The 55,150-nt window shown below is 55.0% G+C and carries 58 protein-coding genes and 2 tRNA genes (2 of these 60 cut by a window edge); 31 read left to right on the top strand and 29 right to left on the bottom strand.

Annotated elements, in window-relative coordinates:
• Positions 1-918, bottom strand: the 5' portion of a protein-coding gene (ydiK, locus tag AB8846_RS19460) for an AI-2E family transporter YdiK (RefSeq protein ID WP_063142924.1). The gene continues 198 nt to the left of window position 1, outside the view; only the first 918 of its 1,116 coding nucleotides appear in the window; its start codon is at positions 916-918; its stop codon lies beyond the left edge, outside the window.
• Positions 919-1,117: 199 nt separating this feature from the next.
• Between ydiK and AB8846_RS19455 the strand changes: the two genes are divergently transcribed.
• The 3 genes from AB8846_RS19455 to AB8846_RS19445 all read left to right on the top strand — a co-directional run bounded on the left by AB8846_RS19455 (position 1,118) and on the right by AB8846_RS19445 (position 4,861).
• Positions 1,118-4,174 carry an FAD-binding and (Fe-S)-binding domain-containing protein gene (locus tag AB8846_RS19455; RefSeq protein WP_370733431.1) on the top strand — a complete coding sequence of 1,019 codons (3,057 nt, stop codon included), beginning with the start codon at positions 1,118-1,120 and terminating at the stop codon, positions 4,172-4,174.
• On the top strand, positions 4,171-4,581 hold the full coding sequence (menI, locus tag AB8846_RS19450) for a 1,4-dihydroxy-2-naphthoyl-CoA hydrolase (protein WP_370733430.1): 411 nt from the start codon (positions 4,171-4,173) through the stop codon (positions 4,579-4,581). The genes AB8846_RS19455 and menI overlap by 4 nt, the downstream gene beginning before the upstream one ends.
• Positions 4,582-4,666: 85 nt before the next feature.
• On the top strand, positions 4,667-4,861 hold the full coding sequence (locus AB8846_RS19445; RefSeq protein WP_003857766.1) for a YdiH family protein: 195 nt from the start codon (positions 4,667-4,669) through the stop codon (positions 4,859-4,861).
• A gap of 50 nt (positions 4,862-4,911) precedes the next feature.
• Here the strand turns inward: AB8846_RS19445 and AB8846_RS19440 are convergent, their stop codons facing one another.
• Together AB8846_RS19440 and AB8846_RS19435 are read right to left on the bottom strand one after the other, a co-directional pair.
• Positions 4,912-5,541: a helix-turn-helix domain-containing protein gene (locus AB8846_RS19440; RefSeq protein WP_063930406.1), complete on the bottom strand. Its 630-nt coding sequence runs from the start codon at positions 5,539-5,541 to the stop codon at positions 4,912-4,914.
• 69 nt (positions 5,542-5,610) lie between these two features.
• Positions 5,611-6,270 (bottom strand): helix-turn-helix domain-containing protein, encoded by a 660-nt coding sequence (locus tag AB8846_RS19435; RefSeq protein ID WP_370733429.1) that lies wholly within the window; start codon positions 6,268-6,270, stop codon positions 5,611-5,613.
• A 417-nt stretch (positions 6,271-6,687) separates the two neighbouring features.
• Between AB8846_RS19435 and AB8846_RS19430 the strand changes: the two genes are divergently transcribed.
• The 6 genes from AB8846_RS19430 to AB8846_RS19405 all read left to right on the top strand — a co-directional run bounded on the left by AB8846_RS19430 (position 6,688) and on the right by AB8846_RS19405 (position 12,726).
• The gene (locus tag AB8846_RS19430) at positions 6,688-7,218 is read left to right on the top strand and encodes a fimbrial protein (RefSeq protein WP_370733428.1); all 531 of its coding nucleotides are present in this window, start codon (positions 6,688-6,690) and stop codon (positions 7,216-7,218) included.
• 79 nt (positions 7,219-7,297) lie between these two features.
• Positions 7,298-7,975, top strand: coding sequence for a molecular chaperone (locus AB8846_RS19425; protein ID WP_370733427.1), 678 nt, complete (start codon positions 7,298-7,300; stop codon positions 7,973-7,975).
• Between the two features lie 44 nt (positions 7,976-8,019).
• Positions 8,020-10,548 carry a fimbria/pilus outer membrane usher protein gene (locus AB8846_RS19420; protein WP_370733436.1) on the top strand — a complete coding sequence of 843 codons (2,529 nt, stop codon included), beginning with the start codon at positions 8,020-8,022 and terminating at the stop codon, positions 10,546-10,548.
• Between the two features lie 10 nt (positions 10,549-10,558).
• Positions 10,559-11,506, top strand: a complete 948-nt coding sequence (locus tag AB8846_RS19415; RefSeq protein ID WP_370733426.1) for a fimbrial protein — start codon at positions 10,559-10,561, stop codon at positions 11,504-11,506.
• Between the two features lie 20 nt (positions 11,507-11,526).
• Positions 11,527-12,033 carry a fimbrial protein gene (locus tag AB8846_RS19410; RefSeq protein ID WP_370733435.1) on the top strand — a complete coding sequence of 169 codons (507 nt, stop codon included), beginning with the start codon at positions 11,527-11,529 and terminating at the stop codon, positions 12,031-12,033.
• Between the two features lie 51 nt (positions 12,034-12,084).
• Positions 12,085-12,726: a LuxR C-terminal-related transcriptional regulator gene (locus AB8846_RS19405; protein WP_331412510.1), complete on the top strand. Its 642-nt coding sequence runs from the start codon at positions 12,085-12,087 to the stop codon at positions 12,724-12,726.
• A 65-nt stretch (positions 12,727-12,791) separates the two neighbouring features.
• Here the strand turns inward: AB8846_RS19405 and fdhF are convergent, their stop codons facing one another.
• The 4 genes from fdhF to ycgZ form a co-directional block, all read right to left on the bottom strand.
• Positions 12,792-14,942 carry a formate dehydrogenase subunit alpha gene (gene fdhF / locus AB8846_RS19400; RefSeq protein ID WP_370733425.1) on the bottom strand — a complete coding sequence of 717 codons (2,151 nt, stop codon included), beginning with the start codon at positions 14,940-14,942 and terminating at the stop codon, positions 12,792-12,794.
• Between the two features lie 192 nt (positions 14,943-15,134).
• Positions 15,135-15,413 carry a biofilm/acid-resistance regulator YmgB/AriR gene (locus AB8846_RS19395; protein WP_045327084.1) on the bottom strand — a complete coding sequence of 93 codons (279 nt, stop codon included), beginning with the start codon at positions 15,411-15,413 and terminating at the stop codon, positions 15,135-15,137.
• A 29-nt stretch (positions 15,414-15,442) separates the two neighbouring features.
• Entirely contained in the window at positions 15,443-15,763 is a 321-nt protein-coding gene (locus AB8846_RS19390) for a hypothetical protein (protein WP_063142931.1), read from the bottom strand.
• A 4-nt stretch (positions 15,764-15,767) separates the two neighbouring features.
• The gene (gene ycgZ, locus AB8846_RS19385) at positions 15,768-16,007 is read right to left on the bottom strand and encodes a regulatory protein YcgZ (RefSeq protein ID WP_029739771.1); all 240 of its coding nucleotides are present in this window, start codon (positions 16,005-16,007) and stop codon (positions 15,768-15,770) included.
• Between the two features lie 338 nt (positions 16,008-16,345).
• Here ycgZ and AB8846_RS19380 point away from each other — a divergent pair, with 338 nt between their 5' ends.
• Positions 16,346-17,566 (top strand): diguanylate phosphodiesterase, encoded by a 1,221-nt coding sequence (locus tag AB8846_RS19380; RefSeq protein ID WP_063142932.1) that lies wholly within the window; start codon positions 16,346-16,348, stop codon positions 17,564-17,566.
• 188 nt (positions 17,567-17,754) lie between these two features.
• A complete protein-coding gene (locus tag AB8846_RS19375) occupies positions 17,755-18,483 on the top strand; it encodes a MerR family transcriptional regulator (RefSeq protein WP_148243118.1) in 729 nt (242 codons plus the stop codon).
• A gap of 161 nt (positions 18,484-18,644) precedes the next feature.
• On the opposite strand, the gene AB8846_RS19370 is transcribed toward AB8846_RS19375, so the two are convergent.
• The 3 genes from AB8846_RS19370 to AB8846_RS19360 are packed head-to-tail and all read right to left on the bottom strand — an operon-like array spanning position 18,645 to position 19,902.
• The gene (locus AB8846_RS19370; protein WP_331412507.1) at positions 18,645-19,136 is read right to left on the bottom strand and encodes a type VI secretion system tube protein TssD; all 492 of its coding nucleotides are present in this window, start codon (positions 19,134-19,136) and stop codon (positions 18,645-18,647) included.
• Entirely contained in the window at positions 19,137-19,406 is a 270-nt protein-coding gene (locus tag AB8846_RS19365; RefSeq protein WP_370733424.1) for a hypothetical protein, read from the bottom strand.
• Complete coding sequence (locus tag AB8846_RS19360) at positions 19,378-19,902, bottom strand: DUF2778 domain-containing protein (protein WP_331412505.1); 525 nt, start codon at positions 19,900-19,902, stop codon at positions 19,378-19,380. Before AB8846_RS19360 ends, AB8846_RS19365 begins: the two co-directional genes overlap by 29 nt.
• A 470-nt stretch (positions 19,903-20,372) precedes the next feature.
• On the opposite strand from AB8846_RS19360, the gene sufA reads away from it, so the two are divergent.
• The 7 genes from sufA to AB8846_RS19325 all read left to right on the top strand — a co-directional run bounded on the left by sufA (position 20,373) and on the right by AB8846_RS19325 (position 27,001).
• Positions 20,373-20,741, top strand: coding sequence for a Fe-S cluster assembly scaffold SufA (gene sufA, locus AB8846_RS19355; protein ID WP_008500631.1), 369 nt, complete (start codon positions 20,373-20,375; stop codon positions 20,739-20,741).
• 8 nt (positions 20,742-20,749) lie between these two features.
• Positions 20,750-22,240, top strand: a complete 1,491-nt coding sequence (gene sufB / locus AB8846_RS19350; RefSeq protein WP_063142935.1) for a Fe-S cluster assembly protein SufB — start codon at positions 20,750-20,752, stop codon at positions 22,238-22,240.
• A 9-nt stretch (positions 22,241-22,249) separates the two neighbouring features.
• On the top strand, positions 22,250-22,996 hold the full coding sequence (gene sufC / locus AB8846_RS19345; protein WP_063142936.1) for a Fe-S cluster assembly ATPase SufC: 747 nt from the start codon (positions 22,250-22,252) through the stop codon (positions 22,994-22,996).
• On the top strand, positions 22,971-24,242 hold the full coding sequence (gene sufD, locus AB8846_RS19340) for a Fe-S cluster assembly protein SufD (RefSeq protein WP_370733423.1): 1,272 nt from the start codon (positions 22,971-22,973) through the stop codon (positions 24,240-24,242). The genes sufC and sufD overlap by 26 nt, the downstream gene beginning before the upstream one ends.
• Complete coding sequence (gene sufS / locus AB8846_RS19335; protein WP_370733422.1) at positions 24,239-25,459, top strand: cysteine desulfurase SufS; 1,221 nt, start codon at positions 24,239-24,241, stop codon at positions 25,457-25,459. Before sufD ends, sufS begins: the two co-directional genes overlap by 4 nt.
• A 14-nt stretch (positions 25,460-25,473) precedes the next feature.
• Positions 25,474-25,890, top strand: coding sequence for a cysteine desulfuration protein SufE (sufE, locus tag AB8846_RS19330; RefSeq protein WP_370733421.1), 417 nt, complete (start codon positions 25,474-25,476; stop codon positions 25,888-25,890).
• Positions 25,891-25,987: 97 nt separating this feature from the next.
• Entirely contained in the window at positions 25,988-27,001 is a 1,014-nt protein-coding gene (locus AB8846_RS19325) for a L,D-transpeptidase family protein (protein ID WP_370733420.1), read from the top strand.
• A 60-nt stretch (positions 27,002-27,061) separates the two neighbouring features.
• On the opposite strand, the gene lpp is transcribed toward AB8846_RS19325, so the two are convergent.
• From lpp to AB8846_RS19305, 4 genes are all read right to left on the bottom strand, one after another.
• Positions 27,062-27,298 carry a murein lipoprotein Lpp gene (gene lpp, locus AB8846_RS19320; RefSeq protein WP_010430241.1) on the bottom strand — a complete coding sequence of 79 codons (237 nt, stop codon included), beginning with the start codon at positions 27,296-27,298 and terminating at the stop codon, positions 27,062-27,064.
• 308 nt (positions 27,299-27,606) lie between these two features.
• Positions 27,607-29,028, bottom strand: a complete 1,422-nt coding sequence (gene pykF, locus AB8846_RS19315; RefSeq protein ID WP_370733419.1) for a pyruvate kinase PykF — start codon at positions 29,026-29,028, stop codon at positions 27,607-27,609.
• Positions 29,029-29,405: 377 nt separating this feature from the next.
• Positions 29,406-30,551, bottom strand: a complete 1,146-nt coding sequence (locus tag AB8846_RS19310; protein ID WP_370733434.1) for a PLP-dependent aspartate aminotransferase family protein — start codon at positions 30,549-30,551, stop codon at positions 29,406-29,408.
• 11 nt (positions 30,552-30,562) lie between these two features.
• Positions 30,563-31,933, bottom strand: coding sequence for a pyridoxal-phosphate dependent enzyme (locus AB8846_RS19305; RefSeq protein ID WP_370733418.1), 1,371 nt, complete (start codon positions 31,931-31,933; stop codon positions 30,563-30,565).
• A 400-nt stretch (positions 31,934-32,333) separates the two neighbouring features.
• Here AB8846_RS19305 and AB8846_RS19300 point away from each other — a divergent pair, with 400 nt between their 5' ends.
• From AB8846_RS19300 to fumD, 4 genes are all read left to right on the top strand, one after another.
• Positions 32,334-33,356, top strand: coding sequence for a methionine ABC transporter ATP-binding protein (locus AB8846_RS19300; protein WP_370733417.1), 1,023 nt, complete (start codon positions 32,334-32,336; stop codon positions 33,354-33,356).
• Positions 33,349-34,017, top strand: a complete 669-nt coding sequence (locus AB8846_RS19295; protein ID WP_063142944.1) for a methionine ABC transporter permease — start codon at positions 33,349-33,351, stop codon at positions 34,015-34,017. The genes AB8846_RS19300 and AB8846_RS19295 overlap by 8 nt, the downstream gene beginning before the upstream one ends.
• Before the next feature lie 23 nt (positions 34,018-34,040).
• Entirely contained in the window at positions 34,041-34,853 is an 813-nt protein-coding gene (locus AB8846_RS19290; protein ID WP_370733416.1) for a MetQ/NlpA family ABC transporter substrate-binding protein, read from the top strand.
• 110 nt (positions 34,854-34,963) lie between these two features.
• Positions 34,964-35,173, top strand: a complete 210-nt coding sequence (gene fumD, locus AB8846_RS19285; RefSeq protein WP_008500615.1) for a fumarate hydratase FumD — start codon at positions 34,964-34,966, stop codon at positions 35,171-35,173.
• Here fumD and AB8846_RS19280 read toward each other — a convergent pair.
• Genes AB8846_RS19280 through AB8846_RS19265 form a run of 4 tightly spaced genes read right to left on the bottom strand, consistent with a single transcriptional unit; the run spans position 35,154 to position 38,247 of the window.
• Positions 35,154-35,840 carry an amino acid ABC transporter permease gene (locus tag AB8846_RS19280; RefSeq protein ID WP_063142946.1) on the bottom strand — a complete coding sequence of 229 codons (687 nt, stop codon included), beginning with the start codon at positions 35,838-35,840 and terminating at the stop codon, positions 35,154-35,156. The two genes, fumD and AB8846_RS19280, sit on opposite strands and share 20 nt — an antisense overlap.
• Entirely contained in the window at positions 35,824-36,600 is a 777-nt protein-coding gene (locus AB8846_RS19275) for an amino acid ABC transporter permease (RefSeq protein WP_063142947.1), read from the bottom strand. The genes AB8846_RS19280 and AB8846_RS19275 overlap by 17 nt, the downstream gene beginning before the upstream one ends.
• Positions 36,600-37,415, bottom strand: coding sequence for an amino acid ABC transporter ATP-binding protein (locus AB8846_RS19270; RefSeq protein ID WP_063142948.1), 816 nt, complete (start codon positions 37,413-37,415; stop codon positions 36,600-36,602). The genes AB8846_RS19275 and AB8846_RS19270 overlap by 1 nt, the downstream gene beginning before the upstream one ends.
• A 1-nt stretch (position 37,416) precedes the next feature.
• The gene (locus AB8846_RS19265; RefSeq protein ID WP_331414129.1) at positions 37,417-38,247 is read right to left on the bottom strand and encodes an ABC transporter substrate-binding protein; all 831 of its coding nucleotides are present in this window, start codon (positions 38,245-38,247) and stop codon (positions 37,417-37,419) included.
• 244 nt (positions 38,248-38,491) lie between these two features.
• Between AB8846_RS19265 and AB8846_RS19260 the strand changes: the two genes are divergently transcribed.
• Together AB8846_RS19260 and AB8846_RS19255 are read left to right on the top strand one after the other, a co-directional pair.
• Positions 38,492-38,659, top strand: a complete 168-nt coding sequence (locus AB8846_RS19260; RefSeq protein WP_014831607.1) for a hypothetical protein — start codon at positions 38,492-38,494, stop codon at positions 38,657-38,659.
• Positions 38,660-38,803: 144 nt separating this feature from the next.
• A complete protein-coding gene (locus tag AB8846_RS19255) occupies positions 38,804-40,210 on the top strand; it encodes a DUF1996 domain-containing protein (RefSeq protein ID WP_370733415.1) in 1,407 nt (468 codons plus the stop codon).
• A gap of 46 nt (positions 40,211-40,256) precedes the next feature.
• Here AB8846_RS19255 and AB8846_RS19250 read toward each other — a convergent pair whose 3' ends face one another.
• Positions 40,257-40,397, bottom strand: a complete 141-nt coding sequence (locus AB8846_RS19250; protein ID WP_003857665.1) for a hypothetical protein — start codon at positions 40,395-40,397, stop codon at positions 40,257-40,259.
• A gap of 125 nt (positions 40,398-40,522) precedes the next feature.
• Here AB8846_RS19250 and AB8846_RS19245 point away from each other — a divergent pair, with 125 nt between their 5' ends.
• Both AB8846_RS19245 and AB8846_RS19240 read left to right on the top strand, forming a co-directional pair.
• Positions 40,523-41,305: an MBL fold metallo-hydrolase gene (locus AB8846_RS19245; RefSeq protein ID WP_370733414.1), complete on the top strand. Its 783-nt coding sequence runs from the start codon at positions 40,523-40,525 to the stop codon at positions 41,303-41,305.
• Positions 41,306-41,377: 72 nt separating this feature from the next.
• The gene (locus AB8846_RS19240; protein WP_023335425.1) at positions 41,378-42,013 is read left to right on the top strand and encodes a carbonic anhydrase; all 636 of its coding nucleotides are present in this window, start codon (positions 41,378-41,380) and stop codon (positions 42,011-42,013) included.
• A gap of 28 nt (positions 42,014-42,041) precedes the next feature.
• Here the strand turns inward: AB8846_RS19240 and AB8846_RS19235 are convergent, their stop codons facing one another.
• The 4 genes from AB8846_RS19235 to mdtK all read right to left on the bottom strand — a co-directional run bounded on the left by AB8846_RS19235 (position 42,042) and on the right by mdtK (position 45,440).
• On the bottom strand, positions 42,042-43,637 hold the full coding sequence (locus AB8846_RS19235) for an FAD-NAD(P)-binding protein (protein WP_370733413.1): 1,596 nt from the start codon (positions 43,635-43,637) through the stop codon (positions 42,042-42,044).
• Between the two features lie 118 nt (positions 43,638-43,755).
• Positions 43,756-43,832, bottom strand: a tRNA-Val gene (locus tag AB8846_RS19230).
• A gap of 4 nt (positions 43,833-43,836) precedes the next feature.
• Positions 43,837-43,913: transfer RNA gene (locus AB8846_RS19225), tRNA-Val, on the bottom strand.
• Positions 43,914-44,066: 153 nt separating this feature from the next.
• Positions 44,067-45,440: an MdtK family multidrug efflux MATE transporter gene (gene mdtK / locus AB8846_RS19220; protein WP_370733412.1), complete on the bottom strand. Its 1,374-nt coding sequence runs from the start codon at positions 45,438-45,440 to the stop codon at positions 44,067-44,069.
• A gap of 225 nt (positions 45,441-45,665) precedes the next feature.
• On the opposite strand from mdtK, the gene AB8846_RS19215 reads away from it, so the two are divergent.
• Positions 45,666-46,310 (top strand): riboflavin synthase subunit alpha, encoded by a 645-nt coding sequence (locus AB8846_RS19215; RefSeq protein WP_370733411.1) that lies wholly within the window; start codon positions 45,666-45,668, stop codon positions 46,308-46,310.
• A gap of 31 nt (positions 46,311-46,341) precedes the next feature.
• Here the strand turns inward: AB8846_RS19215 and cfa are convergent, their stop codons facing one another.
• Both cfa and punC read right to left on the bottom strand, forming a co-directional pair.
• Positions 46,342-47,490, bottom strand: a complete 1,149-nt coding sequence (cfa, locus tag AB8846_RS19210; RefSeq protein ID WP_370733410.1) for a cyclopropane fatty acyl phospholipid synthase — start codon at positions 47,488-47,490, stop codon at positions 46,342-46,344.
• A 297-nt stretch (positions 47,491-47,787) separates the two neighbouring features.
• Positions 47,788-48,987 (bottom strand): purine nucleoside transporter PunC, encoded by a 1,200-nt coding sequence (gene punC, locus AB8846_RS19205; RefSeq protein ID WP_063142954.1) that lies wholly within the window; start codon positions 48,985-48,987, stop codon positions 47,788-47,790.
• A 114-nt stretch (positions 48,988-49,101) separates the two neighbouring features.
• Here punC and punR point away from each other — a divergent pair, with 114 nt between their 5' ends.
• Entirely contained in the window at positions 49,102-50,013 is a 912-nt protein-coding gene (gene punR, locus AB8846_RS19200; protein WP_064672347.1) for a DNA-binding transcriptional activator PunR, read from the top strand.
• A 17-nt stretch (positions 50,014-50,030) separates the two neighbouring features.
• Here the strand turns inward: punR and purR are convergent, their stop codons facing one another.
• The gene (gene purR / locus AB8846_RS19195) at positions 50,031-51,056 is read right to left on the bottom strand and encodes an HTH-type transcriptional repressor PurR (RefSeq protein ID WP_023335431.1); all 1,026 of its coding nucleotides are present in this window, start codon (positions 51,054-51,056) and stop codon (positions 50,031-50,033) included.
• Positions 51,057-51,353: 297 nt separating this feature from the next.
• Here purR and AB8846_RS19190 point away from each other — a divergent pair, with 297 nt between their 5' ends.
• Both AB8846_RS19190 and AB8846_RS19185 read left to right on the top strand, forming a co-directional pair.
• Positions 51,354-51,443: a YnhF family membrane protein gene (locus tag AB8846_RS19190; RefSeq protein WP_008500596.1), complete on the top strand. Its 90-nt coding sequence runs from the start codon at positions 51,354-51,356 to the stop codon at positions 51,441-51,443.
• Between the two features lie 163 nt (positions 51,444-51,606).
• Positions 51,607-52,773 carry an MFS transporter gene (locus AB8846_RS19185; protein ID WP_370733409.1) on the top strand — a complete coding sequence of 389 codons (1,167 nt, stop codon included), beginning with the start codon at positions 51,607-51,609 and terminating at the stop codon, positions 52,771-52,773.
• 38 nt (positions 52,774-52,811) lie between these two features.
• On the opposite strand, the gene sodB is transcribed toward AB8846_RS19185, so the two are convergent.
• Both sodB and AB8846_RS19175 read right to left on the bottom strand, forming a co-directional pair.
• Positions 52,812-53,393 (bottom strand): superoxide dismutase [Fe], encoded by a 582-nt coding sequence (gene sodB / locus AB8846_RS19180; RefSeq protein WP_023311353.1) that lies wholly within the window; start codon positions 53,391-53,393, stop codon positions 52,812-52,814.
• 122 nt (positions 53,394-53,515) lie between these two features.
• Positions 53,516-54,289 carry a C40 family peptidase gene (locus AB8846_RS19175; protein WP_063142957.1) on the bottom strand — a complete coding sequence of 258 codons (774 nt, stop codon included), beginning with the start codon at positions 54,287-54,289 and terminating at the stop codon, positions 53,516-53,518.
• 338 nt (positions 54,290-54,627) lie between these two features.
• On the opposite strand from AB8846_RS19175, the gene grxD reads away from it, so the two are divergent.
• Positions 54,628-54,975, top strand: a complete 348-nt coding sequence (grxD, locus tag AB8846_RS19170) for a monothiol glutaredoxin 4 (RefSeq protein WP_003832760.1) — start codon at positions 54,628-54,630, stop codon at positions 54,973-54,975.
• Between the two features lie 72 nt (positions 54,976-55,047).
• Here grxD and rnt read toward each other — a convergent pair whose 3' ends face one another.
• Positions 55,048-55,150, bottom strand: partial view of a ribonuclease T gene (gene rnt, locus AB8846_RS19165; RefSeq protein WP_370733408.1) — the 3' portion only. Its footprint extends 557 nt past the window's final position; the window shows 103 of its 660 coding nt (coding positions 558-660); its start codon lies off the right edge, out of view — the gene reads right to left on this strand; its stop codon occupies positions 55,048-55,050.

Below are 55,150 nucleotides of genomic sequence, written 5' to 3'. Positions count from 1 at the left end.
CAGGTCTGCACCCATGCGGATGAGAATTGGACGAATGACGTTATCCATGGTGCCGACCACGCAGCTCCAGACCAGCAGCACCGTTCCCCACGTGGTATCGCCCGTCCAGTAGAGCCAGATAATGCAGGGTACCAGCACCAGCAGCGGTCCCAGTTGCGCAAGACAGGTCATCAGCATGACAACGGTAAATACGGTGGCGTACGGTACGCCGGAAATCGCCAGACCGATACCGCCCAGCACCGCCTGCACCAGCGCGGTGACCACCACGCCCAGCGCAACTGCGCGCACGGCCTGCGCAGCCAGCAGTACCGCAGCGTCACCGCGTTTGCCCGCCAGGCGGGTGGCAAAGTGACGAACGCCTAAAGCCACCTGCTCGCCGCGCCAGTAGAGCAGGGCGCTGAAGAGCAGCATCAGGGTACAGTGCATCATAAAGCGGCCGATATGTGCCGCCTGACCGACAAACCAGGTGGTGGTGGTGCCTATGTACGGGCGGACTTTTGCCATCAGCGCGCTGCCGCCCATCTCCAGCAGGCTATGCCAGCCGCTGTAGAGCTTGGCGCCCACCACCGGAATGCTGTTCAGCCAGGCGAGATCCGGCAGCGTCAGGTCACCGCTGCTAATGGCGCGAATAACGGGGCCACTGGAATCCACCAGGCTATTCACCAGCAGGGCAATAGGAATAATAAACAGCAGGAACAGCAGGAGCGTCATGACCAGCACGGCTAACCCGCGACGGCCAAACAGCAGCTTCTGCAAGCGCAACAGCAAAGGCCACGTGGCGACGACAACGGTCCCAGCCCACGCGAAGCCGAGAATAAAGGGTTGAACAATCCACAGACACGCAATAATCATGAGGGCCAGAAACAGCACCGACAGCAAAATTTGCGCAACATCCCTGGGCTGGCGAAGATTGACCATAAATGAAACTTTCCTTAAAAGAACACCAGCGTGGCTGGCGGGAACGGAAAACCGCGTCTCTTTAATCATTAATGATCTCAGCGGTTTTTGACAGGCGAATTCTGCCTGTAATTCAGCAGAGATTATAAGAAAAAAATGTGATAAAACTTTTAAGATACACGCAAACGATTTCATACAACTCTAATTAGGGTCGACAGTCATGATCCCACAGATTTCTCAGGCACCTGGCGTCGTTCAGCTGGTGCTTAATTTTTTGCAAGCACTGGAGCAACAGGGTTTTACAGGTGATACCGCCACGAACTATGCCGACAGGCTGACGATGGCGACCGATAACAGTATCTACCAGCTTCTTCCCGATGCCGTCGTTTTCCCGCGTTCAACGGCTGACGTCGCGCTTATCGCCAGGCTGGCCACGCAGGAGCGGTTTGCCTCGCTGGTCTTTACGCCGCGCGGCGGCGGCACCGGGACCAATGGTCAGGCGCTGAACCAGGGCATCATTGTTGATATGTCGCGCTATATGAACCGCATCATTGAGATCAACCCGGAAGAGGGGTGGGTGCGGGTCGAAGCGGGCGTCATCAAAGATCAGCTTAATCAGTATCTCAAGCCTTACGGCTACTTTTTTGCCCCTGAGCTTTCCACCAGTAACCGCGCGACCCTTGGCGGGATGATTAACACGGATGCCTCCGGGCAGGGCTCGCTGGTCTACGGTAAAACCTCCGATCACGTGCTGGGCGTGCGTGCGGTGCTGCTGGGCGGCGATATCCTCGATACCCAGCCGATGCCGGTCGAACTGGCGGAAACGCTGGGCAAAGATAACACCGCCAGCGGGCGTATCTATCGCACCGTGCTGGAACGCTGCCGCGACAACCGTCAGCTTATTCTCGATAAATTCCCCAAACTGAACCGCTTCCTGACCGGGTACGATCTGCGTCACGTCTTTAACGATGACCTGACCCAGTTTGATTTAACCCGCGTGCTGACCGGCTCCGAAGGGACGCTGGCGTTTATTACCGAAGCGCGGCTGGATATTACCCGGTTGCCGAAAGTGCGTCGTCTGGTGAACGTCAAATATGACTCCTTCGACTCCGCGCTGCGCAATGCGCCGTTTATGGTGAAAGCGCAGGCGCTGTCGGTGGAGACCGTCGACTCAAAGGTACTCAATCTGGCCCGGGAGGATATTGTCTGGCACTCCGTGAGTGACCTCATTACCGACGTGCCGGATAAAGAGATGCTCGGTCTCAATATCGTGGAGTTTGCCGGCGATGATGCAGAGCTGATTGAGCGCCAGGTCACCACGCTCTGCCAGCTGCTGGATGAGCTGATTGCGCAGGGTGAAGGCGGCGTGATCGGCTGGCAGTTCTGTAACGATCTGGCCGGGATTGAGCGTATCTATGCGATGCGTAAAAAAGCCGTGGGTCTGCTCGGCAATGCGAAAGGCGCGGCGAAGCCCATTCCCTTTGCCGAAGATACCTGCGTGCCGCCAGAGCATCTGGCGGATTATATCGTTGAGTTTCGTGCCCTGCTGGACAGCCACGGCCTGAGCTACGGCATGTTCGGCCACGTCGACGCCGGGGTACTGCACGTGCGTCCGGCGCTGGATATGTGCGACCCGCAGCAGGAGATCCTGATGAAGCAGATCTCCGACGACGTGGTGGCCCTAACCGCCAAATACGGCGGTCTGCTGTGGGGCGAGCACGGGAAAGGGTTCCGCGCGGAGTACAGCCCGGCATTCTTCGGGGAACAGCTCTACGCGGAGCTGCGTAAGGTGAAGGCGGCTTTCGATCCGCATAACCGGCTCAATCCAGGTAAAATCTGCCCGCCTGAGGGGGTTGATGCCCCGATGCTGCAGGTGGATGCCGTCAAGCGCGGCACGTACGACAGGCAGATCCCGATTGCGGTGCGCGCGTCCTGGCGCGGCGCGATGGAGTGCAACGGCAACGGCCTGTGCTTTAACTTTGATGTGAAAAGCCCGATGTGCCCGTCGATGAAAATCACCAGCAACCGTATCCACTCGCCGAAAGGGCGGGCGACGCTGGTGCGCGAGTGGCTGCGTCTGCTGGCCGACCGCGGGGTGGATCCGCTCAAGCTGGAGCAGGAGCTGCCGGAAAAACGGGCCAGCCTGCGCTCGCTGATTGAGCGCACCCGCAACAGCTGGCATGCCAACAAGGGCGAGTACGATTTCTCCCATGAGGTGAAAGAGGCGATGTCCGGCTGTCTGGCCTGCAAAGCCTGCTCCACCCAGTGCCCGATTAAAATCGACGTGCCGGAATTCCGCTCGCGTTTCCTGCAGCTTTATCACACCCGATACCTCCGCCCGGTGCGCGACCATCTGGTGGCGACGGTGGAAAGCTACGCGCCGCTGATGGCGCGTGCGCCAAAGACCTTCAACTTCTTTATCAACCAGCCGCTGGTGCGCAAGCTCTCCGAAAAACACATCGGCATGGTCGATCTGCCGCTGCTGTCGGTCCCGTCTCTGCAGCGCCAGCTCGTCGGCCACCGTTCGGCGAACATGACCCTGGAACAGCTGGAGGCGCTTACCCCTGAGCAAAAAGCGAATGTGGTGCTGGTGGTGCAGGATCCGTTTACCAGCTACTACGATGCACAGGTCGTGGCCGATTTCGTCCGTCTGGCGGAGAAAGTGGGTTACCAGCCGGTCGTGCTGCCGTTCTCTCCCAACGGCAAGGCGCAGCACATTAAAGGTTTCCTGAGCCGCTTTGCGAAGACCGCGCAGAAAACGTCTGACTTCTTAAACCGCGTGGCGCAGCTCGGGATACCGATGGTCGGCGTCGATCCGGCGCTGGTGCTTTGCTATCGCGATGAATACAGGCAGACGCTGGGCGATAAGCGCGGCGATTTCAACGTGATGCTGGTGCACGAGTGGCTGCCGATGGCGCTGGAAGATAAGGCTGTTCAGGATGTCAGCGGTGAACCGTGGTATCTGTTCGGCCACTGCACGGAAGTGACCGCGCTGCCGGGGGCACCCGCGCAGTGGGCGTCTGTTTTTGCCCGCTTTGGTGCGAAGCTGGAGAGCGTCAACGTTGGCTGCTGCGGGATGGCCGGAACCTACGGACACGAAGTGAAAAACCACGCCAACTCGCTCGGCATCTATGAGCTGTCCTGGCATCAGGCGATGCAGCGTTTGCCGCGAAACCGCTGTCTGGCGACGGGTTACTCCTGCCGCAGCCAGGTAAAACGGGTAGAGGGTAACGGTGTACGTCACCCATTGCAGGCTTTACTGGAGATAATTGGATGATCTGGAAACGTGCCGTGACGCTGCAGGCGCTGAACGCCATGGGCGAGGGGAATATGGTGGGGCTGCTGGATATCCAGTTCATCCGCATTGGCGACAATGAAATTGAGGCCACCATGCCCGTCGATAGTCGCACCCACCAGCCGTTTGGTTTATTGCACGGCGGAGCGTCCGTCGTGCTGGCCGAAACGCTGGGCTCGGTGGCGGGGTATCTCTGTACCGAAGGAGAGCAGAAGGTTGTCGGGCTCGAGGTGAACGCTAACCACATTCGCTCGGTGCGCAGCGGGCGCGTGCGCGGTGTCTGCCGCGCGCTGCACGCCGGAAGCCGCCATCAGGTGTGGCAAATAGATATTCTCGATGAGCAGGATCGCCTGTGCTGCTCGTCGCGGCTAACCACGGCGGTTGTGTAAAGTTTTCAGATGTTTTGCCTTTGGTCAAAAACTAGCCAGTGCGTTGTGGTATACTGGTCAGGTTTTGTACATAAGCGAGGACATCATGGATACTGAAATAACCCCAACACAGCTGGCAATTGAATATTTACGTCGTGATAAAAGCAACCTGTCTCCGGCGCAGTACCTGAAAAAGCTGAAACAGCTTGAGCTGGAATTTACAGATTTGCTGGCGCTCTCTTCGAATGAACTGAAAGAAGAGATCTATTTTGCCTGGCGGTTGGGCGTTCACGTCCATTGAGTACATGAGAATAAAAGGGCCGCGAGTGCGGCCTTTTTTGTGTCCGAAATTCAGTATCGGGCGGGAAGTTTATTGATTTTAATGAGCCTGCCTTCTTCCATTTCGATAAACCCGCCGGTTTTTAAATCCGCCAGAATGCGCATCACGCCGCTGCGGGAAAGCTGGGTTTTCTCCCTGATATACCTTTCCGCCGTCACGCTGAGCCGATAGCTCTCATCTTCCTCCATCAGCTTTACCAGCTGCTGGCGAATCATCTCATACGCCGTCGGCGCGCCCTGCGGCATCACGTTGTTATAAAGGCGGCTGTACACAAAGATGAGCTGTTGAGAGAGCAGTCCCCATAGCGCCTTCTCTTTAATAATTTCATTCACCCGCTCGGCGGTAAGCGTCCCTATCAGACAAGGGCTGACGGTCTTAATATAATCATTAAAATAGATATCGGTGAGGTTAGCGAGGCCGAATATAGCGGGGCTGCGAGCCGTAGACAGCATCATGTCATCGCTTCTTCTGTAGACGGCGACGGTGCCTTCAAGAATTAAATAGCACATGCCCTGACCGTTGACCTGCAGGTCCAGCCGCTCGCCGCGGGCGGCGTGATGCGTTGTGCAATCAGGCAACAGGTGTGAAATAAGCTCTTGCGCGTAGGGAGAACCCCGTTGAGACTTTTCTGGAAGGGACATGGTAGCCGACAACCTTAAAAATAACCTGGCTAATTATAGCGCTTCTCCTGGTTACAGGCACGCGGGCTGTCAATATTTTCGCGGTAGATGGTGAATGTCAAGCAGCACCCCACGCTCCATGGTGATGTACTTCCCGGTCCGCAGTTCTGCCAGAATACGCATAATTCCGCTCCGTGAAAGATACGTCCGGCTTTTGATGTACGCGGCCGCCGTCGTATTTTTCCGTATGGCATCGGGCTCCTGCATGAGCTCAACAAGCTGGAAGCGAATAATGTCGTAGGCAGACATTTGCGATATTTGCGCGCAATGCTCATACACCCGTGAGGCCGTATAAATAAGCAGCTTTGAAAAGTGCTCCCATAAATCCTGCTGTGAAACAATCTGATTAAACGTCTCCAGCGACACGCGGGCGATTTCTGCCGTCTCCAGGGCCCTGACGTAGAGATGTTCCGAGGAAAATTGACTGCTGACGCCCAGAATAAACGGCGCGGATTCAGAGTTTAATACAATACCGTCGCCGCGACGATGAAGCGCCACGCTTCCCTGAAGAAGTAAAAAACACTGGCGCACATCATCTTTATAATAATGCACGGTTTCTCCCCGACAGATGATCATTCTGTTCGCAGCTGGCAGCGCTGATTTAATCAGGGTATCGATATGGATAAACGGTTTTAAACCAAGAACGGTTGAGTCATGGTTATTCAATGGCGTGGTTAAACGTGTATTCATAAGATACCTCACAGCGACTACGGGTTCGATCGTTTTTGATCTGCGTAGAGAATTATCTTAAAAATGAAGGGGGCAGGGAATGTTTCGACAAGGTCTAAAAGTAGACCATTGAGCGCCTGATATCTAACGTGTTGAATAAAAACAAAAAGACGGTCAGGTCTACTAATAGACCAGGGAAATAAGGCATAAGCGTATCCTGAAGAAATGTTGAATTTACGTTAAATCAGAGTCTACAGCTAGACCAGCAAAAAGTTGTATTCACCAAAATGATTATATAAATTTTAACCAGTCAGTCAGAAAGACCTTATAGCATTAATTAAAAAAATAAATGAACCCAAAGCGATTCATTTATCAACTTTCTGCTGCATGCGTTTCAATAATAAATAAAGTTATTCCGTAAACAGGAAAATGAAGATTATGAATAAGAACATTATTTTAGCGATGGTTGCGACAGGTTCCGCCTTAATGATAGGTAATGCACTCGCTGCTGCAGGAACCGTTAACTTTAACGGTAACATCCTGGATTCCGCCTGCGATGTCGCGGTTGCTTCTCAAAATCAGGTGGTGGTATTAGGCGATTATAATAAAACAGAATTTCCGGCAACAGGCTCCAGAACTGCGGCAACGAAATTCGATATTGTCCTGAAGAACTGCCCGGTGACGGTCACCGGTGCCAAAGTGCGTTTTGACGGTACGCCTGACCTGACTAACGCCGATCTGCTGGCTATTGATACCTCCGTGGCCGGTGCGGCAACGGGTGTGGCTATCAATTTGATGACCGCGGATAAAGCGGATCTGCCGCTGCACGGCAGTAACAGCTATAGCTATGTGTTAAGCAGCACCGCCGATAATACGCTGAATTTCTACGCGCAGTATATTTCAACGGCGGCATCGGTGACTGCCGGTCCCGCAAACTCCGTGGCAAATTTCTCCGTTGTTTATAACTAGTCATTAAGCAGAACCCAAGTCGGTTCCACGACGTTCTGCGGGGGGGCAGCCACTGCCCCCGTGTTTCAAGAGGTGTAACATGAATTTTATTAGCAAGACCCTGCTCATCGCTGCCGCTCTGACCGCATCGTTTTCGAACGCTTATGCCGGGGTCATTATCGGCGGTACCCGCGTTATTTTTGAGGGTGGGAAAAAAGAGGCATCAATTAGCATCAATAATGCCGATAGCGTGCCTTACTTAATCCAGTCCTGGGTTGAAATGCCAGAGGGTAATGCTAATAAAGCACCGTTCATTGTTACTCCGCCTTTATATCGACTGGATGGTGGTCAGCAAAATATTGAGCGTATTTTACTCTCGGGTTCGCTACCCCAGGATAAGGAAAGTCTTTTTTGGCTGAATATTAAAGCGATACCGTCTGCCTCAAAACAGGCAAACTCACTGCAAATTGCCGTCAAAACGCGCATCAAGCTTATTTATCGCCCGGCGAGTCTGAAGGCATCAACACCGGAAGAACAAGCGAATAAATTAACCTGGTCGCGTAGCGGGAATAAGCTAATGGTTACCAATCCAACGCAATATGTCATCAACTTTAATGAAATAAGCGTCGGTGATAAAAAACTGGATGAGGTCTCCTGGGTGGCACCTGGTGCAATGGCGGCATTTCCCTTACCCGCAGGTGCCAATGGCAACCATATTTCATTCAAAGTCATTAATGATTACGGCAGCCCCGGAATAATACATCAGGCCAGCTTTTAATTTATCAAAAGCGGCGATCCTCATATCAGGTCAGGTTAATGATGATGGCGACGAAAACTAAAAAAATGCAGCCTGCGCGTTTGGCGCTCTGTATCGCCTTTGCGCTGGTTAATGCAATGCAGACTGTTGATGCCCGTGATTCGTTCAACGCCGAACTGGTTGAACTGGACAACCCGGGCACGGGTAAAGCTGATTTATCCGCTTTTGAATCAGGTTCGCAGGCACCAGGGAAATACCACGTTGACATCATCCTTGACGACCAACTCATCGAGACAAGCGATATTGATTTTACCCCAGTAAAAGGTGGGGAAGAGGGCGATAGCCTCCAGCCGTGCCTGAGTATTGAGCAGCTCAACAAATGGGGCGTTAAAACCGCGCTTTTTCCCGACTTAGCCAGCAAGGGCGCGTCCTGTGTCAACCTGCAGGCGATCCCTCACGCCAGCACGGATTTTCAGTTTGCCGCGCAGCGGCTGGTTATCAGTATTCCTCAGGCCGCAATCGACCTGCCTGCCAGAGGGTATGTCCCGCCAGAACAATGGGATGAGGGGATCGCCGCCGCGATGCTGAACTACAGCCTGAGTGGCGCAAACACTTGGGCAAAACAAAACGGCAGTAAAAACACCAACAGTCAATATGCCAACCTGCGCCCGGGTCTTAACGTTGGGCCGTGGCGACTGCGAAATTACACAACCTGGTCGCGGGATGAGAGCGGTCAGGACAAATGGGATACCGTCTACACCTATGCACAGCGGGCCATTATTCCGCTCAAAGCGCAGCTCACCCTGGGGGATAGCTCCGCGCCAGCCGACGTATTCGACAGTATGCCGTTCCGCGGCGGACAGCTGGCTTCGGATGATGACATGCTCGCGGATTCGCTGAAAGGCTATGCACCCGTGGTGCGGGGTATCGCGCGTACCAATGCGCAGGTAATTGTTCGCCAGAATGGCTACCAGATTTATCAGACCTACGTGGCGCCGGGCGCTTTTGAGATTACCGATATGTACCCCACGGGCGGCGCCGGGGATCTGGACGTCACCGTTAAGGAAGCTGACGGCAGCGAGCAGCATTTCACTCTGCCTTATGCCTCATTACCGGTTTTGCAGCGTGAAGGGCGTCTGAAATATGCGGTGACCGGAGGGCAGTATCGTTCTTATAGCAGCAGCGTTGATAAGACCCCGTTTGGGCAAATCACCGGGATTTATGGGTTGCCGTATGGTCTCACGCTCTATGGCGGGCTGCAGGAGTCGAGTAAATATCAGTCGATCGCCACCGGGCTCGGAAAAAACATGGGTGATTTCGGCGCGATTTCTGCGGACATGACCCAGGCCTGGTCCACCCCGCAGGGCGGTGAGAAATCCAACGGCCAGTCCTGGCGGGCGCGATACAGCAAGAGCATTGTGGGGACCGGAACCCATTTTTCGATTGCGGGCTACCGCTACTCGACCAGCGGTTACTACGGCATGCAGGAGATCCTCGATTCCTGGGGCGACAGCTCCGCGCTTCAGGACCGACGCCGCAACCGGGCCGAGCTGACGATGAGCCAGACCCTGGGCGGCAACCTTGGATCGCTGACGCTGAGCGCGGCCCGTGAAGACTACTGGAATTCGGGTAAAACGATGGCGTCATACAGCCTGGGTTACAACAACTACTGGCACAACATCAGTTACGGTCTCACCTGGACCTACAGTAAAAACGGCAGTGCGGGTTCATACGATGACAATAAACGGTACGACAAAGATCGGCTGCTGGCTTTTAACGTCAGCATTCCTCTGGAGAAGTTTTTGCCGCAGACCTGGGCTAACTATGGCGTGAGCACCAGCAAGAATAACGGCACCACCCACAACCTCGGTCTCAACGGCGTGGCGCTGGAAAACCACGCCCTGAGCTGGAACGTGCAGCAGGGATACGGGTCGGACGGCGTTGGCTACACGGGCAATATGAATGCTGATTATAAGGGAACCTACGGCGAAGCGACGGCGGGTTACAGCTACGACAAAAACAGCGAGCGTCTTAACTATGGCTTACAGGGGGGCATTCTCGCTCACAGAGAGGGGCTAACGCTTTCGCAGCCCCTGGGTGAGACCAATGTTCTGATTAGCGCGCCGCGCGCGCGCGGCGTCGATATTCGCAATCAGCCGGGTGTCAGAACGGATTACCGCGGATATACGGTGCTCAGCAATCTCTCCGTATACCGTAAAAATGACATCACCCTTGCTCCGGAAAGCCTGCCGGATGATGTTGAGCTGGATATTAATACCCGGACGGTGACGCCGACGCGCGGCGCGATCGTTTTGGCCGACTATAAGGCGAAGGTGGGGCGACGGGCGTTATTTAATTTACTGCATAACGGCCAGTTTGTTCCCTTTGGCGCAACGGCAAGCCTGAAAGGCGCCGACGGCAGCAGCGTTATTGTTGGCGATAGAGGTCAGGCTTATCTCACCGGTCTGGACACTCAGGGAATCGTCTTCGTCTCGTGGGGAGCGGAAAGCGATCGGCAATGCCGCGCACCGTACGTGCTTTCCCCGCAGCCTTCGGCAGGCGGAATTACCGAAATTAACGTCAATTGTCTTTAGGGTTTTTAAAATGCGCTTAATTAACATCATATTCCTGCTGTGTATCGCCGCAGGCTGGAACAGTGCTCATGCAGGAACCTGCACGACGATTACGCCACAGGAATCAACCTTGTCCATCGGCACGATTACGGTTCAGCGCGACGTTGCCGTTGGGACCGTATTATTTTCGCGAAACGCAACGTTAACCGGTTCCTATTTAACGGGGTGTGCCAATCCATTAATGCTGGGCTTTAGCATGCGCTACCTTAATGCGACACCGAGCACTTACGGTAATCATGTATATAACACCAATGTAAACGGAATAGGCGTGCGCTTTTCATCGGGTAATTATTTTGAAAATCCGACCAATACTTTCTCCTATAACGCGCAGTCGGATTATGTCGAATGGTGGGGCGGTAAAATAGAACTTATCGTTACCGGGCCGGTTGCGTCGGGGTCGCTGACGCCGGGCGTGCTGGGCGTGGTGATGCTGCAGGGCAGTGACGGCGTTTATCGTGATGGCCTGACGACCACCCTGCTGGGCGGAACCATTAACGTACTGGCCTGCAATATCACAACACCGCAGCTGACATTTCCGATAGGTGATATTTCTGCCGCAGTGTTTGGCTCAACGGTAGGCACCACACCGGCGGGCGCCCAAAATACGCAGAATCTGGGGCTGAACTGCGATGCGGGAGCTAACGTCAACGTGTCACTCAGCGGCATTCAGAACCCGGACGTAGCTGCAACGAGCGTGCTCGCGCTGACGGGGCAGGGTAGTACAGGCACGGCGAAAGGGGTTGGCGTTCAGTTGCTCTATAACGGTACACCTCTCACTCTCAACACGCGTCTGCCGTTAAAACTCGCGGCGGGCGGCCAGGAAGCATTCCCTTTAACGGCGCGTTATTACCAGACGCAAACGACGGTTGAACCCGGCACCGCAAATGCGTCAGCAACCCTAAATTTGACCTACCAGTAAAGGGGATGACGATGAATATAATGCGCACGGCAGCGTTCATCGCGGCGGCAGTAATAAGCGGCAATGTTATTGCCGCGGATAGCGTTAACGTCAGCGTTACCGGCAATATTGTTGCCTCTCCCTGCGTATTTAATGGGGGCAATACCAGTCTGGATATTAATCTCGGCAATATTCAGGCACCCAATATGGCCACGCCGGGGTCGACCTCCGAGCCTGTGCCTTTTAGCCTGCTGTTTACCCAGTGCCCGGCAGGCACGCGCAGCGTTACGGTCTCCTTTACCGGCAACCCCGATTCCGTCGCGGGGACGAGTTACTACAAGAACAGCGGCTCGGCTACGAACGTCGCGATTGCGATGAGCGAGGCCGCAACCGGTGCGTTAAAAGGCACGGGGACAACCATTACGCAGACTATTGCGGCAGACAGAACCGCGACGATGGCCATGCAGGCGTTAGTCAAGTCTGTCACAGGCGGTGCGACGCCGGGGAGCATCAGTGCCGTCGTGGTCATGACGATGCAATACAACTGAGCGGCACGCGCGTTGGTTGTCCTTATTGATATGCAGATGTCGGTAATTGTTATGTTGAATATTCTGATTAAAGAACCGGATTCTTTTTTTAAAAATGGCCTGCAATATTTTCTTGTGGATTTCTTCTTGCATAATTTCAGGCACCATATTCATTTTGATACTGAGCTTACTTATGACAGCGTCAGTGGCGCGGATATTATTATTCTCGCTTTATGCCCTGGGGAAACGCTGACCTGTATTCCTGAATTAAAAGCGCGAAAAAAAGGGATTGTGATTGGGCTGGTGGACGATGAGCGGCGTTTTTCCGCATTTTCATCCTGTTTTCAGGATATGATGTTCATCTCCCGCCGCGCCCCGCTTGGCCAGGTTAGCGAGATGCTCTTTATTGCCTGGTACCGTACGCAACTGCCGGGATATCGCTGGCAGCATAAAGGCTGTTTCGAGTGCGAGCATAAAATACTTTCGCCGCAGCAGATCCGCGTCACGGTGAATTTTTACAGAGGGTTATCGGTAGGGCAAATTGCCGATGTGCTCAGGACGAGTGATAAAACCATATTCACGCATAAGTATTTGCTGATGCAAAAATTCGATCTGCGCAGTGATTATGAGCTTATGGCGCTCATTCACAGGATGGTCGAAAAAAATGCCTACCCGAACAAATTGCGTGACCATCTGATCGGTTACGACGGATGAGCGGAAGAGGCGGTGGGGGGCGTCGTTTAGTTGCCGGGTGGCGGTTACGCCACCCGACATTTTCTTTAGACATTCACGGCGCTAATCAGCCGCGACTTCATGGACTGATACGCCGACGCCGCAAAATCCTCCGCCCAGCGCTGGTCCTCAATCGCCTCCAGCTGCACCGCGCAGTACTTCGTTTCCGGCGTTTTGGAGATGGGATCGAGATTGTCCTGGGTCAGCTCGTTGCAGGCGCCAATCCACCACTGATAGGTCATATAGACGGCCCCGGCGTTGATACGCTCGCTAATGCTGGCGCGGGTAATCACTTTGCCGCGACGCGAACGCACCCAGACCAGCTGACCCTCCTTGATGCCCAGTTTGACCGCATCGGCAGGGTGCATTTGCACCCGACCCGGCTCATCGGCCAGGCTTTGCAGCGCGGCGCAGTTCCCGGTCATCGAGCGGCAGGAGTAGTGCCCCACTTCACGTACCGTACACAGCACCAGCGGGAAATCCGCATCCGGGGTTTCCGCCGGCGCGCGCCACGGTGCGGCAAAGAGCTGCCCTTTACCGGTTGGGGTGTCGAACTGATTGTCTTTGTACAGGTACGGCGTTCCCGGATGATCCAGCGTCGGGCACGGCCACTGCACGTGGCCCATCTCGCCCATTTTTTCATACGTCACGCCGTAGAAGAGTGGGCACAGCTCGCGCATCTCATCCCAGATCTGCTGGTTGGAGTCATAATGCATCGGGTAGCCCATCTCGGTGGCGAGCAGGCTGATAATCTCCCAGTCGCGCTTCACGTTGCCGCTGGCCTCAATGGCTTTGCCAAAACGCTGGAACCCGCGATCGGCACAGGTAAAGACGCCGCCGTGTTCACCCCAGGAGGTGGCAGGGAGCAGAACGTCCGCCACTTCTGCCGTTTTGGTCATAAAGATGTCCTGAACCACCACAAAGTCGAGCGCCTCAAAACCGCTGCGGACGAGACCGAGATCGGCTTCGGTCTGAAGCGGATCTTCCCCCATGATGTAGTAGGCCTTGACCTTGCCTTCCAGCGCCAGATGAGGCACCTCGGTAATGCGCGTCCCAACCCGATCGTCCATTTTATTGACGTCAATCCCCCAGGCCTCGGCGAACTTCTGCCTGACCGCCGGATCGGTCACATCCTGATAGCCGGGGAACATATTCGGCAGAACGCCCATATCGCAGGCGCCCTGTACGTTATTCTGACCGCGCACGGGCCCGACGCCGACGGCGGGTCGGCCCAGGTTACCGGTCAGCAGCGCCAGGCTGGAAAGCCCTTTGACCACATCCACAGCCTGACCAAACTGGGTCACGCCCATCCCCCACATCACGGTGGCGGAAGGGGCCGCCGCGAAGGTGCGCATCGCCTGACGAACGTCGCGGGCGGGAATGCCGGTAAGATGCTCAACCTTCTCCGGCGCATAGTCTTTCACCGTCTGGCGGTAGGCCTCAAGTCCCTCCGTAAAGCGCGCCACGTAGCTTTTGTCGTAGAGTTCCTCTTCCAGCAGCACGTAGCCAAAGGCGTTCACCAGCGCCATGTTACTGCCGTTTTTCAGCTGCAGATGCTGGTCGGCGATGCGCGCCGTTTCAATGCGCCGCGGATCGCAGACGATAATTTTTGCGCCGTTTTCACGCGCTTTCAGCACGCGGCGAGCGACGATAGGGTGGGAGTCCGCGCAGTTATAGCCAAACACCAGCAGGCATTTTGAGTTTTCAATATCGTCGATTGAGTTGCTCATCGCGCCGTTGCCGAGGGTTTCCTGTAAACCAGCCACGGAAGGGCCATGACAGACGCGCGCGCAGCAGTCCACGTTGTTGGTGTTCAGCACCGCGCGGGCAAATTTTTGCATCACATAGTTTGTTTCATTGCCGGTTCCGCGGGAGGAGCCGGTGGTCATGATCGACCGAGGCCCGTGCTGCGCTTTAATGCTGCTGAGCCTGTGGGCGGTGTAGCGGATAGCCTCTTCCCAGGTAACGGGGGTGAACGCCTCGCCTTTGTGGTAGCGGATCATTGGCTGAGTCAGGCGCGGAGTGAGCAGACGGGTATCGTTGAGGAAGTCCCAGCCGTAAAAGCCTTTCAGACACAGGGTGCCCTGGTTTGTGATGCCCTCTGCCGCTTCGGCACGGATGATACGGTTATTTTCAACGACAAGGTTTAATTTGCAGCCTGCACCGCAGTAGGGGCAGACGCTGGCGATCTTTTTCATCAATAACAGACCTGTTAAGAAATGAAGCAAAGTTGACTGGAAAACCCAGTCCCGTAAGCAGAGGTAAGCAGGAACCGTGCCAGGTTGGCTTCGCTTGTTTTACAGGTGGTTACGCGGGAAAGGCGCGTGTCATCGTCAGGCTGTTCGTCAGTTTTGACGATGACACGTTAGGGGGGCGTTGAGCGCAGGAGCTTACAGATCGTCCATCGTGTAACCCACCACGATTTCCAGAGTTTTACGAATCACATCCGCCTGAACCACGTCGTGGGTGGCTTCCAGCGTCTGAATGAGCCAGAGGATGATCGCTTTGTTGGACAGATGGCCTTCAGAGGCCAGAACACAGCGTACTGCAGTAGAAAAAACAGCGGACTCTTCAGCAAAACGATCGCCTGCGTGACGGAAATACTCCGACAGCGCACTGTCTAAAAAAGCAGAGTGGAATTCGGGTTGAAGCTGAATATTTTGTCTCATTTGTTCTCACCGTAGCTGTTAAATTGCAGTCAATGTATTTTTTTGGGGTCGGACGGTTTTCCACTTCCAAATAACGGCACTACATTGTCTCTGTTATCGTTGAGAGGTCCCTCTCTGTTCGTTCGTCCTTGCGCGGTTCTGCGACGTGTAAAGGCGATGCTGTTTGAGCCGATGTCGGCAATCACCACCGCAAGTGTCTCCCGCCGCCGGGGATCCTTTTCATGTTCTTTCATGCTCCGCAGACGCTGCAGCAATCCTTCGGTTGTCACTGGCCCCCGCTCTTTCAGAAGAGAAAGAACGGCTTCACCGATAAGCGTGTCGATCAGTCGGTCTGCGTCACTGCTATTCATCACGTTACCGTTCGAAGAGCAGACCAAGCAGCATGTGGTAATGCTCTTCCTCTTCTGGCCCATCGGCTCTTTCGAGGCGGCTGAGCAGTTTGGTACAGAGCGATTTGCGATTCAGGTTCCGCCCGTCGCTGAGAATTTCGACAACCACCTGGCCCAGCGTCTCCTGCTGGGTAGGAAGCGCGGCCTTTTCGAAGTACTGTGCGATCGCTGCTGCGGAATCTGTGGCATAACCTTTCTGCTGCATGTTTCGCTCCTGTAAAATTTTGTAATCACTAACGTTACAATTAAGGTATACACAATTGCTAAATCTGTACATATAAAATGTACAGATTTTTAATATTTTTATGATATATTTTATAAATTACTTTATTTTCATAATGTTGCCGGTGTGTCATGAACCGGTAACGTTACAGGATATATTGTACAAAAAGGTCTGGTACGGGTAAGTTGTACAGCACAGAAAAATGTTTCATTAACCACCGTAAATGATTGAGATGTAAATTATTTGTCAGGCAATTAATGTGCTATAAATGATCCTTATCCACCTTTTTTGTGGCCAAAACCCTAACCGCCAGGAATAGCATGCTCACAACCATCATTTACCGCAGTCATATCTGCGAGGACGTTCCGGTGAAGGCGCTGGAAGCAATGGTCGCTGCTGCAAATAGTAAAAACCGGCAATCCAACGTCACGGGGATCCTGCTGTTTAACGGCACACATTTTTTCCAGCTGCTTGAAGGGCCAGCGGAACACGTCTCTGCCATCTATGAGCAGATCTGCAGCGACGCGCGGCACCATAACGTGGTGGAGTTGATGCGCGACCACGGGCCCGTCCGACGGTTTGGCAACGTGGGCATGGAGCTTTTTGACTTGCGCCACTTCGACAGGGACGAGGTGCTGCAGCAGGTGCTTAACAGGGGGACGACGCGTTACCAGCTGACGTATAACGACCGCCCGCTGCAGTTTTTCCGCACCTTTGTCGAAGCCACGGAAAAAGCGAACTATTTTGAACTGCCGCCTGCGGATTCCTGGGAGTTTGTTCGCGAAGAAACGCGCCTGTCCGCGCAGCCCGAGGTGGTCGCGAAAGGGGCGGATTGCAGCTTTGCGTTCCAGCCGATAGTCGATCCGTTTATGCAGCAGGTGGTCTCCTGGGAGGCGCTTATCCGCACCCCTGACGGCGGCTCGCCTGGCGTCTATTTCGCTAACCGGCCGCGTGACGAGGTATATGCGTCTGATTTGCAGAGCAAGCAGGTGGCGCTTTCCATGGCCAGCGCGCTGGGGCTACAGGACCAGACGTTATCCCTTAACCTGCTGCCCATGACGCTGGTCAACATTCCCAACGCCGTGGATTTCCTGCTCACCGCGATTGAAGCAAATGGGTTTGTGCCCGAGCAAATTGTGGTGGAGTTTACAGAAAGCGAAGCCATTTCCCGTTTTGATGAATTCACGGATTCGGTCAGGCAGTTAAAAAGCGCGGGCATCAGCGTGACGATCGATCACTTTGGCGCCGGTTTTGCCGGGCTACAGCTGCTGGCCCAGTTCCAGCCGGACAGAATTAAGATTAATCGCGATCTTGTCGCGAACGTTCATAAAAGTGGCCCCCGGCAGGCCATTATTCAGGCGATTATCAAATGCTGCTCCTCGCTTGAGATCCAGTTCTGCGCGGTGGGGGTAGAGAAGGCTGAAGAGTGGATGTGGCTGGAGTCCGCGGGGATTTCCCAGTTCCAGGGGCATCTTTTTGCCAGCCCGCGACACGGCGGTATTCCCGCGATTGCATGGCCGGAGAAAAAGTTCGACTTCTGATAAAGCTGTACACATTCCGGCAGACTTAACTGTACGAATGACAAATTTTATACAACAATGCATTAACAGGCGGATGGGAAAGAACCCCGTTCACCCGTTCAAAATGCGGTCTTAGTTATACAAATGGTGTGTACAATCTGATAAGGTTGGTGCAGTTAGGTATGGAAGTTCTGAGCGTGGGGGAGTTAATGGCCTATTACAGTATCGGCGAAGTGGCCGAACGATGCGGTATCAACCCCGTTACGCTGCGTGCCTGGCAGCGCCGTTATGGATTGTTGAAGCCGCAGCGCAGCGAAGGGGGTCATCGTCAGTTCGACGATGAAGATATCCTGCGCATTGAAGAGATCAAGCGCCTGATGAAAAGCGGCGTCTCTGTCGGAAAAGTCAAAGCCTTGCTGGAAAACAAAGAAGTATTGACTCAGGGCAACTGGGTCTCGTTCCAGGAAGAGATGATGACCGTTCTGCGTTACGCCAGCCCGGCAAAGCTGCGCGCCAAAATCAGTGAATTCCGCCGCGATCACGCGATAGACGCGCTGATTGACAATATTATCTCTCCCGTCCGTCAGCGAATGAATCAGGATCAAAATACCGTGCGTCACATGGCGAGCCTGTTTGACGGCGTACTGATCGAATTCGCCATTGCAAGCCTGGCGGAGTCCCGCAAAAAAGCCGGTAAAGACGCGCTCCTGATTGGCTGGGAATGCGATGACCGCACCCACCTGTGGCTGGAAGCCGCGCGCCTATCGCAGAAGGGCTGGCACATTGACGTCCTGGCGGAACCGATTGATTCGCCGCGTCCTGAACTCTTCCCTGGGCAAAAAATCTTCGTCTGGACGGGGAAATCCCCAACGCCTCGCCAGCAGGAACAGCTCGACCACTGGCGTGAACAGGGGTTTGCTGTTTCATTTCATCACTGATCGCCAGAGGCCTTAAGGGCCTTTTTTTGTTTTTGTCACTTCCGGAGCAAAAGTTAACTGTGCATGTTTAATGGGCAGAGGCTTCATCAGGAGCGTGAAAGCATGAGCACCATTCCCAGATAATTCAAAAAAGAATAGGAAGCGGTGCTCCTTATTATTACTCAGCTTGTACGGCGCTCATTCCATGCATCTGAAAATTGAATATTACCGTCAAGAATTCTCCAGGTGATTTTTTCATATTGAATGCTGACACTTTCAATGTGATTCATTTTATCGTTTCCCGCCAGCTTAACATTCGGAACGCTGCAGTGGACGCCTGTTAATTTCACATTCTCCATAATAACGGTATAGTAGCAAACCTCCTGGCCTGCATCATTAATGTGATAAAACCTTATTTCTGCACTTTTCAGCGTCTGCCCGGTTGCTGCAGCCTTGTAAAGATATGGTGTAGAGCTATCAACTTCTTTTTCAATCATCATGGATGAGTGCTGGCGGGTGCCGGTGATTTTGCCGTTTGCGCTATCAACAGGCAAGTTGATACCGTGGCTCAGACCGATAATTTCAATACTTCCTTCACGATCTTGTACGTCAACAGAACCTTTGATATCTGCACCGCCATCGTCTTTAAGCCACATATAGGGAGGTATAGGCATTTATATGTTCCTTATTTTTTTGATTAAATTCATCGTTAAAATGTAAATAGGGATGATGATAATTAGTATTGTAAGCCAGTCAATAAATGAGTAGGCGTCATACATTGATTCTGCATTCTCATTTCCGTTGATAATCATTGCTGTTGTTCTGGCTAAATCATAGTTAATATATAGCTCAGGGCCTGGTAGCATATGACCGACAATGAATAATAAAATGAGAAAATAAATAATTCTACTTGCCCTACGAGCAAGGTTTTTTAATGTAGCCACCAGCAACTACCTCCACCCATCCCCGCGCCATTAGTGATCGCATGCATGGAACCTGAATAAGCGATGTACTCATTAGCGCGTTATGAATCATCGCAAAATCAGACATGTTGGCGATAGTTATGCATCCTTTTGAAACTGTACCGGGATGTAGTCGGAAATTTCCACGTTTTACGCTTTCTATCCATGTGTAATCATCAATACTCCAGTCATCACGCCACAAAGCAAACCAGTCAGATTTTCCAAAAGCATTTCGGCCAATAATTCTGTTAGCTTCATCGTGAATCTCCTCTTTTTTTTGCGAAAACCAGTTTCCCTCCCTGCGATCTACAATCCAGTATTTCCCTGGGGGAATAGGGCCAGTATTTGCGATATGTCCGCAACTGGCATTGTTTCTGTTGGCCCCCAACCCGGAGTGCGCCATGAACACGCCCACCCCATACAGATCGAAAGGCGAGTAATCTGCGCCGTTCAGAATCATCTTTCCCTGTAACGCCATATGACACCTAATTTCCCTTAATTATGTATGGTTAATGCTACAGCGATTAATAATGTGATCCAGAGTGAGTGTATGATTTTCAGAAAAAGACTCGCATTATCAGGTTATCTATTGCTGAGAAGCATTTTTCTGCTGCGCAACTGAAGCGTAGGCATTCTTACAGCGTGCCAAATCGCATCTGTTAAATTGAGTTTGCGGCAATCAAGGTAGCTATCTCAAAAATAGGCATTTCCGATGCATATTTTACTTTTCTCCTCTCTGTCATAAATACCGTGACGAAATGCATTATTAATCAATGTATTGAACAAATACATCCATCCTGACTGCATCCTGCCATAGGGTCTATGCTTAATAAAAGTAGGCAAAAAGGGCGGTTTAGCCGAATGCCCCTGCTGACAGAGGGTTGAAGTGATAATCGTTATCACTAACATGGTGTTATGCCCTGATGGCTTATCAGATGAGGTGGACCTATGGAACTGCATTCAGAAACCTTTAATCCTGCCGATTTTGCCTGGCGCGGTTTAACGCTCACGCCTGCAGCGGCGGCACATATTCACGAGCTGGTGGCGAAAAAGCCCGAGATCCTCGGCGTGCGTTTGGGCGTCAAACAGACCGGCTGCGCAGGTTTCGGCTACGTGCTCGATACCGTCACCGAACCCGAGAAAGATGACCTGGTGTTCGAGACTGACGGCGCGAAGCTGTACGTCGCGCTGCAGGCCATGCCGTTTATTGACGGTACCGAAGTGGACTACGTCCGCGAAGGCTTAAACCAGTTATTCAAATTTCATAACCCGAAAGCCCAGAACGAATGCGGCTGCGGCGAAAGCTTTGGGGTATAGGCGGTACTATGTCTCGTAATACTGAAGCAACGAGTGAAGTAAATACCTGGGGCGGTGGGCACCTCAACTATAAAGAGGGGTTCTTCACCCAGCTGCAGACCGACGAGCTGGCGAAAGGCATCAACGAAGATGTCGTGCGGGCGATCTCGGCGAAACGTAACGAGCCGGAGTGGATGCTGGAGTTTCGCCTGAGCGCCTTCCGCGCCTGGCTGGAGATGGAAGAGCCGCACTGGCTGAAAGCACATTATGACAAGCTGAACTATCAGGATTACAGCTACTACTCTGCGCCGTCCTGCGGCAGCTGTGATGACACCTGCGCCTCGCAGCCCGGCGCGGTGCAGCAAACCGGTGCGGAGAACAGCTTCCTCAGCAAAGAGGTGGAAGAAGCCTTTAACCAGCTGGGCGTGCCCGTGCGTGAGGGGAGAGAGGTGGCGGTGGACGCCATTTTTGACTCCGTCTCGGTGGCGACCACCTACCGCGAGAAGCTGGCAGAGCAGGGGATCATTTTCTGCTCCTTCGGCGAAGCGATTCACGATCATCCGGAGCTGGTGAAAAAGTACATTGGGACCGTGGTGCCCTCTAACGACAACTTCTTTGCGGCGCTCAACGCGGCGGTAGCCTCTGACGGCACCTTCATCTATGTGCCGAAAGGCGTGCGCTGTCCGATGGAGCTTTCCACCTATTTCCGCATCAATGCCGAAAAAACCGGCCAGTTTGAACGCACGATTCTGGTCGCGGATGAAGGCAGCTACGTCAGCTACATCGAAGGATGCTCCGCCCCGGTCCGCGACAGCTACCAGCTGCACGCGGCGGTGGTGGAGGTCATCATCCACAAAGATGCCGAGGTGAAATACTCCACGGTGCAAAACTGGTTCCCGGGCGACGGCAATACCGGCGGCATCCTGAACTTCGTCACCAAGCGCGCGCTGTGCGAAGGCGAAAACAGCAAGATGTCGTGGACCCAGTCTGAAACCGGCTCTGCCATCACCTGGAAATACCCGAGCTGCATCCTGCGCGGGGATAACTCCATCGGAGAGTTTTACTCGGTGGCGCTAACCAGCGGCCATCAGCAGGCCGATACCGGCACCAAGATGATCCACATTGGTAAAAACACCAAATCCACCATCATCTCGAAAGGGATCTCCGCCGGGCATAGCCAGAACAGCTATCGCGGGCTGGTGAAAATCATGCCGACCGCCACCAATGCGCGAAACTTTACCCAGTGTGACTCGATGCTGATTGGCGCAGACTGCGGGGCGCACACCTTCCCGTACGTCGAGTGCCGTAACAACACGGCCCAGCTTGAGCACGAGGCGACAACGTCGCGGATTGGGGAAGATCAGCTCTTCTACTGCCTGCAGCGCGGGATCAGCGAAGAAGACGCCATCTCGATGATCGTTAACGGCTTCTGTAAGGATGTGTTCTCTGAACTGCCGCTGGAATTTGCCGTTGAAGCCCAGAAACTCCTCGCCATTAGTCTTGAACACAGCGTCGGTTAAGGAAAGCACATGTTACGTATTAAAGATTTACAGGTTAGCGTAGAAGACAAAGCCATCCTGCGTGGCCTCAATTTTGACGTCAAGCCGGGTGAAGTCCACGCCATCATGGGGCCGAACGGCTCCGGGAAAAGTACGCTTTCTGCGACGCTGGCGGGCCGCGAAGATTATGAGGTAACCAACGGCTCGGTCGAGTTTAACGGCAAAGATCTGCTGGAGATGTCACCGGAAGACCGCGCGGGAGAGGGCATCTTTATGGCCTTCCAGTATCCGGTCGAAATTCCGGGCGTCAGCAACCAGTTCTTCCTGCAGACGGCGCTGAATGCGGTGCGCAAGTATCGCGGCCTGGAGGCGCTGGACCGCTTCGACTTCCAGGACCTGATGGAAGAGAAGATCAAGCTGCTGAAAATGCCGGAAGATCTGCTGACCCGTTCGGTGAACGTTGGCTTTTCCGGCGGCGAGAAAAAGCGTAACGACATTCTGCAGATGGCGGTGCTGGAGCCCGAGCTGTGCATTCTGGATGAGACCGACTCAGGTCTGGATATCGACGCCCTGAAGATTGTCGCTGACGGGGTGAACTCCCTGCGCGACGGCAAGCGTTCGTTCATTATCGTCACCCACTACCAGCGCATTCTGGACTACATCAAGCCGGATTACGTTCACGTGCTTTACCAGGGGCGCATTGTGAAATCCGGTGATTTCACGCTGGTTAAACAACTGGAGGAGCAGGGTTATGGCTGGCTTACCGAACAGCAGTAATGCGCTCCAGCAGTGGCACAGGCTGTTTGAAGCCCAGGGCGGCACGCGTTCTGAGCAGGCGCAGCAGCATCTGCAGCAGATGCTGCGTCTCGGCCTGCCGACGCGTAAGCATGAGAACTGGAAGTACACCCCGCTTGATGGCCTGCTGAACGCCGAGTTTGTGACCCGACTGGCGGATCTCACGCCTGCACAGCGTGACGCGCTGGCGGTGGGCGTGGATGCCGTGCGCCTGGTGTTTGTCGATGGCTCGTTCCGTCCGGAGCTGAGCGACGCGCTTCAGGCGAGCGGATTCGAGATTGAGATAAACGACGATCGCCAGTCCCTTAGCGCCCCGGTTCAGCCTGAGGTTTTCCTGCACCTGACCGAGAGTCTGGCCCGCGGCGTGACGCACATCCGCGTGAAGCGTAACCAGCGTCCGGCAAAACCGCTGCTGCTGATGCACATCACCCAGGGGCTGGACGGCGATGAAATCAATACCGCGCACTATCGCCACCATCTTGAGCTGGCGGAAGGGGCGGAGGCCACGGTCATCGAACATTACGTCAGCCTCAACGATACCCGACACTTTACCGGGTCGCGTCTGACGATGAACGTTGCCGCCAATGCGCAGCTTCACCACGTCAAGCTGGCGTTTGAAAATGCGCAGAGCCACCACTTTGCCCATAACGACATTGTGCTGGGTCAGGATGCCGCGGCGTACAGCCATAGCTTCCTGCTCGGCGGGGCGGTGCTGCGCCACAACACCAGCACTCAGCTTAACGGTGAAAACACCACGCTGCGCATCAACAGCCTGGCGATGCCGGTCAAATCTGAAGTGTGCGACACGCGCACCTGGCTGGAGCACAACAAGGGCTACTGCAACAGCCGCCAGCTGCATAAAACCATCGTCAGCGACAGAGGTCGCGCGGTGTTTAACGGACTGATTAACGTGGCGCAGCACGCCATTAAAACCGACGGGCAGATGACCAACAACAATCTGCTGTTAGGCCGCCTGGCGGAGGTGGACACCAAACCGCAGCTGGAGATCTACGCCGACGACGTGAAATGCAGCCACGGTGCGACGGTCGGGCGGATCGACGACGAGCAGATGTTCTACCTGCGTTCCCGCGGCATCGACGAGCAGGCGGCGCAGAAAATGATTATCTATGCGTTTGCCGCCGAACTGACGGAAGCGCTGCACGATGGTCAGTTAAAACAGCAGGTGCTGGCGCGTATCGGCCAGCGTCTGCCTGGAGGCGAAGCATGAGTTTTCCCGTCGAGAAAGTGCGGGCAGATTTCCCGGTTCTGACCCGTGAAGTAAACGGTCTTCCTCTGGCCTATCTGGACAGCGCGGCCAGCGCCCAGAAGCCGAATCAGGTGGTGGATGCGGAAGCCGAGTTTTATCGCCACGGCTACGCCGCCGTGCATCGCGGTATTCATACCCTGAGCGCCGAGGCGACCCAGCGTATGGAAAACGTGCGTACGCAGCTGGCAGCCTTCCTCAATGCAGGTTCGCCTGAAGAGCTGGTCTTCGTGCGCGGAACCACCGAAGGGATCAACCTTGTCGCTAACAGCTGGGGCAACGCGCAGGTCCACGCGGGGGATAACATCATCATCACCCAGATGGAGCACCACGCCAATATCGTGCCGTGGCAGATGCTCTGCGAGCGCGTTGGCGCGCAGCTGCGGGTGATCCCACTGAACGCCGACGGGACGCTGCAGCTCGAGCAGCTAGACGCACTGCTTGACGATAAAACGCGGCTGGTGGCGGTCACCCAGGTCTCCAACGTGCTGGGGACGGAAAACCCGGTGGCAGAGATTGTCGAAAAGGCCCATCGGGCGGGCGCGAAGGTGCTGATTGACGGCGCTCAGGCGGTGATGCACCACGCGGTTGACGTCCAGGCGCTGGACTGCGATTTCTACGTCTTTTCAGGCCACAAGCTCTATGGGCCGACCGGGATTGGCGTGCTGTACGTGAAAGAGGCAATCCTGCAGGCGATGCCGCCGTGGGAAGGGGGCGGGTCGATGATCGCCACCGTTAGCCTGACGGAAGGCACCACCTATGCCCGGGCGCCGTGGCGCTTTGAGGCGGGAACGCCCAACACCGGTGGGATTATCGGTTTGGGGGCAGCGGTTTCTTATGTCTCCGCAATCGGCCTTGATAGCATTCAGGAGTACGAACAGCTGCTGATGCACTATGCGCTTGCGGAGCTTGCCAGCGTGCCGGATTTGACCCTCTACGGGCCTGCTGACCGGCAAGGGGTGATTGCGTTCAATCTCGGGAAACATCACGCCTATGACGTGGGCAGTTTCCTCGATAACTACGGTGTGGCGGTCCGTACCGGGCACCACTGCGCCATGCCGCTGATGGCGTTTTACCAGGTCCCGGCAATGTGCCGCGCGTCGCTGGTGATGTACAACACAACGGAAGAGGTCGACAGGCTGGTGGCGGGGCTTAAGCGCATTCATCAGCTGCTGGGCTAACGGAGAGGCGAAAGATGGCGGAACTGCCGGACAAAGATAAATTACTGCGCAACTTCTCGCGTTGCGCAAACTGGGAAGAGAAGTATCTCTATATCATTGAGCTGGGACAGCGTTTATCGCCGCTCGGTGAAGAGGCGCATACCCCGGAGAACAGTATTCAGGGCTGTCAGAGCCAGGTGTGGATTGTGATGGCGCAGTCGGACGACGGCACTATCGAACTGCACGGCGACAGCGATGCGGCAATTGTAAAAGGGCTGATTGCGGTCGTCTTTATTCTTTATCACCGGATGTCGGCGCAGGATATTGTGGCGTTCGACGTCCGTCCGTGGTTTGAAAAAATGGCCCTGACCCAACACCTCACCCCGTCCCGATCCCAGGGACTGGAAGCGATGATTCGCGCCATTCGCGCCAAAGCTGCAATCCTTAGCTAGACTTACAGAACAGCATTCATTCTGTTTCGCGAGGTGGTTCCCGCCTCGCTGGTTTTTCAGCTTTCTGGCGTTCTGTCAGTGAATAAGGAATCTCAGCATGAAGCGCGCGTCTCTAATAACTCTATTACTCCTCAGTTCGCTCGGCGCCCTTAATTCGGCCCGCGCGTTGGACTATCCGTTGCCGCCCGCAGGCAGTCGTCTGATTGGGCAAAATCAAACCTACACGATACAGGAAGGGGATAATAAGCTTCAGACTATCGCCCGCCGGTTTAATACGGCGGCGCAGGTGATCCTGGAAACGAACAATACCATTGCGCCGGTAAACCCTGCGCCGGGAACCGTGATTACCATCCCGTCGCAGATGCTGCTGCCGGACACGCCGCGCGAGGGCATCGTGGTGAACCTCGCAGAGCTTCGGCTCTACTACTTCCCGCCGGGAGAAAATATCGTTCAGGTCTTCCCGCTCGGCATTGGACAGCTGGGGCTGGAAACGCCGGTCACGACCACGCGCGTGAGCCAGAAAATCCCGAATCCCACCTGGACACCTACGCCGGGCATCAGAGCACGCTCTCTGGAGCAGGGAATTAAATTACCGCCTGTGGTGCCTGCCGGGCCAAATAACCCTCTGGGACGCTTCGCACTGCGTTTAGGCGTGGGTAATGGGGAATATCTCATCCACGGCACCAGCGCGCCGGACAGCGTCGGCCTGCGGGTCAGCTCCGGCTGTATGCGGATGAATGCCCCGGACATTAAAGCCCTGTTCGAACAGGTGCGGGTGGGCACGCGGGTACAGATTATCAATGAACCCGTGAAGTTCGCCGTGGAGCCGGACGGTAAACGCTATATTGAAGTCCACCGCCCGCTGGCGCAGGCTGAGGGAGAAAACCCGCAGGTCTCGCCCATTACCCATTCCGCAGACTTTGCGACCTTTGTTTCTCAGGCGGGAAGCGATAAGGCGCTTATTGATAAAGCCCTGTCACGCCGTGCAGGGATCCCGGTTATCGTGTCGTCAGGTAGCGGTCCGTCAGCCAGCAATAGCGTGCTGTCGGTGCAGAACAGTCGGGTGTCCGCAGCGGTAGCGGAAGATGAAGGGGAGAAGGTGACGCAGTAGCCGTTTGACGCAGGCAAAAAAAATGGCGCACAATGTGCGCCATTTTATTAACAGGTACTATTACTTACGGTATTTAGTAGCCTGGTTGTCCAGACGCTGGTTAGCGCGAGCTGCGTCATCTTTAGCAGCCTGAACGTCGGAACGGATTGCGTTCACGTCGTTGCTCAGCTGGTCAACTTTAGCGTTCAGAGTCTGAACGTCAGAAGACAGCTGATCGATTTTAGCGTTGCTGGAGCAACCAGCCAGCAGAGTAGAACCCAGGATTACCGCGCCCAGTACCAGTTTAGTACGATTCATTATTAATACCCTCTAGATTGAGTTAATCTCCATGTAGCGTTACAAGTATTACACAAAGTTTTTTGGGTTGAGAATATTTTTTTGATGGGAATACACCTATTTTTGATCGTTCGCTCAAAGAAGCATCGAATCAGCCCTTTTTGGGCAAAAATCTATGTAAAAAAAGGCATTTATCATCGGATTCATCTTAGATAATTCGCAATTAAATAGAGAAACCCGATTTGCAATTTGAATGACTTTGGCTAATGCCAGGAATAAAAAAAGCGCCCGGAGGCGCTTTTTATCAAAATTAATTCGTTCGGGAATTATTACAGCACGTGAACAGATGCGGTATTGGTGGTTCCACTTGGTACCAGCGCGCCAGAAACCATGACCACAACGTCACCTTTCTGTGCCAGACCACGATCAACCAGCTCCAGCGCCACTTCTTTACCCAGACGGTAGAAATCATCCGTAGACGCGATCTCTTTCACCAGGTGAGGGATCACGCCTTTGCTCAGCACCAGCTGACGGGCAGTGGTTTCGTTGGTGGTCAGCGCCAGGATAGTCGCGTCCGGGAAGTATTTACGCACCGCGCGAGCAGATTTACCGCCCTGGGTGGCAACCACGATCAGCGGTGCTTCCAGTTTCTCAGCCGTTTCTACAGCACCGCGGCATACTGCTTCGGTGATGCGCAGCTTGCGGCTGTCGTTGTTGTAGTCCAGACGGCTTTTCATTACGCGGTCGGTACGTTCGCAGATGGTGGCCATGATGGACACCGCTTCCAGCGGATATTTACCTTTCGCGGATTCGCCTGACAGCATAACGGCATCAGTACCGTCGAGGATGGCGTTTGCCACGTCGCCTGCTTCTGCGCGGGTTGGGCGTGGGTTTTTGATCATGGAGTCCAGCATCTGCGTTGCGGTGATAACCACTTTACGCGCGCGAACACATTTCTCGATCATCATCTTCTGCGCGAAGATCACTTCTTCAACCGGGATTTCTACGCCCAGGTCGCCACGTGCAACCATGATACCGTCAGACGCTTCGAGGATTTCGTCGAAGTTGTTCAGGCCTTCCTGGTTTTCAATTTTGGAGATGATCTGGATCTTCTCGCCGCCGTGCGCTTTCAGGTGCTCACGGATTTCAACCACGTCGGAACGCTTACGGATGAAGGATGCGGCAACAAAGTCAACGCCTTGTTCGCAGCCGAAGATCAGGTCCTGTTTGTCTTTTTCAGCCAGGGCTGGCAGCGCGATGGAAACGCCCGGCAGGTTAACGCCTTTGTTTTCGCCCAGGTCGCCGTTGTTCAGCACTTTACAGATAACCTTGTTACCTTCGATCGCGTTGACTTCCATACCGATCAGGCCATCGTCCACCAGCACGGTGTTACCGACGGACAGATCGCTGGTGAAGCCTTCGTAGGTCACTGCAACGATTTCGCTGTTGCCGACAACGGATTTGTCGGTGGTGAAGGTGAAGGTCTGGCCCGCTTTCAGGGAAACGTCGTTACCGCCTTCCAGTTTGATGGTACGGATTTCTGGACCTTTGGTATCCAGCAGGATGGCCGCTTTTTTACCGGTCTTGCTCATCACGTTGCGCAAGTTCTGGATACGCTGACCGTGTTCTGCATAGTCACCGTGGGAGAAGTTCAGACGCATCACGTTCATGCCGGCGTCCAGCATCTTGGTCAGCATCTCTTCAGATTCGGTTTTCGGGCCGATAGTACAAACAATTTTCGTCTTTTTCATGACAGTCTTAGTCTTTAAGTTGGGAAGGATATGGAAATCTCGCTCCGGGGGCGCACCGCCGCGGAGTCAAACCTGTGTTGCAAAAGAGTATATGACACGCACTAAGGATAGGAGACATCAAATGAGCGTGCAGAAGAAAGTGTGCCTGAGTGACAGCCCAACGAAGGAGAGGAGAAGTTGTACGTTGTTTTTTGTATTCCAAGCGCTGAAACCATTCACCAGGGATTAGGCGCGCATTATACGCTGATTTTAAGATAAAAGGAAAATGGAAACGGTGTTTCAGAAATAATCTATGCAGTTTCACATAATATTGTTATCAAGGCGTTAAGCCATGATGACAACTTATGGCGGCAGGTGATTGACCTGCCGCGTTTTGCTTATTTTTGCAGCGCCTGGCTGAGGTCGGCAATCAGGTCTTTGGGATCTTCAATCCCGACTGACAGACGGATCAGCTGCGGCACAATGCCGTTTGCGAGGCGTTGCTCCAGCGGTATCGAGGCGTGCGTCATGCTGTAAGGCTGGCTCACCAGACTTTCCACGCCGCCGAGGCTTTCCGCGAGGGTGAACAGCTTCAGGTTGCGAATCACCTCGGCGGCGCGTTGCGCATCGCCTTTTACCACGACGGAAATCATCCCACCGGGCAGCGCCATCTGCGTGCGGGCAAGCTGATACTGTGGATGCGATTCCAGGCCGGGATAGAAAACCTTTTCGACCAGAGGATGCTGATCGAGCCATTGCGCAATCGCCAGCGCGTTGGTGCTGTGCTTTTCTACCCTCAACGCAAGCGTGCGAATACCGCGCAGCGTCAGGAAGCTGCTGAACGGATCAAGGACGCCGCCCACCGCGTTTTGCAGATAGCCCAGCTTATCCGCCAGTTCCTTGTTGTCCCCGACAATCGCCAGCCCGGCCACCACGTCAGAATGGCCGTTCAGGTATTTGGTGGCGGAGTGCACCACGATATCGAAACCCGACTCCAGCGGACGGTGGATCACCGGCGACGCGAAGGTGTTATCCGCCACGCTGATGACGTTATGACGACGGGCGATCGCCGCAATCGCCGCCAGATCGGCCAGCTTCAGCAGCGGGTTGGTTGGCGTTTCGACCCATACCATGCGGGTATCCGGGCGAATGGCGGCCTCAAGCCCGGCCAGGTCGTCCGGTTTAACCCAGCTGACCTGCAGGCCGGTGCTGCGCTTGCGCACGTTTTCAATCAGGCGGTACGTCCCACCGTAAACGTCATCAATAGCGACAATATGGCTGTCTTTATCCAGCAGTTCGAGCACCGTGGAGATGGCCGCCAGGCCGGAGGCGAAGGCGTAGCCGCGCGTGCCGCCTTCCAGCTCGGCGATGGCGGTTTCCAGCGCATGGCGGGTGGGGTTGCCGCTGCGGGAATACTCATAGCCGGTATGCTCGCCGGGTGACGGTTGCGCAAACGTTGATGTGGCGTAAATCGGCGGCATGACGGCGCCGTGCTGGTCGTTGAACTCGCCGCTGTGTACGCTCAGGGTAGCCAGGTTTTTCATCATCTATTCCTTTATTGCTGAAGACGGTTGCGCCAGGCGGTCAGAACGTCGCTGCGCGTAATCAGACCGAGAAAACGGTCGTTGTCATTAATCACGGCCACCAGACCGCGGTCGAAGATGGCGTTCAGGGCGCTTTCCGGGGCGTGTTTATCCAGGAACTCCACCTGACGCGTCATGGCTGCCGTCACCGGAAGCGCGAAGCGATCGCCGTCGCCGCCGATATGCCGCAGGAGATCCCACTCGTCGATAATGCCCACCACCTTGCCGTTCTCCAGCACCGGCAGCTGGGAGATGTCATACAGGCGCATGCGTGCCAGTACGGTGGAGAGCGTGTCGTCCGGGGCGGCGGTGACGGTGGCGCCTTCATCGTGGCGCAGGGCGATGTAGTCAGAGAGATCGCCAGCCTGAGGGCGCGTGATGAGTCCTTGCTGACGCATCCAGTCATCGTTGAACATCTTCGAGAGGTACTTATTGCCGCTGTCGCAGGCGAAGGTCACCACGCGTTTCGGCGCGGTCTGCGCCTGGCAATATTTCAGCGCGGCCGCCAGCAGCGTGCCGCTGGAGGAACCCGCCAGAATGCCTTCCGTTTTCAGCAGATCGCGCGCGGTGGTGAAGGCTTCGCGGTCGGTAATGCGCCAGGCGCGATTCACCCCTTCAATGTGGGCCAGCGGCGGAATAAAGTCTTCGCCAATACCCTCGACCAGCCATGAGCCCGCGTCGTGGTAGCGTCCGGTCTCCACCTGGTCGGCCAGAACGGAACCGGCCGGGTCAGCCAGGACAAACTCCGTGTGCGGAGAGTGCTCGGCGAACCACGCCTGCAGGCCGCCCAGCGTACCGCCTGAGCCGACGCCCACCACGATGGCGTCGATCCTGCCTTCAAGCTGCTCGAACAGCTCCGGTGCCGTGGTGGTGCGGTGCGCCAGCGGGTTGGCTTCGTTATTGAACTGGTCGATGTAAAACGCGCCGGGCAGCTCGTTGGCCAGGCGCTGGGCGTAATCCTGGTAATAGGCGGGGTGGCCCTTGTTGACGTCGGAGCGGGTCAGCACCACCTGGGCACCCAGGGCGCGCAGGTGGAAAATCTTCTCGCGGCTCATTTTGTCCGGCACCACCAGGATCAGCGAGTAGCCTTTCTGGGCGGCGATCAGCGCCAGGCCGAGACCGGTATTCCCCGCAGTTGCCTCAATAATCGTGCCGCCCGGCTGCAGCTGCCCGGTACGCTCCGCTTCGTTAATCATCGACAGCGCAACGCGATCCTTAATGGAACCGCCCGGATTCTGGTTTTCCAGCTTCAGAAACAGCGAGCAGGGACCGGTATCAAGCTTGTGCAGCTGGATAAGCGGGGTACGACCAATCAGTTCAGTGACGGAGTGATAAATCGTCATGATGTTTTCCTTTCTGGATGTCATGACGGGATGATAGGGCGGTGAAATTTTCTCAATAAAGAACCATTCACTGCTCTTTAGAACAGAAAAGAATATATATGCCATTTTTGGAAGTCAGGACAGCAAGACGTAAAGTTGTCTGGATGTGAGGATGGCTATATCGGCATGAAATGCTGCAAAAATGACCGTTTTTCGCGGGCATCTACCGGCAGATATGCATCCGGCAGATAATCATTGCTGAAATTGGTCTAAATGCTTCCCACCCGCTCAATTCGCTGTTTATTTCCGAAAGTTATAACAAATTCTTTTTTGGTCATTTAAAACCTGATAACGCCTGTTTACTATCGTTTGGACATCCATACTGCTAAACAGCCATGCGCGAAGCGGATAAAGAATAAGAATGATTGTACTCAGGAATATCTCGAAGATTTTTGACAACGGAAAGGTCGCGCTGACTGCCGTTGATAACGTCAATTTGACGATAGAGCAGGGACAGATTTACGGAATTATCGGCTACAGCGGAGCCGGGAAAAGCACGCTGATTCGTCTGCTGAACGGACTGGAAAAACCCAGCGCCGGAAGCGTCACCATTAACGGGCAGGACATCTCTGCTGCGAAGGGTGAAGCGCTGCGCCAGGCGCGTCTGAAAATCAGCATGGTGTTCCAGCACTTCAACCTGCTGTGGTCACGCACGGTGAGCGAGAATATCGCTTTCTCGATGCAAATCGCCGGTGTGCCAAAAGCCAATATCAAGACGCGCGTCGCCGAGCTGGTGGCGCTGGTTGGCCTGAAGGGGCGTGAGAACGCCTACCCGTCCCAGCTGAGCGGCGGGCAAAAGCAGCGCGTGGGTATTGCGCGTGCGCTGGCTAACAGCCCTGACGTGCTGCTCTGCGATGAGGCCACCTCCGCGCTCGATCCGCAGACCACCGATCAGATTCTCGATCTGCTGCTGGATATTAACCGTCGTTTCAAGCTGACCATCGTGCTGATCACGCACGAGATGCACGTGGTGCGCAAAATCTGCGACCGCGTGGCGGTGATGGAGAACGGTAAAGTCGTGGAAGAGGGCGACGTCCTGAGCGTCTTTACCCATCCGCAGCAGCCGATTACGCAGCAGTTTGTCCGCCAGGTGAGCCAGTACGCAGAGGAAGAAACCTTCAATACCGAACTGGCAAAGGATCTGGAAGGCACGGTCATCAGGCTGACCTTTACCGGGCACAGCACCCATAAGCCGATCGTGGGTGAACTGACCCTGCGCTACGGCCTGCCGTTTAACATCCTGCACGGCAAAATGACGCAAACCGCCCACGGCGTGTTTGGTCAGCTCTGGGTGCACGTGGTGGCATCCGATGAACAACTGAACAATATCCTCGCCGACCTGCAGCACAGCGATATTGAAGGCGAGGTGATTAAACATGGCTGAGAATCTCTTTCCGCATCTCAAGTGGGATCAGCTCTGGGCGGCGACGCTGGAGACGCTGTACATGACCGCACTGTCCGGCGTGGCGACGTTTGTGCTGGGTCTCGTGCTGGGGCTGGCGCTGTTTTTAACCGCGCGCGGCGGGCTGTTTCACAACCGCACGGTCTACAGCGTCATTTCGATTGTGGTGAACGTGTTCCGCTCTATTCCGTTCATCATTCTGATCGTCCTGCTGATCCCGTTCACCAAGACCGTCGTCGGCACCATTCTTGGCGCCAACGCGGCGCTGCCGGCGCTGATTGTGGGCGCCGCACCGTTCTACGCACGCCTGGTGGAGATCGCCCTGCGTGAAGTGGATAAAGGCGTCATAGAAGCAACGCGCTCGATGGGCGCACGACTGAGCACGTTAGTGTTTCGGGTTTTACTGCCGGAATCATCACCTGCACTGGTATCAGGTATTACGGTGACGCTGATTGCGCTGGTGAGCTACAGCGCAATGGCGGGGGTGATTGGCGCCGGTGGTTTGGGAAATCTGGCTTATCTGGAAGGATTCCAGCGCAACCATGGTGACGTCACGCTGGTGGCAACGGTGACCATTCTGATCATCGTTTTCATTATCCAGTTCTGCGGCGATGTCATTACTTCACTGTTAGATAAACGCTAATAAATACACACAGGAACCACATCATGAAAAAGACACTGACACTGATCGCCGCCGCAACCCTGAGCGCCCTGAGCTTCGCCTCCTGGGCCGACACCCTGACGGTGGGCGCATCCAACACGCCGCACGCCGAAATTCTGGCGCAGGCAAAGCCGATTCTGGCGAAGCAGGGTATCGACCTGGAGATTAAACCGTTCCAGGACTACATTCTGCCGAACACCGCGCTGGCGGGTCATGACATCGACGCGAACTATTTCCAGCACATTCCTTACCTGAACAGCGTGCTGAAAGATCATGCGGGCGATAAAGACTACGATTTTGTCAGTGCGGGCGCGATCCACATTGAGCCAATCGGCATCTACTCCAAAAAATACAAGTCGCTGAAGGACCTGCCGGAAGGTGGCAAGATCATCATGCGTGACGCGGTTTCTGAAGAAGGGCGCATTCTCTCCATCTTCGAGAAAGAGGGCGTGATCAAGCTGAAGCCGGGCATCGATAAAGTGACCGCGCGCATCAGCGACATCGTCGAGAACCCGAAAAAGCTGAAGTTCACGCCTAACGTTGAAGCCTCTCTGCTGCCGCAGATGTACAACAACGACGAAGGTGCTGCGGTGGTGATCAACGCCAACTACGCGATTGACGCGGGTCTGGACCCGGTTCACGACCCGATTGCGGTAGAGAGCGGTGAAAACAACCCGTACGCCAACATCATTACCGTGCACCGCGGTGACGAGAAGAAGAAAGATATCGTCGCGCTGGTGAACGTGCTGCACTCGAAAGAGATTCAGGACTGGATCCGCACCAAGTACAAAGGCGCGGTTATTCCAGTAAACAACTAATTTACTGATTTTACAGATGAAGCCCGGCGAGTCTCTCGCCGGGCTTCTTTTTTGTATCCGGCAGGAGAATCATTTAAGCTCAACGTTTAAAAGGCAATGGAGTGATGACGATGGGTAACGTGACCAAAGATGAAGCGCTGTATCAGGAGATGTGCCGGGTGGTCGGGAAGGTGGTGCTCGAGATGCGTGATTTAGGGCAGGAGCCAAAGCATATTGTCATTGCCGGAGTCCTGCGTACCGCACTGGCGAACCAGCGCGTTAAGCGCAGTGAATTGACAACCGAAGCGATGGAAACGGTGGTTAAAGCGCTGGCCGGGTAAAGCGCCAGCGTTTTGCAAGCTGCTCGAGCGAGCAGCAGAGCAGGTAGTAGACCACGCCCGTAAAGATAAAAATGGCCGCCGGGTAGATTTGCACCCGGTTGTTGACCTGTCCCGCCACCGTGGTCAGTTCCGGGACGTTCACGATAAACGCCAGTGACGTATCCTTCAGCAGGCTGATAAAAATCCCCACCAGCGACGGCAGAATATTCCTTAGCGCCTGTGGTAGCAGCACGCGCAGGAGGGTTTGCTGCGTGCTGAAGCCCTGAGACAGTGCGGCCTCGTACTGCCCGGACGGTAGCGCGTTAAGCCCGGCCAGCACCGAGTGCATTACGGTTGCCGCGGTAAACCAGGCCAGGGCCAGCGTGACGGTAAGCGCCCCCGGCAGATCGCCCCCGGTCATAAGCGGCAGGAGATACCACATCCAGAAAATCACGAAGATGAGCGGGATACCGCGAATCAGCTCTGCCCACAAAAAGAGGGCCTTTCGCACAAGCCCGGTAAAGCGCCAGGCCAGACACGCGAGCACTATCCCGCCGGGCAAAGCGATAACGGCAGCCCCAACCGCCATCATCAACGAGAGCAATACGCCCCCCGGTTCACCCGTTGCCGCGCGTCCCCACAGCAGATAATCGAGGTTGTCGGTGATGACATTAAGTCCGGCAATCATGTTTTTCACTCCCTGAGGTGGCGACGTTTGGGCGTTTACGTTTCGCTTCCGGTCCGATGCGAACCAGCACCATCCCCATGATCAGGCCGGTCAGCAGATAGAGTGCGGTACCGAGGGTAAATGCCTCCAGCGCGTGCGCGTTATAGCTCTCGATCTGCCTGACCTGATAGGTCAGCTCGGCAAAGCCAATTCCGCTCGCGAGCGAGGAGAGCTTCATCAGATTCAGGTACTGTCCCACGACCGGCTGCCAGGCGTTGGCCAGGCCCTGCGGCAGAAGGATGTAACGAAACAGACGCCACGCGGAGAATCCCTGAGCGAGCGCCGCCTCCCGCTGTCCGGCAGGCACGGAACGTAAGCCCGATTCCACCTCTTCGATTAAAAACGCCGAGGTAAAGACGCCCAACCCCCAGGCAGAACATAAAAATTCGGGCGTAAACCACCAGACGTCGCCGGGCAGAATTGACCAGCTGTGATCCGCGTTCACCGCGTCGCGGAACGCCTGCGGTAATCCGTTCCAGGCGGCAAAATACCAGAACAGCAGTTGCACCAGCAGCGGCGTATTGCGAAACAGCGACACCCAGCCGCTGACGACCGCGTTCCCGAGGCGTCCGCCGGAAAGGCGCAGAAGCATAAAGAGCAGTGCGAGCAGGCTGGCCAGCAGCATCCCGGCAAGCGTTACCCACAGGGTGGTGAGGAATCCGGAGAGTATCCACTGCAGAGGCTGTCCGGTCAGTACCCCCTGCCAGTCGAGCGCGGGCATTACAGATGCTCCTGATGCAGCGGGTTGAGCACCTTTTGCAGGAACCGCTGCGCGCGCGGATGCGACGGCCGGCTGAAAAACTGTGCCGGCGGCGCGGTTTCCAGAATTTGCCCGCCGTCGATAAAGACAATCCGGTCGGCAATTTCCCGGGCAAACTGCATCTCGTGGGTCACTACGATCATGGTGATCCCGCTGTGGGCAAGGGCTTTCATCACGTACAGCACTTCACCAATCATCTCCGGATCCAGCGCGGAGGTGGGTTCATCGAACAGAATGATTTGCGGTGAAGAGGCGAGGGCGCGGGCAATCGCGACGCGCTGCTGCTGTCCACCGGAAAGCTCTGCCGGGAAATGGTGGGCTTTTTCCAGCATCCCGACCTTCTCCAGCAGGGCCAGCGCGCGCTCCTGGGCAGGCTGCGGCTTCCAGCCGTGAACGTGCTCCAGGGCCAGGGTGATGTTCTGGCTGGCGGTGAGGTGGGCGTAAAGATTGAACTGCTGGAACACAAAGCCCACGCGGCTGCGCAGCTGGCGCAGCCCGCTACCGGAGAGCTTTGCGGTAGGCTTGCTGTCGACCAGAATCTCCCCGCCGCTCAGGGTTTCAAGCTGGTTGATGAGACGAATCAGGGTGGATTTACCGGAACCCGAGGGGCCGAGGATGGCGACGACTTCACCGGGCGTGATGGTCAGATTTATGTCGTTTAAAACCTGATGGTCACCGTAGCGTTTGTCCACATGACGAAACTCGACGCTGGCCTGTTCCAGATGTGAAAAATCCGCAGCACCGGCCGCGGAGTGTGAAAATAAACCTGAGAGCATATTACTTGGCTTCTATTTTAAAGCCGCGAGGCTGTGGAGCTGGGGTGCCTGGACCAAACCAGACGTCGTAGATTTTTGCCGCCTGGCCGTTCTTCTCGAGATTGACCAGCTCGTCATTGACGGCTTTCAGCAGCGCCGTTTCACCTTTTTTCACCCCTACGCCAATCTCTTCTTTGCTCAGCAGATCGGGCAGGATTTTGAAGTTCGCTTTATCCGGCGCCTGCGCCAGCAGACCGGCCAGAATGGTGCTGTCCTGGGTAATGGCCTGCACGTTTCCATTGCGCAGTGCCGTCAGCGCCAGGGGAATATCGTCATAAGAGAGCACGCGTGACTGCGGGAAACGCTGGTGTAGCGCCTGCTCGCCCGTCGTTCCTTTGACCGCACCAATGCGCGCCCGGCTATAGTCATCAAGCTTGTCCGGTGATTTTGCCGGAACCAGGAACTGCTGGCCGGTAACAAAGTAAGGGGTTGAGAAATCAATCACCTGCGCGCGTTCCGGGGTGATAGTGATATCCGCCACGATCAGGTCTGCTTTCCCGGACTGCAGCAGCGGAATACGGTTAGCCGGATTGGTGGCAACCAGTTCAAGCTTCACGCCGAGCGATTTTGCCAGCGCTTTGGCGAAGTCCACGTCGTAGCCCACGATCTCGTGCGTTTTTGCATCAATAGAGCCAAACGGCGGGTTGGCGTCAAACGTGGCCACTTTCACCACCCCTGCGGCCTTAATATCCGCCAGCTGATCGGCCTGCGCCTGTGCTGAAAGCAGGCTCCCCGCCGCCAGTAATCCCAGAACCAGTGTCCGTTTGTTAAACCCTTTCATTTTTGCTGCCATAGTCATTCGCCATCCCGTTGTTTTTGTTTTCCCCGCTACGCTCCCATAAGCGAAAGCTATCGCCAAATAAGAAATCGTTCTTTGCTATGAGCAAAAAAGCATTAGTGAACAAGGTGTTAATGAAGAGTGAAAAGAACGGGGTGCTATTTGCAAATCCTGCACATCGACAGTGGATTTTGGTATTTCCCCCACGCGTCATTTGAGTGTTTAACTGAGTTCAGACACGGCGAGAGAGGGTAAGACGATGAAAAAGTGGATCAGCACGTTACGGCGGTTTTTTGCGACCCGACCAGTGAATGCGGAGAACAGCGCGCAACGTGTTCTTGAGTCAATACTGCCTGTCGCCAGCCTGTATGGCGTGGACGTTGCCAACATTGACCCGGAGTGGTTCCATGATAAAACGTCACGCTGAACTGCGCCGCACGCGCGAAATGTACTGGAACGAGCTGTGCGTGAGCACTGTAAAGCGAGGATGAGCGGAAAAGTACGCAGGGAAATCCTCGGTTAATCATAGCCGTTTTGTTACCACTATCTCCTTTCTCAAATGGAGATGATAATGAAACGGACCGTATTCACACCCGCCCTGTTAGCCACCGCGTCACTGATTGCCATGCAGGCGGCGCATGCCGGGCCACAGGCGCATGTCGTTTGCAGCTACACCCACACCCTCGGCGATGATGCCATCATGATGTTTGGTATGCCCAACCAGGCCATGTGGCACGATTTCTTTGGCAATACCCATACCGATGCCTTTTCGAGCCGGGAAACCTTGCGCCAGCACGAAGAGACGACCTGCGATAACAAAGCAGACAGCTCGGCCTACTGGGCGCCTTCTATGAGATTGCCTGACGGAACGGTGGTCAAACCGGCCTATCAAAAAACCTATTATCAGGCCGCAAAGGTTGATACTTACCCTTTACAGCCGTTCCCGGCGGGGCTGTCGCTGCTCGCAGGAGATCACCACGGCAGCGCGCCAAATCCCCATATCAGCTTTCTGTGCGCGAACGGTAAAGGGTACAGCAGCAAAATTGGGGAGGTTTGCGGGCTACGTAAGGCCAATGATGCCGTCCAGTTTAATATTGGCATTCAGTTTCCGAACTGCTGGGACGGCGTGAATCTGAAGCCGGGTCACGGTCATGCCAACGCGGCATATGACGTTAACGGCCAGTGCCCGAGCGCATTCCCGGTAAAAATCCCGACGGTGAATATGAATGTGGCTTACGTGCTGCACGGCATCACCAGCCTGGACACCAGTAAGGCGCAGCTGTCGCTTGATCCGGTCATGCATGGCGATGAACGTGAAGAGCGCTGGGGCAGTCTCTATACGGCGCATGCCGATTTCATGAACGGCTGGACGGAAGATGCCGCCCGCTTTATGACCGAACGCTGTATGAACCGGGGTATGGACTGTGGTTCAACGGTGCCATACGGCTATTCGCTGGCGAAAGCCAACGTCTGGCTCAGCAGTCTTGAACCGAACATTACCCAACCTTCACCGCAGGTTTTACTGGTTGAGGATAACTGGCAGAACGGCGGACGCACGAAAAACAATGAGACGCTGAGCCTGGTAAAATTCCATATTCCTCCGCTGCCCGTCGGGCAGGATCCTTCCATGTTTAAATACCGCGTACGTATTTTCGGGGGGAAGGTAGAAAAAAATGGTGCCGATCAGATCTTCTTCTATCCGGCCAGCAACGACTGGGATCCTGCTACCGTGAAATGGACCTCGCGTCCGGCCTGTAACTATCGCTCAGACGCAGTGCTCTATCTGAACCATTCTCGTGAATACCGGATGGTGGACGTGGATAAAGCCGTGCGCAAGGCGCTGGCGGAAGGGAAAACCGACATTTCGTGGTATATTGGCGGTGACCGCCAGGGGAATCACTACCAGTTCGAACCGGCTTCTTCATCAGAAAGCCTGGTTCTGATGCTGACGGGGTTTAAAAAGACGCCCGAGCTGTAATGCTCCCCGCAGAGAAAAAAAGCACCGGTTTCCCGGTGCTTTTTTATTAGATCTTGCAGGCGTCGCCGCAGTCGTCGTCGGCGACAATCGCCTGCGCTTTCTTGTCCGCATCGTCCAGACGTTCCGCATTACGCTCTTCGGCTTCATCCAGACCGTTAAAGACTAAGTTATCGAGATCAATTTCCATGTGGCACCTGCTCTGTTCAGTATGTGATTCTGGCACAGTATAGGGCAAAAAAAGCCAGCAATGTACCTCGCAGCACATAACGATAATCCCTGCCATACTCAGTGCTTTATCGCTGAGGAGAGCACATGATTACACTCTGTAAAACCTGTGGAACCGCCTACGATATGCAGCCGGACCGATGTCCGATTTGTGAGGATGAGCGCCAGTATGTGCCCGCCACGGGTCAGGCGTGGACCGATTTCGACACCGTCACCGCCACGCATACCAACAAATGGCAGCAGCTGGAGCCGCGGCTGTTTGGGATCAAAACGGTACCTGCGTTTGCGATCAACCAGCGGGCGCTGCTCCTGCAAACGCCTCACGGCAATCTTCTCTGGGACTGCATCGCCAACCTCGACCCAACAACCAAAACGCTCATTACCGCCCTCGGCGGCCTCAGCGCGATTGCGATTTCACATCCGCACTATTACACCACGATGCAGGAGTGGGCTGCGGCGTTTGATGCGCCGGTGTACCTGCACGCCAGCGACAAAGAGTGGGTTATGCGCGACAGCCCGGCCATTCGTTTCTGGGAGGGGGATGCGCTGGACGTTTTCCCGTCGGTCACCTTGCTGCGTCTGGGCGGGCATTTTGCCGGTGGAACGGTGCTGCACTGGCAGGAGGGAGACGGGGTATTGCTGGCGGGCGATATTCTGCAGGTCACGCCGGGTAAAGACGCCGTCTCGTTTATGTGGAGCTACCCGAATTATCTCCCGCTACCGGCACGCACCGTGGCGTCGGTTGTCAGTCATCTGGAAGGCAGAACGTTTGCACGTCTTTACGGCGCGTTTGAAGGGCAGAACATCCTGGCCTTTGCGGACGAGATTGTGCAGCGGTCGGGCCAGAAATATATTGCTTGTCTGAAGTAAACCACGATGGGTAAACTTTACGAGTGTGATCGCGATCATACCTAAACTAAAACAGATAAAAGAGACATTGCTATGCAACATATCATTGAAGGTTTTCTCAGCTTTCAAAAAGAGATTTTCCCGCAACGTAAAGAACTCTTCCGCAGTTTAGCGTCCAGCCAGAATCCCAAAGCGCTGTTCATCTCATGCTCCGACAGCCGTCTGGTCCCGGAACTGGTCACCCAGCAAGAGCCGGGACAACTCTTTGTCATTCGTAATGCTGGCAACATCGTGCCGCCGTTCGGACCCGAGCCTGGCGGCGTGTCCGCCACTATCGAATACGCCGTTGTGGCGCTGGGCGTCACGGATATCGTGATTTGTGGTCACTCCAACTGTGGCGCGATGAAGGCAATTGCCGATAACGCGAACCTGGAGCCGATGCCTGCTGTGTCACACTGGCTGCGCTATTCCGACGCGGCGAAAGCCGTGGTTGAGAAGAAAACCTGGGATAAGCCGATCGATAAAGTCAATGCGATGGTGCAGGAGAACGTGTTTGCGCAGCTGAGCAACATTAAGACCCACCCGTCCGTCGCGGTGGGCCTGCGTAATAACTCCATCCGACTGCACGGCTGGGTGTACGATATTGAAAGCGGCAAAATCCTTGCGCTGGATAAAGAGACGAAAACCTTCGTTTCGCTGTCTGAAAACCCGGAAGTCTTCTTCGAGTAATCAGCAACAGCAGGGCATGGAAGCCCTGTCAGTTCTCAATATACGGTAATCTCCGCCGCGAACGCGACGCGGTTTTTTCCGCCGCCTTCGCCATCGCTTCCGCAATCTCTGCACACTCCGCCAGCCCCTGAACGAAGGGACGATCGTGCATCAGCCACGGTATCGCGCCGAAGGCGATGCGCCCGCGAACGGTGTCAGGCGCTTTTAAGGTGTAATCCTCGCCGATGTCGGGTATCTCTTCACCCGTGGCTTCCAGCTGTTTGCGCAGCGTCGGGAAGGGCAGATCTTTCGTTTTGAGCGGCTTTTGCCCGCGCGCATCAATAAAAACGTCGAATTGGTAAACGGTCTCCTTTGTGGTTATCACCGTTCGTTCGCTGCCAACATCCAGCGTGTAATCGTCACCGAGCGCAGCCACGCTAATGATGCCGGCTTCGCGAAGCGCGAGCAGCCTGCGGATCGACTGCGGAGGAATGGCCGCATAGTTGTCGATAAATACCCGGGCCAGCCCTTGCTTAAAGCGCTTTTTGTCCTCTTCGCTGAGGTGGGGAACAATCTCCTGAACCACCTCATGCATACGAAGGACGGTATAGCGCCAGGCTACCGTACGGCGCTCGCGTTTATTTTTCTCGACTTCTTTCAGGTTATCTTCCGCCCAGGTAAACGGACCGTGCAGTTTACGGTCCTCAAACCAGGCCTCACGAATGCTGTCCGCATTCTGCTTATGCAGCGATATTTTCTCGCACCATATCGGGTCAGCGAGCTGAAGCTCTTTGACCATCAGGGTAAAGATGCGGTCGAGCAGGCCATCCGACCCTTTGGCAATCTCGCTTTCAGCCGCGCGTTCGGTCAATACCGACAGCGGTTCGTAAGGGATAGGGCAGTAAAAATCGGCTTCCGGCAGAATGCCCGTCCGGGACATCAGGACAATGTTTAATGCCTCGCTGCCCTTATCCAGCACGAATTTATCGTCGCGAAACGCACCGTGCTGCATCACTACCGCCATGGCCGCGTCGAGACCGCTTAACGATGTCCCCATAATACCGACGCGGCAGGGAGGAATACTGGCGTCCATCAGACCGGACCACGGGCTTGGGAAGAACGTGCGCGTGGCTTCATCTTCTTCTGGCCAGACGTGGCCGGTGGCGATAACCGCAAGGTCGAAGCGTTCAGGAAAGGCGCTGTCGTTGACGGAAAGCGTGACGCCTTCTTTCGCGGGCACGATATCGGTGACCTGGGCGGATTCATGGACATCAACCTGAAATCCCCGTTTTTTTGCCTCTTTTACGATTGACCGAAAGCTGTCGCGGAAATACTCACCCAGCAAGAGTCGGGGCAGGAACTGCCGATCATGCAGGCGCGCTTTATCAACCTTAAAGCGCGCAAGATGGGCGTCACTCTGTTCCTTGAGCCAGTCGAGGTAGGTCATAAAAATGGGCGGGATTTCAATGCTCGCAATGTTCGCCAGCATCAGCCGGGAATTATCGTCGTCGTTATAGGGCATACCCACGCCAGCGTCTTCGGACTGTTCAAAGATGGAAACTGAGAGCGGCGTGCTGTTTTTAAGGAGATGATAAAAAGTATAAATCCCTGTGGGGCCGGAGCCGATAATCGCGATTTTCTTCATCGACGGTCTTCCTGTTTTTTTTCCATAAGAAAAGCGTAGCAGGAGAATAATGATGAAAATAAGGGATTAGGAAAATTCAGGATATCAGAAGAGGATTTGCACCATTTCAGGACTGAAATGGTGCGTCCGAGTGGACTCGAACCACCGACCCCCACCATGTCAAGGTGGTGCTCTAACCAACTGAGCTACGGACGCAGAATGGTGCGTTCAATTGGACTCGAACCAACGACCCCCACCATGTCAAGGTGGTGCTCTAACCAACTGAGCTATGAACGCAACGTGTTGTCGGTGACAACGGGGACGAATATTAGCGGCACAGCACCAAGGTGGCAAGAGGGAAAATGCATTTTTCTCTCTGATTTCACGCGATTGCTTCATTACCGCGCAAAGTGAAGAGAAAGTAGCCGCCAGGTGGCGGCTACTGCGTCGTTAACGTGCAGCGCGTTGCAAAATGACCGTTGACGGCTGGCGTTGCAGGAAGCGCATACGCATCATCATCATAATTGCCGCCGACGTCAGGCCGATGATAAAGCCCATCCAGAACCCTGCCGGGCCCATGCGATCCACCACCAGATCGGTAAGCGCCAGGATGTAGCCAGCCGGCAATCCCAGCACCCAGTAGGCGATGAAGGTGATAAAGAAGATGGAGCGCGTGTCTTTATATCCGCGCAGCACGCCGCTGCCAATCACCTGGATGGAGTCAGAAATCTGGTAAATCGCGGCCAGCAGCATCAGGTGCGATGCCAGCGTGACCACTTCCGGACTGTCGTTATAGAGCAGAGCAATTTGCTCGCGTAATGCAACGGTAAAAAGTGCAGTACAGGCAGCCATGCAAACACCCACGCCTAACCCGGTCCGGGCGGCCGTTTGCGCATCCAGCGTTGAGCCCTGGCCCAGGCGGAAGCCCACGCGAATCGTCACAGCCGCGGCCAGCGACATCGGCAGGACGAACATCAGGGAGCTGAAGTTAAGCGCAATCTGGTGCCCGGCCACGTTCACAATGCCCAGCGGGGAGACCAGCAGGGCGACCACGGCAAACAGGGTCACCTCAAAGAACAGGGCGAGGGCAATTGGCAACCCTAACTGCACCAGACGCGTCATGATGTTCCAGTCCGGCGTGCTAAATCTGTTCTCGTTGCGAATATCGCGCATGGAACGGGCGTGTTTTACATAGGTGATCATCGCGAAAAACATCACCCAGTAAACGGCTGCCGTCGCCACGCCGCAGCCGACGCCGCCCAGCTCCGGCATCCCGAAGTGACCGTAAATAAAGATATAGTTCACCGGAATATTGACCAGCAGGCCGATAAAGCCCATCACCATCCCGGGCTTGGTTTTCGCCAGGCCCTCACACTGGTTACGCGCGACCTGGAAAAAGAGGTAGCCAGGCGCCCCCCACAGCAGGGCGCGGAGATAGCCCACGGCTTTATCAGCCAGTGCCGGGTCAATGTTATGCATAGCGCGAATGATATGGCCCGCGTTCCAGAGCACGACCATGATCAGCACGGAGACAAACCCAGCCAGCCAGAAACCCTGACGAACCTGATGGGCAATGCGCTCGCGACGACCCGAGCCATTGAGCTGAGCGATAACAGGCGTGAGCGCGAGCAGCAGACCGTGGCCGAACAGGATGGCCGGAAGCCAGATTGACGTGCCGATAGCCACGGCCGCCATATCGGTGGCGCTGTAGCCACCCGCCATTACCGTATCCACAAATCCCATTGCGGTCTGGGCCACTTGCGCGACGATCACTGGTATAGCCAGTGCCAATAACTGGCGCGCTTCATTCATGTACTTCTGCACGTGAACACCTTTATTTTGTAGTTATTTGAGAGACTAAAAAAGCCGCCGAAACGGGCAGCAAGAAGAAAATGCAGGGGGGTGCCAGCTATTGTAGCGGGCTTTAGCTATTTATCTAGTGAAAAAATCGCCAGAAAATGCGCTCCGCTGGCAACCTGTTTTTCCAACTGTTATTGTGGTGGGATTAAACGGTGTCACCACCGTCCGGAAAAAACAGGAGTTGTAAGCATGTTTACTGGTATTGTGCAGGGCACCGCCAAAGTGGTGTCCATTGATGAAAAACCTAATTTCCGTACTCATGTTGTTGAGCTGCCGGAATATATGCTTGAGGGCATTGAAACCGGCGCGTCGATTGCCCATAACGGCTGCTGCCTGACCGTTACCGAAATTAACGGCAATCAGATTAGCTTTGATTTAATGAAAGAGACGCTGCGCATCACCAACCTGGGCGAGCTGGCGGTGGGAGATACCGTCAACGTTGAGCGGGCGGCGAAGTTCAGCGATGAGATTGGCGGCCACCTGATGTCCGGGCACATCATGACCACCGCTGAAGTGGCGAAAATCGTGACCTCGGAAAATAACCGTCAAATCTGGTTTAAAATGCAGGATCCTTCATTAATGAAATACATCCTCTATAAAGGATTTATTGGCATCGATGGGATTAGCCTGACGGTGGGGGAAGTAACGCCAACGCGTTTTTGCGTGCATTTAATTCCCGAAACGCTGCAGCGCACCACGCTGGGTGCGAAAAAACTGGGGCATCGCGTGAATATCGAAATCGATCCGCAAACCCAGGCGGTGGTGGATACGGTTGAGCGCGTGCTGGCCGCAAAAGAAACCGCAATAATAAAGACCGCCGCAGAAGAAGAATAAAAAATAACCCCGGGCTTCCGGGGTTATTTTTTTAGCGTGCGACACGGAGTCCGTGTTCAATCCCACGGCTGAATACCACCTGCCAGAGCTGAATATCCCGTGCGCGAAACGCCCCCGCGCAGGCATTCAGATAATAGCTAAACATCCGTTTAAATCGTTCAGAATAGTTGTCCGCAATCTCAGGCCAGGTCTCCTGAAAACGCGCATGCCATGCCATCAACGTGGTGTCGTAATCCGCGCCAAAGTTATGCCAGTCTTCCATCACGAAATGGGGTTCACTGGCGTTGGCAATCTGGCGAACGGACGGTAAACAGCCATTCGGAAAGATGTATTTGTTGATCCACGGGTCAACGTTATTGTCGGTCCGCTTAGAGCCGATGGTGTGCAGCAGGAAGATGCCGTCCGGTTTCAGATTACGATCCACCACCTCAAAATAGGTATCGTAGTTTTTCGGCCCGACGTGCTCGAACATGCCGACGGAAACGATCCGGTCGAACTGCTCGTTCAGGTCACGGTAATCCTGCAGCCGGATATCCACATCGAGACCCTGGCAGCGCTCCCGCGCCATTTTTTGCTGTTCCGCTGAAATCGTGACGCCGACAACGCTGACGCCATAGTGCTTCGCCATAAAATACGCCAGCCCGCCCCAGCCGCAGCCGATATCCAGCACGCGCATACCGGGCTGCAGCTGCAGCTTCTCGCTAATCAGACGCAGCTTGGCCTGCTGGGCCTCTTCAAGCGTCGACGCCTCTTTCCAGTAGGCGCAGGAGTACTGCATGAAAGGGTCCAGCATACGGCTGAACAGGTCATTGCCAAGATCGTAGTGTTCTTTGCCAACGATCCACGCGCGTTTTTTACTTTGCAGATTGAACAGTCGGGCAGAGGCGACACGCAGGGTGTCTTTCAGATTGCGAGGGAGTTGATTTTCCAGACCGGCACGCAGCACGCTGGCGAAAAAGATATCCAGACGTTCGCACTCCCACCAGCCGTCCATATAGCTTTCTCCCAGGCCTAACGATCCCTCTCGCAACACGCGTTTAAAAAAGTCGGGATGTTTAACCTGAGGATCGGATGGCGATGATCCATTGATAGTGATGCCTGCTCGACCTAACAGTTCACTGACGATCCGGGACCAGTTGTCGTCCGGAACGCTGACTTCTTCTATACACGATGAACTCATAGCTTCTCCATCACCCTACTGTGATCAGAACCTTAAAACAGCGTAGACGCTTTTTTGGTTTGTGAGAAATCTCACGGTAAATACCGCGAGGCTAGTATCCGACGTAGAACAGAGGAAGGGAGATAACCCTTGCCGAAATGCCTTCCATGGTAAAACGGGAGCGCTCCGGCTCCCGTTAACACTTAATATTTATCGTATTTAATCGAACCAAATTTAGTATAGGCCTCAAAATTTGGTGATTCAATAGAAAATTCTTAGCAACCTAATCACTGAAAATTAACATGATTTCCGGCGCGATTATGCATGTGACGTTTCAACCTGAGTGCGGTTGTCCTGCTCACGCTGCGCGGCTGCCTGCATGCGATAGCCCATCACCGCCAGCGCAACGGTGACCAGCATCACGCTGGTGGTGGTCAGGAGCGGCGTAGCAATCAGCGCCGAGACCACCAGGCTTGCCAGGAAGCACAGCCCCAGCTGCAGGGTGTTCTGCAGCGCGGCGGCGCGGCCTGTCGCCTGCGGGAACGGACGCAGAGCCTGCGCCACAACAATCGGGTAAATCGCCCCGTTCGCAACGGCCATCACGCAGAATGGGATCAAAATTTCAGCCAGACCGGCACCCGGAATAAAGCCAACGGCCCAGGTCCCGATGACGCTCAGCGCATACAGCACCAGCAGCCAGGGCAGCATCTGCTGACCTTCCCACTTTTGCAGCGCCGCGCGACAGCCGTACCCGCCCACCAGGAACGCGATAGTCTGCGGAACATAGCTCAGGCCGATGGCCGCCGGGCTGTAGCCCATATCGTGCAGAATGAACGGCGAACCGGTGAGCCACGCGAAGAAGCTTGCCGAGCAGGCGGCATAGATCAGGACATTACCGCGATACGCTTTGGTGCTGAGCAGGGAAGTGAAGGTAATCGGCTTCGCGTCAGCGTGCGCTTCTTTTTTATGCGCGGGCTTGAGGGCGAACGCCGGCAGCATCAGTACCAGGGTAATGGCAAACAGCGTGGCGAAGATGGCCTGCCAGTCGAAATGCGCGAGGATCCAGCTGCCCAGCAGGGGGGCGAGGGCAGGCGAGAGACCCACCAGCGGCATAATGGTGGCGAAAATACGGTTTGTGCGGTTAGCCGGGTAATAGTCGGTGACCAGCGCCTGCCAGGTCACGGCCGCGGCACAAACGCCCACGGCCTGAATAAAACGCAGCACCAGCAGCCAGGTAGCATCGCGTACCCATAACATCCCCAGGCAGCCCACGGCAAAAATGGCCAGGCCCAGCAACAGTACCGGTTTACGACCAAAGCGATCCGAGAGCGGTCCCCAGAGAAGCTGCGCGAAAGCAAAACCGGCGAGGAATAAACTCAGGCTGGCGCTGATGGCGGCAGCAGGGGTTTGCAAATCTTCCTGCATGGCGGCAAACGCCGGCAGGTACATATCGGTGGCCAAAAAGCCCAGCACGCTTAAGCCGCCGAGCCAGACTAAAAAACCGTTCCTGGGTTGCATTATTTTATTCTCCTGAGGAGGCAGGTATACATTGGCGCTGAGTGTAGGGAGTGCAAAGCCGCTTGTGAAACGCTAATATTTGGCGGGTGCATTCAAATTTTTTGCAGGCAGAAAATGTGGTCAGATTATTCTCTTGAAGTGGTCGATGCTGTTGCGCGTAACGGCAGCTTTAGCGGTGCGGCGCAGGAGTTGCACCGCGTCCCTTCGGCAATCAGCTACACGGTGCGTCAGTTGGAGGAGTGGCTGGCGGTTCCGCTGTTTGAACGGCGGCATCGTGATGTGGAATTAACGCCCGCAGGGGCGTGGTTTTTGAAGGAAGGGCGTTCTGTTATCAAAAAAATGCAGATCACCCGCGAACAGTGTCAGCAGATCGCCAACGGCTGGCGGGGTCATCTTTCTATCGCGGTGGATAACATCGTGAAGCCGGAACGCACCCGGCAGATGATCGTCGACTTCTATCGTCATTTTTCGGATGTCGAACTGCGGGTCTCGCAGGAGGTGTTTAACGGCGTCTGGGATGCGCTGGCGGACGGCAGGGCAGAGATGGCGATTGGGGCCACGCAGGCGATCCCGGTAGGGGGGCGTTACGCCTTTCGCGACATGGGGATGCTGAGCTGGAAGTGCGTGGTGGCAAGCGATCATCCGCTGGCGTCGATGGAAGGGCCGCTGAGCGATGATACGCTGCGCAACTGGCCGTCGCTGGTGCTGGAGGATACGTCCCGTTCATTGCCCAAGCGTATCACCTGGCTTCTGGACAACCAGCGGCGGGTGGTGGCACCTGACTGGGAATCGTCGGCGACGTGCCTCAGTGCCGGACTGTGCGTCGCGATGGTGCCCGTTCATTTCGCGCGTCCGCGCATTGATACCGGAGAGTGGGTGGAGCTGACGCTGGAGAATCCGTTCCCGGATGCGGCCTGCTGCCTCACCTGGCAGCAAAATGATGTCTCGCCTGCGATGGCCTGGCTGCTGGATTATCTGGGGGACAGCGAAACGCTAAATCGGGAATGGTTACGGGAGCCAGCATAGCTGGCCCCGTAAAGCGATTAACGGCGGTAGTCGCGGAACGGACCATCCGCAACGGAACGGCGTTCGATAAGACGCGGGTGAACTTCAATCGACTGCGACTCTTCACGTTTGTTGACGATCCTGTCCATCAGCATATTGAAGGCCGTTTCGCCCAGCGAATCTTTCGGCTGGTGAATGGTGGTCAGCGCTGGCGTGAAGAAACGCGCGTTACGCACGTTGTCATACCCGATCACGGAAATATCCTGCGGGACGCGCAGACCCAGCTCATCGGCAGCGCAAAGCGCGCCCATTGCCATGATGTCACCCCCGCAGAAAACGGCTGTCGGACGGTGCGGCTGGGAGACAATCTGCTGCATTGCGCGGTAGCCCGACTCCGGCTCAAAGTCGCCCTGCACAATCCAGTTTTCCGGCACGTTGATCAGCGCTTCTTCCATCGCTTTCATAAAACCGGCCAGACGACCCGCGCCGGTGTTGCGCTCCAGCGGACCGGGGATCACGCCAATCTCGCGGTGGCCGCGTTCGATCAGATAACGACCTGCCATATAGCCGCCTTCAAAGGCGTTATCGATAACGGAATCGGTGAAATCCGCGCGCGCTTCGCCCCAGTCCATGACCACCATGGGAATGTGGCGATACTCTTCAAGCATCGACAGCACGGATTCCGGGTACTCGGAACACATCACCAGCAGGCCATCAACGCGCTTTTGCGCCATCATCGACAGGTAGGCGCGCTGTTTTTCAATGCTGTTCCACGCGTTACCCAGAATCAGGGTATAGCCTTTCTGGAAGCAGTTTTTCTCAACCGCTTCAATGATCTCGGCAAAATAGGCCGCTTCACTGCTGGTCGCCAGCAATCCAATGGACTTGGTGTGATTAACCTTGAGGCTACGCGCAACCGCGCTTGGCGAATAGTGCAGCTCTTTGATCGCTGCCCAGACGGCATTGCGCGTCTCTTCCGCCACGAAGCGGGTTTTGTTAATTACATGTGATACGGTTGTAGTGGAAACGTTTGCGCGTTTTGCTACGTCTTTAATTGTTGCCATTAAATGTCACTCCAGACCATATCCTAAACTCCTGAAAAACTTGAAGGTAAACGTTTGCCTTCTCTCACCCTTATCTCGCAATGTTGAATTGCGGCACGCCGGGAAAACGACACGGGACGTCAGGAGGGGGTCAATGGCCGGTACGCTAATAAATTTAGCGTGGAATTTTGTCCTATCTTGATGAAAAGGGGAAGAGGTAAAGTGGTTATCAGTATAAATCCAGGAAGATTTTTGACGTAATCTGTGCAAAAATGAGCAAGCTCACTTTTCGTGTGGGGATTAAAAGGAGAAAAATTGATGAGTTCCGATCTTAAGTTTTCGCTGTTCACCACCGTTGTTGTGCTGGCTCTGATTGTCGCGGCCGGTCTGACGGCTGCGCTGCACTGATTTACGCGGAGGGAGAGCCCTCTCCCTCCCGACTCCCCGGATTGTTACTTCTCAGGCAAAAATCTTTTGCCATTTTGTTAACTTCTCATTTTTTGTGATTGATGTCATGCTTTCCGCTTCTTTGTTCTGTGTCACCACATGACACGGCATCCGGAGTTGACGCATGAAAATCAATTTTCCCCTGCTGGCCCTGGCGATTGGCGCTTTTGGGATTGGCACTACTGAATTCTCCCCGATGGGGTTACTGCCTGTTATTGCCCGGGGCGTAGACGTCTCGATCCCTGCCGCAGGGATGTTAATCAGCGCCTATGCTATCGGCGTGATGGTAGGGGCACCGCTGATGACGCTTCTGCTTTCACACCGCGCGCGCCGCAGTGCGCTGATTTTCCTGATGGCGATTTTCACCCTGGGCAACGTGCTTTCGGCCATTGCGCCGGACTACACCACATTGATGCTGTCCCGCATTCTGACCAGCCTTAACCACGGCGCGTTCTTTGGGCTGGGGTCGGTCGTGGCTGCCAGCGTGGTGCCAAAACATAAGCAGGCGAGCGCCGTGGCAACCATGTTTATGGGGCTAACGATTGCCAACATCGGCGGGGTGCCTGCGGCAACCTGGCTGGGGGAAGCGATCGGCTGGCGTATGTCCTTCCTGGCGACTGCCGGGCTGGGCGTGGTTGCGATGGTGGCGCTGTTCTTCTCCTTGCCGAAAGGCAGCGCGGGGGAACGTCCTGACGTGCGCAGAGAACTGTCGGTGCTGATGCGCCCGCAGGTGCTCTCCGCGCTGCTCACCACCGTGCTGGGGGCAGGGGCGATGTTTACCCTTTACACCTACATTTCGCCGGTATTGCATGACATCACTCACGCAACGCCTCTCTTTGTGACCGCGATGCTGGTGCTGATTGGCGTGGGCTTCTCGATCGGTAACTATCTCGGCGGGAAATTTGCCGACCGTTCCGTGAGCGGGACGCTGAAGGGCTTCTTAACCCTGCTGATTGTCATCATGATTGCCATTCCGTGGCTGGCGCGTAATGAGTTTGGGGCCGCGATCGCGATGGTCGTCTGGGGTGCTGCCACTTTCGCCGTGGTGCCGCCGCTGCAGATGCGCGTGATGCGTGTCGCGCATGAAGCGCCGGGACTCTCATCTTCCGTGAATATCGGTGCCTTCAACCTGGGCAATGCGCTCGGTGCGGCGGCCGGTGGGGCCGTGATTTCGGGAGGGCTGGGGTACAGCTTTGTGCCGGTGATGGGGGCGATTATTGCCGCGCTCGGCCTGCTGCTGGTGATGATGTCGGGTCGTAAACAGCCTGAAGCAGCCTGCACTGCGGAATAAACCAAAAACGCAGAAGGGCGAACCCTTCTGCGTGTCTCTTACGCGGCGAAGTTCTTCGCGACAAAGTCCCAGTTAACCAGTGCCCAGAAGTGCTCCAGGTAGTTCGGGCGCGCGTTGCGGTAATCAATGTAGTAAGCGTGTTCCCACACGTCCACGGTCATCAGCGGCTTAGCGCTGGTGGTCAGCGGGGTGCCCGCGTTAGAGGTGGACACGATAGCCAGTTTGCCATCCGCCTCTTTAACCAGCCACGTCCAGCCAGAACCGAAGTTCTTGATGGCTGCATCGGTAAATTTCGCTTTGAAATCCGCGAAGCTGCCAAATGCGGCATTGATAGCGGTAGCCAGTTCACCGGCAGGTTCACCGCCGGCATTCGGCGCCAGGCAGTGCCAGTAGAAGGTGTGGTTCCACACCTGAGCCGCGTTGTTAAATACGCCACCCTCTGAGCTGCGGACGATCTCTTCCAGCGTTTTGCCTTCAAAATCGGTGCCCTTGATCAGATTGTTCAGGTTGGTGACGTACGTCTGGTGATGTTTGCCGTAATGATATTCCAGGGTTTCCGCAGAAATGTGCGGTGCCAGGGCGTCTTTTGCATACGGTAGTGCAGGTAATTCGAACGACATTGCTTCTCTCCTTATTGTATTTTGTGTTGCCAATAACCACACAGACAACATGGACAGAATAGCAAATTGAAAGGCTATGCAAAAGAGGAACTTACCCCGCCACGGATGTGGCAGGGCAGGGGTTAGCGAATGGTTTTCGGCGTCATCACGCGACGCGCGCCGACGTAGTGGCGTACCCAGTAGTCTTCACTGAGAGAGGTGATCTGAATATCCTGGCCGCTACGTGGAGACTGGATGAATTTCCCGTTGCCGACATAGACGCCGACGTGGTCAGCCGTGCCGCGACCCTGAGTACGGAAGAACACCAGATCGCCGTTTTCCAGTTCACCGCGGTCAACCGGTGAGGCATCGCGCAGGTGGTACATCTCATTGGCGGTACGAGGAATGCGGAATTTGACCAGATCTTTATAGGCGTAATAGACGAGGCCGCTGCAGTCAAACCCGGTACGCGGCGAGCTGCCACCCCAGTGATAAGGTTTGCCAATCTGCCCCATCAGTTTGTTCATCGCGGTTTTTTGCGCTTTCTGTACACGCACTTTATGTACTTCCGCTATTTTCGTGACCTTCGTGCATTTCGCCTTGTGGCCTTTGCGCGTGATGCATTTTTCGGTGACGAGGTTAGCGGCGGTTTGCGAAGCTTTACTTTTGGCGGAGTGGGCAGTGCGGGAAGGTTTTATTTTCGTCTTGCTGGAAGCGGTCTGTTTCGTCTGAGCCGGTGTTTTTTTCTTGTCGTTCTTAGCGGTGGTTTTTTTCTTACGTTCTGTGGCTTTCACCAGATGGTTTTTTTGTTCAGCAGAATGCCGCGCCTGCTGAGAGGCGTTCGCCACTGGCGTGAAAGTGAGTGAAGTAAACAGTAAAGCACAGAGCGTGATCGAGATTTTATTTATCCGCGCCACTGGGCAGTCCCCTGATAAATGCAGGTCATCAATAATACCCGCGTGTGATTTACAAAGCCCGTCGATTCTAATCTATAAAAACCCAGAAAGTTAATAGCATTTTTCAATCTACAATCGTGTTTCGTTAGCAAGTGCAAAAAAATTCATCGTTCTGTCGCACTTTTGCCCACTCCTTAAGCAAAACCCTGACCGCTGCAGGGGTAAACACCATTTGCAATGCAACTTTTCGTGACTCGGGGTAGAATGTATAAACGTGACAAAAATGTTATTTTCCGATGCCAGTCTGACCCGCTACAATGTCAGACGAATGCCGTAACAGAAGTTAAAGGAAGCAAGACATGAGCACCACTATTGAAAAAATCCAGCGCCAGATCGCTGAAAACCCGATTCTGCTGTATATGAAAGGTTCTCCGAAGCTGCCAAGCTGCGGCTTCTCCGCGCAAGCGGTTCAGGCGCTGTCAGCCTGTGGTGAGCGTTTTGCTTACGTTGATATCCTGCAGAACCCGGACATCCGCGCTGAGCTGCCAAAGTATGCTAACTGGCCGACTTTCCCACAGCTGTGGGTTGACGGCGAACTGGTTGGCGGCTGCGATATCCTGATTGAAATGTATCAGCGCGGCGAACTGCAGCAGCTGATCAAAGAGACGGCGGCGAAGTACAAAACTGAAGAGCCGGACGCAGAGTAATTTTCTGCGCAAATAAAAAAGCGACCTGATAAGGTCGCTTTTTTTTGTCGGGTGGCGCTGCGCTTACCCGGCCTACGATTGGCGATCGGCCTCATCACCCATCGGCAGCGGCCAGCCGCCCAGACGCTTCCAGCGGTTGACGATCTCACAGAACAGCTCTGCGGTGCGCTCCGTG

The sequence above is a fragment of the Enterobacter sp. KB-221C9 genome (genome assembly GCF_041320715.1).
GTDB lineage: Bacteria > Pseudomonadota > Gammaproteobacteria > Enterobacterales > Enterobacteriaceae > Enterobacter > Enterobacter asburiae_D.
The sequence above is the reverse complement of the archived record's forward strand: the minus strand, read 5'-3'. Positions and strand labels throughout refer to the sequence as shown.

What these genes read in the sequence shown, in the direction of transcription:
- AB8846_RS19455 (WP_370733431.1), top strand. Translation starts at nt 1,118, where the DNA reads ATGATCCCACAGATTTCTCAGGCACCTGGCGTCGTTCAGCTGGTGCTT.
- menI (WP_370733430.1), top strand. Translation starts at nt 4,171, where the DNA reads ATGATCTGGAAACGTGCCGTGACGCTGCAGGCGCTGAACGCCATGGGC.
- AB8846_RS19445 (WP_003857766.1), top strand. Translation starts at nt 4,667, where the DNA reads ATGGATACTGAAATAACCCCAACACAGCTGGCAATTGAATATTTACGT.
- AB8846_RS19440 (WP_063930406.1), bottom strand. Translation starts at nt 5,541, where the DNA reads ATGTCCCTTCCAGAAAAGTCTCAACGGGGTTCTCCCTACGCGCAAGAG.
- AB8846_RS19435 (WP_370733429.1), bottom strand. Translation starts at nt 6,270, where the DNA reads ATGAATACACGTTTAACCACGCCATTGAATAACCATGACTCAACCGTT.
- AB8846_RS19430 (WP_370733428.1), top strand. Translation starts at nt 6,688, where the DNA reads ATGAATAAGAACATTATTTTAGCGATGGTTGCGACAGGTTCCGCCTTA.
- AB8846_RS19425 (WP_370733427.1), top strand. Translation starts at nt 7,298, where the DNA reads ATGAATTTTATTAGCAAGACCCTGCTCATCGCTGCCGCTCTGACCGCA.
- AB8846_RS19420 (WP_370733436.1), top strand. Translation starts at nt 8,020, where the DNA reads ATGGCGACGAAAACTAAAAAAATGCAGCCTGCGCGTTTGGCGCTCTGT.
- AB8846_RS19415 (WP_370733426.1), top strand. Translation starts at nt 10,559, where the DNA reads ATGCGCTTAATTAACATCATATTCCTGCTGTGTATCGCCGCAGGCTGG.
- AB8846_RS19410 (WP_370733435.1), top strand. Translation starts at nt 11,527, where the DNA reads ATGCGCACGGCAGCGTTCATCGCGGCGGCAGTAATAAGCGGCAATGTT.
- AB8846_RS19405 (WP_331412510.1), top strand. Translation starts at nt 12,085, where the DNA reads ATGTTGAATATTCTGATTAAAGAACCGGATTCTTTTTTTAAAAATGGC.
- fdhF (WP_370733425.1), bottom strand. Translation starts at nt 14,942, where the DNA reads ATGAAAAAGATCGCCAGCGTCTGCCCCTACTGCGGTGCAGGCTGCAAA.
- AB8846_RS19395 (WP_045327084.1), bottom strand. Translation starts at nt 15,413, where the DNA reads ATGAGACAAAATATTCAGCTTCAACCCGAATTCCACTCTGCTTTTTTA.
- AB8846_RS19390 (WP_063142931.1), bottom strand. Translation starts at nt 15,763, where the DNA reads ATGAATAGCAGTGACGCAGACCGACTGATCGACACGCTTATCGGTGAA.
- ycgZ (WP_029739771.1), bottom strand. Translation starts at nt 16,007, where the DNA reads ATGCAGCAGAAAGGTTATGCCACAGATTCCGCAGCAGCGATCGCACAG.
- AB8846_RS19380 (WP_063142932.1), top strand. Translation starts at nt 16,346, where the DNA reads ATGCTCACAACCATCATTTACCGCAGTCATATCTGCGAGGACGTTCCG.
- AB8846_RS19375 (WP_148243118.1), top strand. Translation starts at nt 17,755, where the DNA reads ATGGCCTATTACAGTATCGGCGAAGTGGCCGAACGATGCGGTATCAAC.
- AB8846_RS19370 (WP_331412507.1), bottom strand. Translation starts at nt 19,136, where the DNA reads ATGCCTATACCTCCCTATATGTGGCTTAAAGACGATGGCGGTGCAGAT.
- AB8846_RS19360 (WP_331412505.1), bottom strand. Translation starts at nt 19,902, where the DNA reads ATGGCGTTACAGGGAAAGATGATTCTGAACGGCGCAGATTACTCGCCT.
- sufA (WP_008500631.1), top strand. Translation starts at nt 20,373, where the DNA reads ATGGAACTGCATTCAGAAACCTTTAATCCTGCCGATTTTGCCTGGCGC.
- sufB (WP_063142935.1), top strand. Translation starts at nt 20,750, where the DNA reads ATGTCTCGTAATACTGAAGCAACGAGTGAAGTAAATACCTGGGGCGGT.
- sufC (WP_063142936.1), top strand. Translation starts at nt 22,250, where the DNA reads ATGTTACGTATTAAAGATTTACAGGTTAGCGTAGAAGACAAAGCCATC.
- sufD (WP_370733423.1), top strand. Translation starts at nt 22,971, where the DNA reads ATGGCTGGCTTACCGAACAGCAGTAATGCGCTCCAGCAGTGGCACAGG.
- sufS (WP_370733422.1), top strand. Translation starts at nt 24,239, where the DNA reads ATGAGTTTTCCCGTCGAGAAAGTGCGGGCAGATTTCCCGGTTCTGACC.
- sufE (WP_370733421.1), top strand. Translation starts at nt 25,474, where the DNA reads ATGGCGGAACTGCCGGACAAAGATAAATTACTGCGCAACTTCTCGCGT.
- AB8846_RS19325 (WP_370733420.1), top strand. Translation starts at nt 25,988, where the DNA reads ATGAAGCGCGCGTCTCTAATAACTCTATTACTCCTCAGTTCGCTCGGC.
- lpp (WP_010430241.1), bottom strand. Translation starts at nt 27,298, where the DNA reads ATGAATCGTACTAAACTGGTACTGGGCGCGGTAATCCTGGGTTCTACT.
- pykF (WP_370733419.1), bottom strand. Translation starts at nt 29,028, where the DNA reads ATGAAAAAGACGAAAATTGTTTGTACTATCGGCCCGAAAACCGAATCT.
- AB8846_RS19310 (WP_370733434.1), bottom strand. Translation starts at nt 30,551, where the DNA reads ATGAAAAACCTGGCTACCCTGAGCGTACACAGCGGCGAGTTCAACGAC.
- AB8846_RS19305 (WP_370733418.1), bottom strand. Translation starts at nt 31,933, where the DNA reads ATGACGATTTATCACTCCGTCACTGAACTGATTGGTCGTACCCCGCTT.
- AB8846_RS19300 (WP_370733417.1), top strand. Translation starts at nt 32,334, where the DNA reads ATGATTGTACTCAGGAATATCTCGAAGATTTTTGACAACGGAAAGGTC.
- AB8846_RS19295 (WP_063142944.1), top strand. Translation starts at nt 33,349, where the DNA reads ATGGCTGAGAATCTCTTTCCGCATCTCAAGTGGGATCAGCTCTGGGCG.
- AB8846_RS19290 (WP_370733416.1), top strand. Translation starts at nt 34,041, where the DNA reads ATGAAAAAGACACTGACACTGATCGCCGCCGCAACCCTGAGCGCCCTG.
- fumD (WP_008500615.1), top strand. Translation starts at nt 34,964, where the DNA reads ATGGGTAACGTGACCAAAGATGAAGCGCTGTATCAGGAGATGTGCCGG.
- AB8846_RS19280 (WP_063142946.1), bottom strand. Translation starts at nt 35,840, where the DNA reads ATGATTGCCGGACTTAATGTCATCACCGACAACCTCGATTATCTGCTG.
- AB8846_RS19275 (WP_063142947.1), bottom strand. Translation starts at nt 36,600, where the DNA reads ATGCCCGCGCTCGACTGGCAGGGGGTACTGACCGGACAGCCTCTGCAG.
- AB8846_RS19270 (WP_063142948.1), bottom strand. Translation starts at nt 37,415, where the DNA reads ATGCTCTCAGGTTTATTTTCACACTCCGCGGCCGGTGCTGCGGATTTT.
- AB8846_RS19265 (WP_331414129.1), bottom strand. Translation starts at nt 38,247, where the DNA reads ATGGCAGCAAAAATGAAAGGGTTTAACAAACGGACACTGGTTCTGGGA.
- AB8846_RS19260 (WP_014831607.1), top strand. Translation starts at nt 38,492, where the DNA reads ATGAAAAAGTGGATCAGCACGTTACGGCGGTTTTTTGCGACCCGACCA.
- AB8846_RS19255 (WP_370733415.1), top strand. Translation starts at nt 38,804, where the DNA reads ATGAAACGGACCGTATTCACACCCGCCCTGTTAGCCACCGCGTCACTG.
- AB8846_RS19250 (WP_003857665.1), bottom strand. Translation starts at nt 40,397, where the DNA reads ATGGAAATTGATCTCGATAACTTAGTCTTTAACGGTCTGGATGAAGCC.
- AB8846_RS19245 (WP_370733414.1), top strand. Translation starts at nt 40,523, where the DNA reads ATGATTACACTCTGTAAAACCTGTGGAACCGCCTACGATATGCAGCCG.
- AB8846_RS19240 (WP_023335425.1), top strand. Translation starts at nt 41,378, where the DNA reads ATGCAACATATCATTGAAGGTTTTCTCAGCTTTCAAAAAGAGATTTTC.
- AB8846_RS19235 (WP_370733413.1), bottom strand. Translation starts at nt 43,637, where the DNA reads ATGAAGAAAATCGCGATTATCGGCTCCGGCCCCACAGGGATTTATACT.
- AB8846_RS19215 (WP_370733411.1), top strand. Translation starts at nt 45,666, where the DNA reads ATGTTTACTGGTATTGTGCAGGGCACCGCCAAAGTGGTGTCCATTGAT.
- cfa (WP_370733410.1), bottom strand. Translation starts at nt 47,490, where the DNA reads ATGAGTTCATCGTGTATAGAAGAAGTCAGCGTTCCGGACGACAACTGG.
- punC (WP_063142954.1), bottom strand. Translation starts at nt 48,987, where the DNA reads ATGCAACCCAGGAACGGTTTTTTAGTCTGGCTCGGCGGCTTAAGCGTG.
- punR (WP_064672347.1), top strand. Translation starts at nt 49,102, where the DNA reads ATGTGGTCAGATTATTCTCTTGAAGTGGTCGATGCTGTTGCGCGTAAC.
- purR (WP_023335431.1), bottom strand. Translation starts at nt 51,056, where the DNA reads ATGGCAACAATTAAAGACGTAGCAAAACGCGCAAACGTTTCCACTACA.
- AB8846_RS19190 (WP_008500596.1), top strand. Translation starts at nt 51,354, where the DNA reads ATGAGTTCCGATCTTAAGTTTTCGCTGTTCACCACCGTTGTTGTGCTG.
- AB8846_RS19185 (WP_370733409.1), top strand. Translation starts at nt 51,607, where the DNA reads ATGAAAATCAATTTTCCCCTGCTGGCCCTGGCGATTGGCGCTTTTGGG.
- sodB (WP_023311353.1), bottom strand. Translation starts at nt 53,393, where the DNA reads ATGTCGTTCGAATTACCTGCACTACCGTATGCAAAAGACGCCCTGGCA.
- grxD (WP_003832760.1), top strand. Translation starts at nt 54,628, where the DNA reads ATGAGCACCACTATTGAAAAAATCCAGCGCCAGATCGCTGAAAACCCG.